Annotated in this window: 51 protein-coding genes and 1 pseudogene (1 of these 52 cut by a window edge); 24 read left to right on the top strand and 28 right to left on the bottom strand. The window is 72.7% G+C overall.

All coding sequences use genetic code 11. The features are described from left to right. Positions 1-1,474: 1,474 nt before the first annotated feature. Positions 1,475-1,927, top strand: a complete 453-nt coding sequence (locus ACZ7L7_RS24755) for a phospholipase (protein WP_285515932.1) — start codon at positions 1,475-1,477, stop codon at positions 1,925-1,927. Positions 1,928-1,957: 30 nt separating this feature from the next. On the opposite strand, the gene ACZ7L7_RS24750 is transcribed toward ACZ7L7_RS24755, so the two are convergent. Further along, positions 1,958-3,511 carry a FadD3 family acyl-CoA ligase gene (locus ACZ7L7_RS24750; protein ID WP_285515931.1) on the bottom strand — a complete coding sequence of 518 codons (1,554 nt, stop codon included), beginning with the start codon at positions 3,509-3,511 and terminating at the stop codon, positions 1,958-1,960. Positions 3,512-3,603: 92 nt separating this feature from the next. On the opposite strand from ACZ7L7_RS24750, the gene ACZ7L7_RS24745 reads away from it, so the two are divergent. The 3 genes from ACZ7L7_RS24745 to ACZ7L7_RS24735 are packed head-to-tail and all read left to right on the top strand — an operon-like array spanning position 3,604 to position 5,949. After that, positions 3,604-4,752 carry a lipid-transfer protein gene (locus ACZ7L7_RS24745; protein WP_472077152.1) on the top strand — a complete coding sequence of 383 codons (1,149 nt, stop codon included), beginning with the start codon at positions 3,604-3,606 and terminating at the stop codon, positions 4,750-4,752. Between the two features lie 13 nt (positions 4,753-4,765). After that, a complete protein-coding gene (locus ACZ7L7_RS24740) occupies positions 4,766-5,182 on the top strand; it encodes a Zn-ribbon domain-containing OB-fold protein (RefSeq protein WP_285515930.1) in 417 nt (138 codons plus the stop codon). Then, positions 5,179-5,949 (top strand): enoyl-CoA hydratase/isomerase family protein, encoded by a 771-nt coding sequence (locus ACZ7L7_RS24735; RefSeq protein ID WP_285515929.1) that lies wholly within the window; start codon positions 5,179-5,181, stop codon positions 5,947-5,949. Before ACZ7L7_RS24740 ends, ACZ7L7_RS24735 begins: the two co-directional genes overlap by 4 nt. 6 nt (positions 5,950-5,955) lie before the next feature. Here the strand turns inward: ACZ7L7_RS24735 and ACZ7L7_RS24730 are convergent, their stop codons facing one another. From ACZ7L7_RS24730 to kbpA, 3 genes are all read right to left on the bottom strand, one after another. Beyond that, positions 5,956-6,417: a hypothetical protein gene (locus tag ACZ7L7_RS24730; RefSeq protein WP_352230234.1), complete on the bottom strand. Its 462-nt coding sequence runs from the start codon at positions 6,415-6,417 to the stop codon at positions 5,956-5,958. A gap of 198 nt (positions 6,418-6,615) precedes the next feature. Further along, positions 6,616-8,964 carry a serine/threonine-protein kinase gene (locus ACZ7L7_RS24725; RefSeq protein WP_285515927.1) on the bottom strand — a complete coding sequence of 783 codons (2,349 nt, stop codon included), beginning with the start codon at positions 8,962-8,964 and terminating at the stop codon, positions 6,616-6,618. A gap of 184 nt (positions 8,965-9,148) precedes the next feature. After that, positions 9,149-9,865 (bottom strand): AfsK-binding protein KbpA, encoded by a 717-nt coding sequence (kbpA, locus tag ACZ7L7_RS24720; protein WP_472077150.1) that lies wholly within the window; start codon positions 9,863-9,865, stop codon positions 9,149-9,151. A 122-nt stretch (positions 9,866-9,987) separates the two neighbouring features. Here kbpA and ACZ7L7_RS24715 point away from each other — a divergent pair, with 122 nt between their 5' ends. Further along, complete coding sequence (locus ACZ7L7_RS24715; protein WP_285515925.1) at positions 9,988-10,635, top strand: TetR family transcriptional regulator; 648 nt, start codon at positions 9,988-9,990, stop codon at positions 10,633-10,635. Positions 10,636-10,738: 103 nt separating this feature from the next. On the opposite strand, the gene ACZ7L7_RS24710 is transcribed toward ACZ7L7_RS24715, so the two are convergent. Continuing rightward, positions 10,739-11,191, bottom strand: coding sequence for an Lrp/AsnC family transcriptional regulator (locus ACZ7L7_RS24710; protein WP_285515924.1), 453 nt, complete (start codon positions 11,189-11,191; stop codon positions 10,739-10,741). A gap of 82 nt (positions 11,192-11,273) precedes the next feature. Between ACZ7L7_RS24710 and ACZ7L7_RS24705 the strand changes: the two genes are divergently transcribed. Continuing rightward, positions 11,274-11,879, top strand: a complete 606-nt coding sequence (locus ACZ7L7_RS24705; RefSeq protein WP_472077147.1) for a LysE family translocator — start codon at positions 11,274-11,276, stop codon at positions 11,877-11,879. A gap of 190 nt (positions 11,880-12,069) precedes the next feature. On the opposite strand, the gene ACZ7L7_RS24700 is transcribed toward ACZ7L7_RS24705, so the two are convergent. Both ACZ7L7_RS24700 and ACZ7L7_RS24695 read right to left on the bottom strand, forming a co-directional pair. Then, positions 12,070-12,546 carry a nitroreductase family deazaflavin-dependent oxidoreductase gene (locus ACZ7L7_RS24700; protein WP_285515922.1) on the bottom strand — a complete coding sequence of 159 codons (477 nt, stop codon included), beginning with the start codon at positions 12,544-12,546 and terminating at the stop codon, positions 12,070-12,072. Beyond that, on the bottom strand, positions 12,543-13,730 hold the full coding sequence (locus ACZ7L7_RS24695; RefSeq protein ID WP_472077145.1) for an acyl-CoA dehydrogenase family protein: 1,188 nt from the start codon (positions 13,728-13,730) through the stop codon (positions 12,543-12,545). Before ACZ7L7_RS24695 ends, ACZ7L7_RS24700 begins: the two co-directional genes overlap by 4 nt. A 92-nt stretch (positions 13,731-13,822) precedes the next feature. Here ACZ7L7_RS24695 and ACZ7L7_RS24690 point away from each other — a divergent pair, with 92 nt between their 5' ends. Continuing rightward, complete coding sequence (locus ACZ7L7_RS24690; RefSeq protein ID WP_471592586.1) at positions 13,823-14,971, top strand: thiolase C-terminal domain-containing protein; 1,149 nt, start codon at positions 13,823-13,825, stop codon at positions 14,969-14,971. A gap of 196 nt (positions 14,972-15,167) precedes the next feature. Beyond that, positions 15,168-15,827 carry a pyridoxine/pyridoxamine 5'-phosphate oxidase gene (locus ACZ7L7_RS24685; RefSeq protein ID WP_285515919.1) on the top strand — a complete coding sequence of 220 codons (660 nt, stop codon included), beginning with the start codon at positions 15,168-15,170 and terminating at the stop codon, positions 15,825-15,827. A 16-nt stretch (positions 15,828-15,843) separates the two neighbouring features. On the opposite strand, the gene ACZ7L7_RS24680 is transcribed toward ACZ7L7_RS24685, so the two are convergent. The 4 genes from ACZ7L7_RS24680 to ACZ7L7_RS24665 all read right to left on the bottom strand — a co-directional run bounded on the left by ACZ7L7_RS24680 (position 15,844) and on the right by ACZ7L7_RS24665 (position 18,878). Continuing rightward, entirely contained in the window at positions 15,844-16,719 is an 876-nt protein-coding gene (locus tag ACZ7L7_RS24680) for a GNAT family N-acetyltransferase (protein WP_453607127.1), read from the bottom strand. 540 nt (positions 16,720-17,259) lie between these two features. Beyond that, positions 17,260-17,871 carry a GNAT family N-acetyltransferase gene (locus tag ACZ7L7_RS24675; protein ID WP_453607125.1) on the bottom strand — a complete coding sequence of 204 codons (612 nt, stop codon included), beginning with the start codon at positions 17,869-17,871 and terminating at the stop codon, positions 17,260-17,262. Between the two features lie 21 nt (positions 17,872-17,892). Further along, positions 17,893-18,432, bottom strand: coding sequence for a Zn-ribbon domain-containing OB-fold protein (locus ACZ7L7_RS24670; protein WP_285515916.1), 540 nt, complete (start codon positions 18,430-18,432; stop codon positions 17,893-17,895). Then, positions 18,432-18,878 carry a DoxX family protein gene (locus tag ACZ7L7_RS24665; protein WP_285515915.1) on the bottom strand — a complete coding sequence of 149 codons (447 nt, stop codon included), beginning with the start codon at positions 18,876-18,878 and terminating at the stop codon, positions 18,432-18,434. The genes ACZ7L7_RS24670 and ACZ7L7_RS24665 overlap by 1 nt, the downstream gene beginning before the upstream one ends. A 98-nt stretch (positions 18,879-18,976) precedes the next feature. On the opposite strand from ACZ7L7_RS24665, the gene ACZ7L7_RS24660 reads away from it, so the two are divergent. The 4 genes from ACZ7L7_RS24660 (at position 18,977) to ACZ7L7_RS24645 (ending at position 24,188) form a co-directional block, all read left to right on the top strand. Continuing rightward, complete coding sequence (locus ACZ7L7_RS24660; RefSeq protein ID WP_472077143.1) at positions 18,977-19,504, top strand: hypothetical protein; 528 nt, start codon at positions 18,977-18,979, stop codon at positions 19,502-19,504. A gap of 175 nt (positions 19,505-19,679) precedes the next feature. Continuing rightward, entirely contained in the window at positions 19,680-20,873 is a 1,194-nt protein-coding gene (locus tag ACZ7L7_RS24655) for a flavin-containing monooxygenase (protein WP_472077141.1), read from the top strand. Positions 20,874-21,070: 197 nt separating this feature from the next. Continuing rightward, a complete protein-coding gene (locus ACZ7L7_RS24650) occupies positions 21,071-23,296 on the top strand; it encodes an acetate--CoA ligase family protein (RefSeq protein ID WP_471592588.1) in 2,226 nt (741 codons plus the stop codon). 1 nt (position 23,297) lies between these two features. Beyond that, the gene (locus ACZ7L7_RS24645; RefSeq protein WP_471430764.1) at positions 23,298-24,188 is read left to right on the top strand and encodes an enoyl-CoA hydratase/isomerase family protein; all 891 of its coding nucleotides are present in this window, start codon (positions 23,298-23,300) and stop codon (positions 24,186-24,188) included. Here the strand turns inward: ACZ7L7_RS24645 and ACZ7L7_RS24640 are convergent. After that, positions 24,173-25,099: a YybS family protein gene (locus ACZ7L7_RS24640; protein WP_285515910.1), complete on the bottom strand. Its 927-nt coding sequence runs from the start codon at positions 25,097-25,099 to the stop codon at positions 24,173-24,175. The two genes, ACZ7L7_RS24645 and ACZ7L7_RS24640, sit on opposite strands and share 16 nt — an antisense overlap. Before the next feature lie 83 nt (positions 25,100-25,182). Here ACZ7L7_RS24640 and ACZ7L7_RS24635 point away from each other — a divergent pair, with 83 nt between their 5' ends. Together ACZ7L7_RS24635 and ACZ7L7_RS24630 are read left to right on the top strand one after the other, a co-directional pair. Further along, on the top strand, positions 25,183-25,776 hold the full coding sequence (locus ACZ7L7_RS24635) for a flavin reductase family protein (RefSeq protein WP_453607105.1): 594 nt from the start codon (positions 25,183-25,185) through the stop codon (positions 25,774-25,776). A gap of 103 nt (positions 25,777-25,879) precedes the next feature. Next, positions 25,880-27,073, top strand: a complete 1,194-nt coding sequence (locus tag ACZ7L7_RS24630) for a COG1361 family protein (protein WP_472077139.1) — start codon at positions 25,880-25,882, stop codon at positions 27,071-27,073. 16 nt (positions 27,074-27,089) lie between these two features. On the opposite strand, the gene ACZ7L7_RS24625 is transcribed toward ACZ7L7_RS24630, so the two are convergent. Continuing rightward, on the bottom strand, positions 27,090-28,394 hold the full coding sequence (locus ACZ7L7_RS24625) for an MFS transporter (RefSeq protein ID WP_472077137.1): 1,305 nt from the start codon (positions 28,392-28,394) through the stop codon (positions 27,090-27,092). Positions 28,395-28,464: 70 nt separating this feature from the next. Here ACZ7L7_RS24625 and ACZ7L7_RS24620 point away from each other — a divergent pair, with 70 nt between their 5' ends. After that, positions 28,465-29,490: a GlxA family transcriptional regulator gene (locus ACZ7L7_RS24620; RefSeq protein WP_453607102.1), complete on the top strand. Its 1,026-nt coding sequence runs from the start codon at positions 28,465-28,467 to the stop codon at positions 29,488-29,490. A gap of 79 nt (positions 29,491-29,569) precedes the next feature. On the opposite strand, the gene ACZ7L7_RS24615 is transcribed toward ACZ7L7_RS24620, so the two are convergent. From ACZ7L7_RS24615 to ACZ7L7_RS24605, 3 genes are read right to left on the bottom strand one after another with little or no spacing between them, the layout of a single operon-like run. After that, positions 29,570-30,619 (bottom strand): Zn-dependent alcohol dehydrogenase, encoded by a 1,050-nt coding sequence (locus ACZ7L7_RS24615; protein ID WP_285515905.1) that lies wholly within the window; start codon positions 30,617-30,619, stop codon positions 29,570-29,572. Continuing rightward, a complete protein-coding gene (locus ACZ7L7_RS24610; RefSeq protein ID WP_285515904.1) occupies positions 30,619-31,770 on the bottom strand; it encodes an acyl-CoA dehydrogenase family protein in 1,152 nt (383 codons plus the stop codon). Before ACZ7L7_RS24610 ends, ACZ7L7_RS24615 begins: the two co-directional genes overlap by 1 nt. A 27-nt stretch (positions 31,771-31,797) precedes the next feature. Continuing rightward, complete coding sequence (locus tag ACZ7L7_RS24605; protein ID WP_285515903.1) at positions 31,798-32,673, bottom strand: SDR family NAD(P)-dependent oxidoreductase; 876 nt, start codon at positions 32,671-32,673, stop codon at positions 31,798-31,800. A gap of 85 nt (positions 32,674-32,758) precedes the next feature. On the opposite strand from ACZ7L7_RS24605, the gene ACZ7L7_RS24600 reads away from it, so the two are divergent. Further along, the gene (locus ACZ7L7_RS24600) at positions 32,759-33,685 is read left to right on the top strand and encodes a cyclase family protein (RefSeq protein WP_453607096.1); all 927 of its coding nucleotides are present in this window, start codon (positions 32,759-32,761) and stop codon (positions 33,683-33,685) included. Between the two features lie 364 nt (positions 33,686-34,049). On the opposite strand, the gene ACZ7L7_RS24595 is transcribed toward ACZ7L7_RS24600, so the two are convergent. From ACZ7L7_RS24595 to ACZ7L7_RS24585, 3 genes are all read right to left on the bottom strand, one after another. Continuing rightward, entirely contained in the window at positions 34,050-34,511 is a 462-nt protein-coding gene (locus tag ACZ7L7_RS24595) for an ATP-binding protein (RefSeq protein ID WP_285515935.1), read from the bottom strand. A gap of 519 nt (positions 34,512-35,030) precedes the next feature. Further along, positions 35,031-35,900 carry an acyl-CoA dehydrogenase family protein gene (locus ACZ7L7_RS24590; protein WP_453605532.1) on the bottom strand — a complete coding sequence of 290 codons (870 nt, stop codon included), beginning with the start codon at positions 35,898-35,900 and terminating at the stop codon, positions 35,031-35,033. A gap of 2 nt (positions 35,901-35,902) precedes the next feature. Then, on the bottom strand, positions 35,903-37,033 hold the full coding sequence (locus ACZ7L7_RS24585; RefSeq protein ID WP_453605534.1) for an acyl-CoA dehydrogenase family protein: 1,131 nt from the start codon (positions 37,031-37,033) through the stop codon (positions 35,903-35,905). Positions 37,034-37,162: 129 nt separating this feature from the next. On the opposite strand from ACZ7L7_RS24585, the gene ACZ7L7_RS24580 reads away from it, so the two are divergent. Beyond that, a complete protein-coding gene (locus ACZ7L7_RS24580) occupies positions 37,163-38,671 on the top strand; it encodes a class I adenylate-forming enzyme family protein (protein ID WP_285515899.1) in 1,509 nt (502 codons plus the stop codon). On the opposite strand, the gene ACZ7L7_RS24575 is transcribed toward ACZ7L7_RS24580, so the two are convergent. Continuing rightward, a complete protein-coding gene (locus ACZ7L7_RS24575; RefSeq protein WP_285515898.1) occupies positions 38,650-39,162 on the bottom strand; it encodes an EF-hand domain-containing protein in 513 nt (170 codons plus the stop codon). The genes ACZ7L7_RS24580 and ACZ7L7_RS24575 overlap by 22 nt on opposite strands. Positions 39,163-39,306: 144 nt before the next feature. Then, positions 39,307-39,687 (bottom strand): STAS domain-containing protein, encoded by a 381-nt coding sequence (locus ACZ7L7_RS24570; protein WP_285515897.1) that lies wholly within the window; start codon positions 39,685-39,687, stop codon positions 39,307-39,309. Positions 39,688-40,012: 325 nt separating this feature from the next. On the opposite strand from ACZ7L7_RS24570, the gene ACZ7L7_RS24565 reads away from it, so the two are divergent. Together ACZ7L7_RS24565 and ACZ7L7_RS24560 are read left to right on the top strand one after the other, a co-directional pair. Continuing rightward, positions 40,013-40,585 carry a sigma-70 family RNA polymerase sigma factor gene (locus tag ACZ7L7_RS24565; protein WP_285515896.1) on the top strand — a complete coding sequence of 191 codons (573 nt, stop codon included), beginning with the start codon at positions 40,013-40,015 and terminating at the stop codon, positions 40,583-40,585. Then, positions 40,567-41,863: pseudogene (locus ACZ7L7_RS24560) on the top strand (zf-HC2 domain-containing protein). The gene ACZ7L7_RS24565 and the pseudogene ACZ7L7_RS24560 overlap by 19 nt, the downstream one beginning before the upstream one ends. Before the next feature lie 157 nt (positions 41,864-42,020). Here the strand turns inward: ACZ7L7_RS24560 and purU are convergent. Together purU and ACZ7L7_RS24550 are read right to left on the bottom strand one after the other, a co-directional pair. Then, the gene (gene purU / locus ACZ7L7_RS24555; protein WP_285515894.1) at positions 42,021-42,902 is read right to left on the bottom strand and encodes a formyltetrahydrofolate deformylase; all 882 of its coding nucleotides are present in this window, start codon (positions 42,900-42,902) and stop codon (positions 42,021-42,023) included. A gap of 59 nt (positions 42,903-42,961) precedes the next feature. After that, positions 42,962-43,462: an SCO4402 family protein gene (locus tag ACZ7L7_RS24550; RefSeq protein ID WP_093723680.1), complete on the bottom strand. Its 501-nt coding sequence runs from the start codon at positions 43,460-43,462 to the stop codon at positions 42,962-42,964. Between the two features lie 117 nt (positions 43,463-43,579). Between ACZ7L7_RS24550 and ACZ7L7_RS24545 the strand changes: the two genes are divergently transcribed. Continuing rightward, positions 43,580-44,890 carry an ABC transporter substrate-binding protein gene (locus ACZ7L7_RS24545; protein WP_471592592.1) on the top strand — a complete coding sequence of 437 codons (1,311 nt, stop codon included), beginning with the start codon at positions 43,580-43,582 and terminating at the stop codon, positions 44,888-44,890. Positions 44,891-44,906: 16 nt separating this feature from the next. On the opposite strand, the gene ACZ7L7_RS24540 is transcribed toward ACZ7L7_RS24545, so the two are convergent. Together ACZ7L7_RS24540 and ACZ7L7_RS24535 are read right to left on the bottom strand one after the other, a co-directional pair. Next, a complete protein-coding gene (locus ACZ7L7_RS24540; protein WP_472077131.1) occupies positions 44,907-46,526 on the bottom strand; it encodes a hypothetical protein in 1,620 nt (539 codons plus the stop codon). A 175-nt stretch (positions 46,527-46,701) separates the two neighbouring features. Next, positions 46,702-48,087 (bottom strand): transcriptional regulator, encoded by a 1,386-nt coding sequence (locus tag ACZ7L7_RS24535; protein WP_472077129.1) that lies wholly within the window; start codon positions 48,085-48,087, stop codon positions 46,702-46,704. 285 nt (positions 48,088-48,372) lie between these two features. Between ACZ7L7_RS24535 and ACZ7L7_RS24530 the strand changes: the two genes are divergently transcribed. The 3 genes from ACZ7L7_RS24530 to ACZ7L7_RS24520 all read left to right on the top strand — a co-directional run bounded on the left by ACZ7L7_RS24530 (position 48,373) and on the right by ACZ7L7_RS24520 (position 51,453). Next, on the top strand, positions 48,373-49,035 hold the full coding sequence (locus tag ACZ7L7_RS24530; protein WP_285515890.1) for a bifunctional DNA primase/polymerase: 663 nt from the start codon (positions 48,373-48,375) through the stop codon (positions 49,033-49,035). A gap of 61 nt (positions 49,036-49,096) precedes the next feature. Further along, positions 49,097-49,867, top strand: a complete 771-nt coding sequence (locus tag ACZ7L7_RS24525) for an ABC transporter ATP-binding protein (RefSeq protein ID WP_453605540.1) — start codon at positions 49,097-49,099, stop codon at positions 49,865-49,867. Next, positions 49,864-51,453: a transporter gene (locus ACZ7L7_RS24520; RefSeq protein WP_471592593.1), complete on the top strand. Its 1,590-nt coding sequence runs from the start codon at positions 49,864-49,866 to the stop codon at positions 51,451-51,453. The genes ACZ7L7_RS24525 and ACZ7L7_RS24520 overlap by 4 nt, the downstream gene beginning before the upstream one ends. A 357-nt stretch (positions 51,454-51,810) precedes the next feature. Here the strand turns inward: ACZ7L7_RS24520 and ACZ7L7_RS24515 are convergent, their stop codons facing one another. Both ACZ7L7_RS24515 and ACZ7L7_RS24510 read right to left on the bottom strand, forming a co-directional pair. Continuing rightward, positions 51,811-52,692 (bottom strand): alpha/beta fold hydrolase, encoded by an 882-nt coding sequence (locus ACZ7L7_RS24515; protein WP_285515887.1) that lies wholly within the window; start codon positions 52,690-52,692, stop codon positions 51,811-51,813. Between the two features lie 506 nt (positions 52,693-53,198). Further along, on the bottom strand, positions 53,199-53,891 hold the full coding sequence (locus ACZ7L7_RS24510) for a metal-dependent transcriptional regulator (RefSeq protein ID WP_093724326.1): 693 nt from the start codon (positions 53,889-53,891) through the stop codon (positions 53,199-53,201). 316 nt (positions 53,892-54,207) lie between these two features. Between ACZ7L7_RS24510 and ACZ7L7_RS24505 the strand changes: the two genes are divergently transcribed. Next, on the top strand, positions 54,208-54,963 hold the full coding sequence (locus ACZ7L7_RS24505) for an SIS domain-containing protein (RefSeq protein ID WP_285515886.1): 756 nt from the start codon (positions 54,208-54,210) through the stop codon (positions 54,961-54,963). A gap of 60 nt (positions 54,964-55,023) precedes the next feature. Here the strand turns inward: ACZ7L7_RS24505 and ACZ7L7_RS24500 are convergent, their stop codons facing one another. Then, positions 55,024-55,281: the 3' portion of a PAS domain-containing protein gene (locus ACZ7L7_RS24500; protein WP_472077125.1), read on the bottom strand. Its footprint extends 1,149 nt past the window's final position; only the last 258 of its 1,407 coding nucleotides appear in the window; its start codon lies off the right edge, out of view — the gene reads right to left on this strand; its stop codon occupies positions 55,024-55,026.

Raw genomic sequence — 55,281 nt, 5'->3', positions numbered from 1 at the left:
GCGGGCCCGGGTCCGGGTGAGTTGCGGGGCGGGCCGGGGTCGGGGGCGCGCCAGCGCCTCGCCTGCACGCCGGGCGGGCTTAGCGGCGAACGGTTGGTGGGGGGTGGGGTGCGCGGCGGCGGGGTGGCGGCACACCGGGTCGGCCCAGCGGCTTGCGCCCGGTGGGTGGGACGCGACAGGAGGGTGGGGCGCGGCAGGAGGGTGGGGGCACACCGGGTCGGCCCAGCGGCTTGCGCCCGGTGGGGGGTGGGGTGCGCGGCGGCGGGGTGGCGGCACACCGGGTCGGCCCAGCGGCTTGCGCCCGGTGGGTGGGACGCGACAGGAGGGTGAGGGCACGCCGGGCGGGTTTGGCGGCTTGCGGTTGGTCGGGTGGGTTGAGTGGGTCAGTGTCTGGGCGATGGGGCGGGGTGGGGTGGGGAGCGTGGCGCCACTGCGACTGGTGGGGTCCAGGAATCGCCTCGGCAGTCACAGGAGTCCCATCTCTCCCGTGGTGGGGGTGATTGGGTGTTTCCGGCCAGGCTGGTGGTGTGTGGGCTGGGGGGTTTTGGTGGTGTGCTTGGCCGGAAACACCCAATCACCTCCTGGAGCGTGCCTGGTGGGGTAATTGGCAACTCTCCTTCCCGGAAGGAGGGACGGGGCTCCTGTGGCTGACGAGGCAGCGGTGCGTGGCCCTCTGCGCTCCGGGCCCAGGCCTCACCGGGAACAGCGGCCGCCGCAGTGCCACCCACCCCCACCGGGCGCAAGCCGCTGGGCCGACCCGGTGTGCCGCCACCCCGCCGCCGCGCACCCCAACCCCCACCAACCGCTCGCCGCCAAACCCGCCCGGCGTGCCCCCACCCTCCTGCCGCGCCCCACCCTCCTGTCGCGTCCCACCCACCGGGCGCAAGCCGCTGGGCCGACCCGGTGTGCCGCCACCCCGCCGCCGCGCACCCCACCCCCCACCAACCGTTCGCCGCTAAGCCCGCCCGGCGTGCAGGCGAGGCGCTGGCGCGCCCCCGACCCCGGCCCGCCCCGCAACTCACCCGGACCCGGGCCCGCCTGGCCCCCGCTTTCCCCGGGCCGCTCGCTCGCTTCTCACCCGTGCTGGAGCGGACCGGGGTCAAGGGTGGGCCGCAGGCCCATCGGCGTAGCCGACGCGGAGCCGCAGGCGGAGCGCCTTGAGGCCGGGCCGCGGAAGCACGACCCTGGCCAAGAAGCGGGCGGCCCACACCGAGACACGGTCACCCGCTCACTCCGGTGCCCAGAGCGGCCCGAATTCCCTCAACCACAGCCCGGAGTTACTCCCCTCAAAGCCGAGCTCGCGGCAGTTCCCCGGACCCATATCCCACCCTTCGTCCCCTGATGCGTCCTCATATTCGTTGATTCACGGAAAATTTGACGCCGACTACTTTCAACGCGCATAGACCTGGCCGCATCCTCATGTCATGTACCTGCCCGTCCGACAAGCGGGTGGGCAGCCTCATGGAGGTGTGGGATGCACCGCAGACTCGGTACCGCACTTGCAACCTCGACCCTGGCGCTCGTCACCGTCGTCGCCACCGCGGCCACGGCCGACGCCGCTCCCGCCGACAAGCCGCAGGTCCTGTCCAGTTGGACCCAGACCAGCGCGTCCAGTTACAACGCCTGGGCCGCCGCGCGCGCCAACCAGTCCGCCTGGTCCGCCTACGGGTTCGACTGGTCCACCGACTACTGCTCCTCCTCGCCCGACAACCCCTTCGGCTTCCCGTTCTCGATGTCGTGCGCCCGCCACGACTTCGGCTACCGGAACTACAAGGCCGCCGGCACCTTCAGCGCCAACAAGTCCCGCCTCGACAGCGCCTTCTACGAGGACCTCAAGCGCGTCTGCAACAACTACAGCGGCGCCACCAAGACCGCCTGCAACAGCACCGCCTGGACCTACTACCAGGCCGTTCGCGCCTTCGGGTGAAGCAGGCGGAGCCCTACGGGGGGGTGCCGGTCAGGTGCCGGTGCCCCTCAGCTCTCCCTTCAGCACCTTTCCGCTCGCGTTCCTCGGCAGTTCTGCCACGAACTCCACCGACCTCGGCACCTTGTAGTTCGCCATCTCACGCCGGGACCAGGCCATCAGGTCGTCCGCCGTCAGCATCGCTCCGGGGCGCCTGACCACGTACGCCTTTCCGACCTCCCCCAGGCGGGGGTCCGGGACTCCGATCACCGCCGCCTCCGCCACGTCCGGGTGCAGGGCCAGGAGGTTCTCGATCTCCGCCGGGTACGCGTTGAAGCCGCCGACGATGTACATGTCCTTCACCCGGTCCGTCACCCTCAGGTTGCCCGCTTCGTCCAGTACCCCTACGTCGCCCGTGCGCAGCCAGCCGTCCCGCGTCAAAGCCTCCGACGTGGCGGCCTCGTCCTCGTAGTAGCCCCTCATCACGTTGAAGCCTCGGACCAGCACCTCTCCGGGGGTGCCCTGTGGCGCCTCCACACGGACCTCCGTTCCCGGTATCGCCCGGCCCGAGGTCGACGCGATCACCGACGGGTCGTCGCCGCGGCGGCACATCGTCACTATGCCGGTCGCCTCGGACAGGCCGTAGGCCGTCAGGACCGTCTCCACGCCCAGTTCCGTGCGCAGGCGTTCCACCAGGCGCAGGGGGATCACCGCCGCGCCCGTCACCACCAAGCGGAGGGAGGTGAGGTCGTAGGCCCGGCGGGAAGGGTGGTCGAGGACGGACTGGAGGAGGGTGGGCGGGCCGGGGAGGACCGTCACCGACTCCGCGGCCAGGTTTGCCAGTGCCGTGTTCACGTTGAACACCGGCTGCGGGATCATCGTCGCCCCGCGCATCAGGCACGCGATCACCCCGGCCTTGTAGCCGAAGGTGTGGAAGAAGGGGTTCACGATCAGGTAGCGGTCGCCCTGGCGCAGGCCCGCCAGGTCCGACCAGATCGCGTAGGCGCGGAGGGTTTGGGCGTGGGTGATCGTCACGCCCTTCGGGCGGCCTGTGGTGCCTGAGGTGTAGACGATGTCCGACGGGGAGTCCGGGGGCAGTTCGAGGGGCTCTGCTGTCAGGCCCTCCCCCGCCGCCAGGAAGTCCTTCCAGGTACGGAAGTCCTCCGGCGCGTCGTCCGCCAGCACTACGACATCCCGCAGCGCGGGGAGTCCCGGGCCCGCGGCCATCGCCCGGCGCAGCGAGGCGACGTAGGACGTGCCCAGGAACGTGCCCGTCACGAACAGGAGCCTCGCTCCGCTCCTGCGCAGGACGTCCGCCGCCTCCGTGCCCTTGAAGCGGGTGTTCACGGGGACCAGGACCGCCCCCGCCGACACCGCGCCCAGCGCCGCCACGATCCAGTCCAGGGTGTTCGGCGCCCAGATGGCGACCCGGTCGCCGGGACGGACCCCGGCGGCGACGCAGGCCGCCGTGGAGCGGTCGATCCGGGCGCCCAACTCGGCGTAGGAGATACGGGTCCGGCCCTCCACCACCGCCTCCGTGTCGGCGTACCGCTCGGCCGACCGGCGGACCAGTTCCGGAATGCTGCCCCACTCGACGTCACCGCGCACCACAGCCCCCAAACCACTAGCTGACTGTCCGTCAGATTAGCTGTAACCTGACGGCCTGTCAGCAAAGGGCGGCAGACGGGAGGGGCTCCAGCATGGTCGGGATCAAGGACGCCACCGCCATCGTCGGCATCGGGCAGACGCCGTTCGCCAAGCACCTCCCGGAGGACGAACGCACCCTCGCCTGCCGTGCCGTGCTCGCCGCGCTGGACGACGCCGGGATCGCGCCCGGCGAGGTCGACGCGCTCGCCTCGTACACCATGGAGGACACCGACGAGGTGGAGCTGGCCAAGGCCGTCGGCCTCGGTGACCTCACCTTCTTCAGCAAGGTCGGCTACGGCGGAGGCGGTTCGTGCGCCACCGTCGCCCATCTCACCGCCGCCATCGCGGCCGGGCAGGCGACCGTGGGCGTCGCCTGGCGGTCCCGCAAGCGCGGGTCGGGCCCTCGGCCGTGGACCAACACCCAGGTCCAGCTGCCGACTCCGGCGCAGTGGACGCGGCCCTTCGGACTGCTGCGGCCCGTCGACGAGATAGCCATGCTCGCCCGCCGCCACATGCACGAGTACGGCACCACTCGTGATCATCTGTTCAATGTCGCCCTCGCCTGCCGCAACCGCGCCAATCAGAACCCGGCGGCCGTGATGTACGAACGGCCGCTGACCCGCGAGATGTACATGAACGCGCGGTGGATCAGCGAGCCTCTGTGTCTGTACGACAACTGCCTGGAGACCGACGGTGCGTTGGCCTGTGTCGTGGTCAGCCGGGAGCGCGCCCGGGACTGCCGGCGGCCTCCTGTCTATGTGCACTCCGCCGCCCAGGGGCTGCCCGCCCAGCACCACGGCATGGTCAACTACTGGAACGACGACCCGCTCACGGGACCTGCCTGGACCGCCGCCCGGCACTTGTGGAAGCACGCGGATCTCACTCCGCAGGACGTCGACGTCGCCCAGATCTACGACGCCTTCACCCCGCTCGTCCCGCTCTCCCTGGAGGGGTACGGCTTCTGCGGGCGCGGCGAGGGCGGGGCGTTCACCGAGGGCGGGGCGCTGGAGATCGGCGGGCGGCTGCCGCTCAACACCGGCGGCGGCGGGCTGAGCGAGGCCTACGTGCACGGCTTCAACCTCATCACCGAGGGCGTCAAACAGCTCCGCGGCACCAGCACCGCCCAGGTGCCGGGCGCCGCCACCTGCCTCGTCACCGCGGGCGAGGGGGTTCCCACCTCCGCGCTGCTCCTACGGAACTGAGGAGTCGATCAGGATGCTCGCCCCCGTCACCGATGCCGACGGCGCCCCCTTCTGGCAGTACGCGGCCCGCGGTGAACTGCGGATCCAGTTCTGCGCCGAGTGCGCCGAACCCCGTTTCCCGCCCCGCCCTTGTTGTCCGCACTGCCAGTCCTTCGCGAGCGAGTGGCGGCGGGTCGGGGGGCACGGGCGGATCTGGTCGTATGTCGTCGCCCATCCGCCGTTGCTGCCGGACTACGCGGCCTGTGCGCCGTATCCGGTGGTGGTGGTCGAGCTTGTCGATCTGCCTCGGATTCGGCTGGTGGGCAATCTTGTACGGCGGGCCGGTGATCCGCTGGGGGCGTTTCCGCGCGACCGGGTGCGGATCGGGGAGCGGGTTCGCGTCGTCTTCGGGGGCGACGGGATGCCGCAGTGGGTTCTGGAGCGGGCGTGAGCGTCGATGTCAGGACGGACCGCGGGGTCGCCGTCGTCACCCTCGACCGGGCCGAGCGGCTCAACGCCCTGGACTTGGCGACCGTGCGTGAACTCGTCGGCGTCTGGCGCAAGTTCCGGTTCGACGACTCCGTGCGGGCTGTCGTCCTCACGGGGGCCGGGCGGCGGGCCTTCTGTACCGGGATCGACCGGGATGCCGTCGTGCCGCAGCCCAACTCGCCCTACTCCCAGGACGATCCGCTGCTTCGGGTGGGGCCCAAGTCCAACGACCTGTGGAAGCCGGTCGTCGCCGCCGTGCACGGCATGGCCTGCGGCGGGGCCTTCTATCTGCTCGCCGAGTGCGAATTCCTCGTCGCCGACCCGAGTGCCGAGTTCTTCGACCCGCACACCTCCTACGGCATGGTCAGCGCGTACGAGTCGATGCTGATGGCGGCACGGATGCCGGCCGGGGAGGTGGCGCGGATGATGCTCATGGGCACCGCCGAGCGGATCTCCGCCCGACGGGCCCATGAGGTGGGTCTGGTGTCCGAACTGACTGAAGAAGAGGGTGACTTGGCCGCCGCCCTGCGGTGCGCCGAGGTTCTCGCCGGGTATCCCACCGAGGCCGTGCAGGGCACCGTGCGGGCCCTGTGGGCCGCGCAGGAGCAGGTTCGCGAGCGGGCCTTCGCGCAGGCGCCGCAGCTCATCGCGCTGGGGAACCTGCCCGCCGGGCGGCAGGCGGAGCTGTTCGCCCGGCGGAGGAGCGGCGGACCGCCGCTGGTGCGGTGACCGGTGTCAGACGGTCGGCATCAGCTCGGCCTCGCACAGGTCGACCTGCGCCGCGTTGGACGCGTCGGTGAGGTCGACCTGGACCTGGGCCGTCTCACCGGCGGGGACGATCTCCTCGACCGTCTGCATGTCGACCACGGAGGACTGGGCGTCCTTGAAGTGGACGACGACCGTGACGGTGACCGGGTTGCCGTTCGGGTTGGTCAGGTCCACGACCGCGTACGGCTGCTCCGTGCTCGCGCAGCTCACCAGGTCGATCTTCACGTCCTGCGCCGTACCCGCCGAGCCGGTGTCCGCGCCGGGGCCGGAGCCGGACGTGTCGTTGTCGTCATCGTCGTCGTGCCGGGACGACGAACTGTCGTGGTTCTGGCTGGAGCTGCTGCATCCGCCACCCGAGTCACCGTCGCCGCCGCCGTGGCCGCGGCCCGACGAGAAACCCGTCAGGGAGAGAACCACCAGTGCCGTCACCGCTGTGAATTTGAGCTTGCGCCCCCGAAGATCCATAACGGCCACCCTAGCTACCGCCTGTCACGATCATGTCACCACATGGCGACCGGGGCGTCCCCGGCGTAGCGTTCGCTGTGAGAGCGGCGTCAGGTCCGCTCCCGGCAGTGACGGCCGCCGCCCGGCTCCCCTTCCGTGCACCGGTACGACGGCCGTCCCGCCTCACGCGGTGCGCGCGGTGCCCGTGCCCTTCTCCGCGTCGAGCGCGTAGACGCAGCGGTCCTTGCTGCACGCGTACACGACCCCGTCCCGGACGACCGGCGAGCCGGTGATCTCGCCGCCGGTGGCCAGCTTCCAGCGCAGCCGTCCGTCGTCGGCCTTGAGCGTGTACAGCAGGTGGTCGGTGGAGCCGAAGTGGATCCGGCCCTCCGCCACCGAGGGGGCGCCCACGATGTCGCCGCCCGCCTGGAAGCGCCACTTGGGCGTGCCGGTGACCGCGTCCAGCGTGTACAGGCCCTTGCCGCTGCCCACGTGCACATGGCCCGCGGCCACCAGCACCGGCTCGATGGAGGACCGGGCCTCGGTGGCGATCCGCCAGCGGTCGCGGCCGTCGGTGGCGTCCAGGGCGTAGACCGTGCCGAGGTAGTCGGCGAGGTAGACGCCGCCGCCGGTGACCGCCGGGCCGGGGACGAAGGTGGGCGGGCTGAGGAAGACCGCGGGGGCCTCGAAGTGCCAGCGGACCTGGCCGGTGGCCACGTCCAGGGCGATCACGCGGGTGCCTGCGGAGACGTAGACGTAGCCGTCGGGCGCCTGGGTGATGCGGACCGGCACTCCGCCGCAGGAGGCGGCGTCGCCGATCGGGTACGACCAGCGCTCGTCGCCGGTTCTGGCGTCCCGGGCGCGCAGCCGGGCGTCCTGCCAGACGTAGACGGTGCCCTCGTACAGCGCCGGGCCCGCCTCGGGGGACTCGAAGTCGCTCTGGGCGCCGGACAGCTCCCACAGCCGCTGCCCGGTGGACGCCTCCCACGCCTGTACGCCGCCGCCGCGCGTGCCGGTGACGACGGTGCCGCGCTCGGCCTTGAGGGAGTACACCCAGGCGTCCGTGGGCAGCCGCCACAGGTCGGCGCCCTCGCGGCTGTCCAGCGCGAACAGGGTGGGCCCGTCGGAGGCGTGGATACGGCCGTCCGCGACCGCCATCGACCAGGCGACGTCCCTGGTCTTGAAGCGGCGGCGGCCGGTCGCGACGTCGAGGGCGTGCACCTCGAAGGAGGTGACGTAGACCAGGTCACCGGCGACCGCCGGGGTGCCCCACACGTCGTTCGACATGCGGAACCGCCAGGGGCGCCAGCCGCTGGGCGTCTCCGGGGGCGCGGGCGGCGCGGCGGGCGCCACGGCCGGGTCGGCGCCGTTGACGCCGGGGCGGGGCTTGGACCAGTTGGCGACCAGGCCCGCCTCCGGCGGCGGTGCCTTCACGGCGGCGGCGCGGGCGTCGGCGACGCGCGGTCCGGGCCCGATGGGCACCTGGGCGCCCGCCAGGCGCACCGGGCCGGTGTCGGGGGCGCCGACCGGCGCGGGGACGGGCGGGGCCGGGACGACGGGGTCGTGCGGCGGGGGCGGCGGGACCATGCGGCCGCCGCTGCGGCCCCCGGACGGGGGTGTGGACTTGGCCGGGGGGCGGCCGTTGCGCCGCGCCTCGATCAGGCTGACCGCCCGCTCGGGCAGCCACGCCGACGCCGTACCGCTGTCGTCGGAGCCGGAGCCGAACAGGTGGGGGGCGAGCTGGGCCTGGAGGTCGGCCGGGTTGGGGCGGGCGGTCGGGTCCATCTGCATGCAGGACTCGATCAGCGGGCGCAGCTCGTCCGGCAGCCCTTCCAGGTCCGGGCCCTCGCGCAGCAGCATGAAGACCGTCTCGACCGGGTTGGCGCCGTGGAAGGGCGGGTGGCCGGTCGCGGCGAACACCAGCATCGAGCCGAGCGAGAAGACGTCGCTGGCGCCGGTGACGCTGCGGGAGTCCTTCGCCTGCTCGGGGGACATGTAGGCGGGGGTGCCGACCGCGACGTTCGTCATGGTCAAACGGGTGTTCGAGACACCGGAGGCGATACCGAAGTCGATCACCCGGGGGCCGTCCTCGACGACGAGGACGTTGGAGGGCTTGAGGTCACGGTGGACGAGACCGGCGCCGTGGATCGACTGGAGGGCCTCCGCCACGCCCGCCGCCAGCCAGCGCACCGCCTGGGCCGGGAGCGGCCCGCACTCGTTCACTATCTCTTCGAGGGAGGGCGCGGGGACGTACGCGGTGGCCAGCCACGGCACGGCGGCGCGCGGGTCGGCGTCGACCACGGCCGCGGTGTAGAACCCGGAGACGGCGCGGGCCGCCTCGACCTCGCGCGTGAAGCGGACGCGGAAGAGCTGGTCCTCGGCCAGCTCCGTGCGGACCGTCTTGATCGCCACGCGCCGGCCGGACGCCGAGCGCGCGAGATAGACCAGCCCCATGCCGCCGGCGCCCAGCCGTCCCAGCACCTCGAACGGCCCGATCCGCCGCGGATCGTGCTGCGTCAGCTGATCCACCACTTGCCTGCCACCTCCCCGTACGGGCCGCGTCACCCACGTATGTACGCGACCCCGTGCAGCGTCTCACCACGGCACCGCCATGGCGGCACGCACCCCGATTCTTCCTGTACCGGGGCGCGGTTGCGAACCCGGGGTCAAATCGGGGTGTCTCCGGACAAAAACCCCAGCCCGCTCGCCAAAAACCTCAGTCTGCGCGCTGGAGCAGCGCGAAAGAGGCCCCTTGATTGTCCGTGACGACCGCCACAGTGCCGTACGACGTCTCAAAGGGTGGCGCCTGGACCCGCCCGCCCAGCCCTGTCACCCGTTCCACCGCCCGCGCGCAGTCCACCACCCGGAAGTGGACGACGAAGTGCGGCGGCATCTCCGGGAAGAACACGTCGGCGACCGGGGCGCGCCCGAAGTCGGGCTTGGCGTCCGGGCCGAAGAGGGCGGCGTGGAAGAGGGGGCCGTAGAAGTCGTTGGCGGTCTCGGTGTCCCGGGCGTACAGCTGCGCCCAGGCGAAGGTGCCGATCTCGTGGCGGCGGCCGAAGCCGGGGTGGGAGAGCGGCTGCCAGAGCCCGAAGACAGCGCCCTCGGGGTCGGTGACCAGGGCGGTCACCGCCTCCCCGGAGCGGGTCTCCAGGGGCGCGGCGACGATGTTCCCGCCCGCGTCCAGGATCCGCCGGGCCAGTGCCTCGGCGTCCGGGGTGGCGAAGTAGACGGTCCACACGGTCGGCATCCGCCCGTCCGTCTTGGGGAGCAGCGCGGCGACGCGCTCCCCTTCCTTGAGCGCGTAACTGTCCTCGAAGCTCCATCCGAAGAGATCACCGTAGAAGCGCTTGCCCGCCTCGACGTCGGGAAGCTGGACGTCCACCCAGCAGGGGACGCCCTCCGCATACCGAGATGCCCTGTTTTCGGCCATGCCGCCAAAGTAACGGGCACCTCCGCACCGCGCAGACCAGGCACACCAGGCTCCGAACCCTCGTGCACCCCATTTGCAGTCGGCCGAATCGCGCTCCGATCACCCCTCGGTAAGCTGACGGCATGACAGGACAAGTGCGTACCGTCGACGGCCGCGTGGCCGGTCGGCGTGGGCAGGCGACCCGGCAGAAGCTGCTCGACTGCCTCAGCGAGATGCTCAGCTCCTCCCCCTACCGGGACGTCAAGGTCATCGATGTCGCCCGGAAGGCGGGCACTTCGCCCGCGACCTTCTACCAGTACTTCCCGGACGTCGAGGGCGCCGTCCTGGAGATCGCCGAGCAAATGGCCGCCGAGGGCGCCGGGTTGACCGAACTCCTCCAGGGCCGTTCCTGGGTCGGCAAGTCGGCGTGGCAGACCTCGCAGGAACTCGTCGACGGGTTCCTGGAGTTCTGGCGCAAGCACGACGCGATCCTGCGCGTGGTCGATCTCGGCGCGGCCGAGGGCGACAAGCGCTTCTACAAGCTCCGCATGAAGATCCTCAACTCGGTCAACAACTCCCTCGCGGACGCGGTCGCGGAGTTGCAGGCCAAGGGCAAGGTCGACAAGGACGTCAACCCGGCCGCGGTGGCGGGTGCGCTGGTCGCGATGCTCGCGGCGGTGGCCTCGCACCAGAAGGGCTTCCAGTCCTGGGGTGTCAAGCAGGCGGAACTCAAGCCGAACCTGGCGCTGTTGGTGCATCTGGGCGTGACGGGCAAGAAGCCCACGAAGTAGGCGCCCCGGCACGCTCCCTTTCGGCTTCGCCGGATTTGATAGTCCCAGGCCCCAAGTCCTGTCTGTCAGGCGGCCGTTCACCGAGGTGGACGGCCGCCTGCCGCTATGCGGGCAGCGGGCGGTCGCGTACGACGTGCTTCATCACCAGCGTCGAGGTCAGCCGCTGCACGCCCGGCAGGGTGGCCAGGCGCTCGTCGTAGAGCCGCTGGAAGGCGGCGAGGTCGGCGGTCGCCACCCGCAGCAGGTAGTCCGGCTCGCCGAACAGCCGCTGGGCGTCCAGGACATGCTCGATCTCCCCGATGGCCCGCTCGAACTCGGCGACGGTGTCGCGGTCCTCCTGCCGCATCGAGACGAAGACCAGCGCCTCGAAGGTCAGACCCACCGCGACCGGGTCCACGACCGCGCGGTAGCCGCTGATCGCCCCCGAGCGCTCCAGCTCCCTGAGCCGGCGGTGGCAGGGCGAGACGCTCAGCCGCACCCGCCCGGCCAGCTCGGTGACGGTCAGCCGCCCGTCCTGCTGGAGCTCGGCAAGAATTTTCCGATCAACGTCGTCCATAGGGCAGATCTTCCCCCATGGTGCCGGGTATCGAGCAAATATCGGCAACACTTTCGGGACATTCCGGCCTAATCTGCCCGGTATGGACTCGGGAACCCTCATCTCCTTCCTCGCCCTCGATCTGCTGCTGGTCTGTGTACCGGGAGCCGACTGGGCGTACGCGATCTCGGCGGGGCTGCGCGGCGGCTCGGTGGGGCGGGCGGTGGCGGGACTGGTGAGCGGGTACGCCCTGCACACGGCGCTGGCGGCGGCGGGCCTGGCGGTACTCGTCGCGAGCCGGCCCGCGCTGCTGACCGGGCTGACGGTGGCCGGGGCGGCGTACCTGGTCCGGCTCGGCTGGAGCGTGCTGCGGCGGCCGGGGGTGCCCGGGGCCGGGGAGAGCACGGACGAGCGGGTCTTCCTGCGGGGGGCGATGATCAGCGGACTGAACCCCAAGGGCCTGCTGCTGTATCTGTCGGTCCTGCCGCAGTTCCTGGTCACGGGCGGCGGTCACCTGCCGGTCCCCGCGCAGACGGCCACCCTCGGACTGCTCCACATGGCGTGCTGCGCCGCCGTCTACCTCTCCGTCGGCCTTGGCGCCCGCGCGGTCCTGGGCGCCCGCCCGGCCGCGGCCCGCGCGGTGACCCGGACGAGCGGGGCGGCGATGCTGGGGATCGGGGCGTTCCTGCTGGTGCAGCACACGCTGTGAGCTGCGCTCAGGGCTCCCGCCGTACGAGCCGGACGCCCTGCTGGTGCAGCACACCCTGTGAGCTGCGCTCAGGGCTCCCGCCGTACGAACCGGACGCCCTGCTGGTGCAGCACACCCTGTGAGCTGCCCTCAGGGCTCCCGCCGTACGAACCGGACGCCCTGCTGGTGCAGCACACCCTGTGAGCTGCCCTCAGGGCTCCCGCCGTACGAGCCGGAAGAGCCGGATCTCCCGCTCCACCCGCGCCTGATACGTGGCGTACGGGGGCCAGAAGGCGAGCGCGGCCTGCCACGCGGCGGCCCGCTCCTCTCCCTGGAGCAGCCGCGCGGTGACCGGGATGTCCGCGCCCTTCCAGTTGATCTCGGCGTCGGGGTGGGCGAGCAGGTTCGCGGTCCAGGCGGGGTGCCCGGTACGCCCGAAGTTGGACCCGATCAGCACCCAGCTCCCCCGCTCCGGCTCCGGCATACAGGCGAGCGGCGTCCGCCGGGGCTGCCCGCTGCGGGCCCCGGTGGAGGTGAGGATGACCCCGGGCAACAGCTGGGCGCTGAGCAGCACACGGCCCCGGGTGAGCCGGTGCACGGCCCTGTCGAGCGCGGGGATGACATGCGGGGCGACCTTGGCGAACCCGCGCGTGGAGGACACCTTCTGCACCACCCGGACGCCGATCACACCGTCACCTCCGCCGCCTCGAACAACCGGGCCACCTCGGCCGCGTACCCCCTGAGCCGGTGCGCGGGGCCGAAGAGCAGATCGTCACCCGCGGCGCGCTTGAAGTAGAGCTGGGCGCTGTGCTCCCAGGTGAACCCGATGCCGCCGTGGAACTGGATCGCCTCAGCGGCGGCCGCACGGAGGGCTTCCAGGGCCTGGGCGAGGGCGAGAGGGGCTACGGGTTCCCCGGCGGGCGGCTCCCCCTGCCCCACGGCCCACGCCGCGTAGTACGCCGCCGAGCGGGCCGCCTCCACCTGGACGTACACGTCGGCCAGGCGGTGCTTGACCGCCTGGAAGGAGGCGATGGGGCGGCCGAACTGTTCGCGTTGCTTCGTGTGGTCCACCGTCAGCTCCAGGGCGCGGGCGGCGGCGCCCACCGCCTCGCAGGAGAGGACCGTGGCGGCCGATGTGCCCAGCCGGGCCAGGGCAGCCGGGATGTCCGCCTCGCCGGTGCCCAGCAATTGGGCCTTCACGTCCCGGAGTTGGACGCGGGCCTGGGGGCGGGTCTGGTCGAGGGTCGTGAGGCGGGTGCGCAGGAGGCCGTCGGCGTCGCCGGGGACGAGGAACAGGTCGGTCCGGGAGCGGGCGTAGCCGCCGGTGTGGGCCGCCACCAGGAGGAGGTCCGCGCTGTGGCCGTCGAGGACGCGGTCGGCCTCGCCGTACAGGAGCCACTCCACGCCCGAGCGCCTGGCCTGGACCCCGCCCGCGCGTCCGCCGCCCGCCCAGTCGCCGCGGTTGTCGCCGGTGAGGGCCAGGCAGGCGGTGGGGGCCGCGAGAGCGCAGGTGAGGCAGCCGGCGGCGATCCGGGGCAGGAGGTCGGCGCGCTGCGTGTCCGTGCCCAGGGCGAGGACCAGGGGGGCGGTCAGGACGGCCGTGGCGAGGAACGGGGTCGGGGCCAGGGCGCGGCCCAACTCCTCGACTGCCAGGGCCAGTTCCGTCACCGAGCCGCCGACTCCGTCGAACCGTTCCGGGAGCGCCAGACCCGGCAGGCCGAGCTGGTCGGACAGGGCCGTCCACAGGACCGGGTCGTGTCCGGCGGGCGTGTCGACCGCGGCGCGCAGTTCCTCCGGGCCGCAGCGCTTGTGGAGCAGTTCGCGGAGGGTCCGGCGTATCTCGACCTGTTCCGCGGTGAGTCCGGCGTCCATCGCTGCCCCTTCCCTCCGGATCTGACGGTCCGTCATATTAGGAGCGCCGGGTCCAGATGCCCAGAGGGACGCACTGACGGGAGTGACCAGTCATGACTGCCGGAAACCGGAACGTCGCCGTGGTCGGCGTGGCCCTCTCCGACTGCGGCCGCCTCGACGGCGCGACCCCGTACACCCTGCACGCCCAGGCCGCCCGCCGCGCCCTCGCGGACGCCGGTCTCGACCGCGCCCGCGTCGACGGCCTCGCCTCCACCGGCACCGGCGTCCTCGCGCCCGTGGAGATCGCCGAGTACCTGGGCCTGCGCCCCACCTGGGTCGACTCCACCTCGGTCGGCGGCTCGACCTGGGAGGTCATGGCCGCGCACGCCGCCGACGCCATCGCCGCGGGCCACGCCAACGCCGTTCTGCTGGTCTACGGCTCCACCGCCCGCGCCGACATCAGGGCGGGCCGCAGAACCGGCGACCTCTCCTTCGGCGCCCGCGGCCCGCTGCAGTACGAGGTCCCGTACGGCCACACCCTGATCGCCAAGTACGCGATGGCCGCCCGCCGCCACATGATCGAACACGGCACGACGATCGAGGAGCTGGCCGAGGTCGCCGTCCAGGCCCGCCGGTACGCGGCGCTCAACCCGGAGGCGATGTTCCACGACCCCATCACCGTCGACGACGTCCTGTCGGGGCCGATGATCGCGGACCCGTTCACCAAGCTGCACTGCTGTATCCGCTCCGACGGCGGCGCGGCGGTCCTGCTGGCGGCCGAGGAGTACGCGCGGGACTGCCGTACGGAGCCGGTGTGGATCCTCGGCACCGGCGAGTGCGTCTCCCACTCCACGATGTCCGAGTGGGAGGACTTCACCGTCTCCCCGGCCGCGGTCAGCGGACGCCTCGCCTTCCGGCGGGCCGGGGTCCGCCCCGCCGAGATCGACCTCGCCGAGATCTACGACGCCTTCACGTACATGACCCTGGTGACCCTGGAGGACCTGGGCTTCTGCAAGAAGGGCGAGGGCGGGGCGTTCGTCCGTTCCCGGGAACTGCCCGTCAACACCGACGGCGGCGGACTGTCCGCCCAACATCCCGGTATGCGCGGGCTGTTCCTCCTCGTGGAGGCGGTCCGGCAACTGCGCGGGGAGTGCGGGGCGCGGCAGGTGCGGGCCCGCGACGGGGGCCTGCCCCGGCTGGCGGTGGCTTCGGGGACGGGGGGCTGGTTCTGTTCCTCGGGGACGGTGGTGCTGGGGCGGTAGTCGCGCGGGGTCGCCGGGGTTCTCGCGGGCTTTCCTCGCCCCCGCCGCCCCTACCCGTCCCGTCACCGGGGGCTGGCGCCCCCGGACCCCGCTGTCGGCCCTGAACGGGCCTCGTCCTCAAACGCCGGACGGGCTGAATCGCCACCGGCGTGGTGGGGGTGTCCCCGGGGCCGGGCCGCGTCCGAGAATCGGGGGCATGGAACTTCATGATCTGCTGAGGTCGCTGCGGGTGTGGGACCCGGCGGTGACCACGCTGTCGCCGTTCGACCCCGAGAAGGCGCCCGAGGAGCCGCTGCCGCTGTTCGCGGCCTGGTTCGCGGAGGCGGTGGCGGCGGGGCAGACCGAACCGCACACCATGTCCCTGGCAACCTCGGACGAGGAGGGCCGGCCGGACGTACGGACCGTGATGCTGCACGGCGCCGACACGGACCGCTGGTCCTTCGCCTCCCACGCCACCAGCCGCAAGGGCCGCCAGCTCGCCGCCCGCCCGTACGCCGCCCTCGGTTTCTACTGGCCGGTGCTCGGCCGCCAGGTGCGGGTGCGCGGGCCGGTCACGGCGGCGCCGTCTTCGGACAGCCAGGCCGATCTGCACGCCCGCTCCACCGGCGCCCTCGCGGCGGCGCTGACCGGGCGGCAGAGCGAAGTCCTGTACTCACTGGAGGAGTTGGAGCGCGTCTCGGCCGAGGCCTGGGACCGCGCCCAGCGCGAACCGGCCTCCCCGGTCCCGACCTGGACCCTGTACCGGCTCCGTCCGGAGGAGGTGGAGTTCTTCCAGGGCGAGGAGCGCAGGAGGCACGTACGGCTGAACTACCGTCGTACGGAGTCGGGCTGGGACCGCGAACTGCTCTGGCCGTAGAGGCGGTTCACGCGGCTCAGCGATCCGCCGTCCCCGAGAAGTCGTACACCTCGAACTCCGCCACCGCCCGGTAGCCGATCCGCTGGTAGAGGACGTTGCTGGTGGCGTTGGACAGGTCGGTGAAGAGCAGGACCTCCTCGGCGCCGGAGCGCAGGGCGTTGCGGCTGACCTCGACCGTCACCGCTCCCGCGTATCCGCGTCCGCGCAGGTGGGGCGGGGTGTAGACGGGGGCGATCCGGACCTGGCCCGCGACGGTCGGGGTCACCCCGCACATGGAGACGGGGGTGCCGTCCGGGTCCTCCCAGAAGGTGATGCCGCCGTAGGCGATGCGGTGGTCGGCCCATGCCTCGACGTCCCCGGCGGCGTGGTCGCCGACCGCCTCGGTGAACTCCCGGTACCAGCGGATGAGTTGGTCCCGGTCCTTCTCGCCCGCCAGCCGGGGGCGGCCCGCCGGCACCGGGCGCGGGGGCAGCAGGGAGCCCAGCCGGTACAGCCGCTGGCGCTGGCGCAGGGCGGAGGTGGCGCCGGTGTGGCGCTGCCAGGAGCGGACGAACCCGGAGGTGGTCTCACGGGTGCCGATGATGCCGGGCACCGGCTGGCCGACGGCGACGAGGTGGGCGGCGAGGGCGTCGGTCTCGTCGGCGTTGAGCGGGGTGACGTTGAGCCGGTAGGGCGGGGTGCGGAAGTAGGCCCCGCGCACCTGTCCGTCCCGCTCCATCACCCCGAAGACGGGGGGTTCGTCACCGCCGTACGCGTGCAGCCCGCGCATGCGCAGCGACTCCGTCACCGTCAGGGCAACGGTGTGCAGGTCGGGGCGGGACCGCAGGAAGCCTCCGGCGTGGGCGAGGAAGCGGTCGAGGTCTTCGGTGACGTACCAGTCGTCCGAGCGCATGTCTCATGATCCCGCGTCTGTACGGGACTTGGCCATGCCTTGTCGGGGTGAACGCACGACCGTCGCATCGACGCGACGTCACCTTCGCGCCACGCAGTCCGGTTCCGGCTCACCCGCGAGCCGGCGCCCCCGCAACGGAAGCCTCGGCACCCGGCGACCCGGCGGGAGGGATCGCGCCGACCGCGCCGTGGTACCCGCCCGGCAGACCGCCACCGCGGCACCCCGGCCACGTCAACCGTGCCTCACCGGAGCCGGTTCGGCGGTCACCCGCGAGGCGGTACCCCCGTAGCAGAGGCCGCAGCGCCCGGCGACGCGGCAGAAGGCATCGCACCCAACCGCGCCCGGGCACCCGCCCGACGGACCGCCACAGCGACACCCCGGCCACGTCAACCCCGCGTCACCGGGGCCGGTTCCGGGTCGCCCGCGACGCGGCGCCCCCGGAACGGAAGCCGCAGCGCCCGGCAACCCGGCAGAAGGCATCGCACCCAACCGCGCCCGGGTACCCGCCCGACGGACCGCCACAGCGACACCCCGGCCACGTCAACCCCGCGTCACCGGGGCTGGTTCCGGGTCACCGGCGAGCCGGGCGTGCAGGTGCATGTCGCGGTAGGCGTCGTGGCGGCCCGCCTCCCACATCGCGCCGCGCAGGGTGCCCTCGTGGCGGAAGCCGCAGCGCTCGGCGATGTGGCAGGAGGCATCGTGCCCGACGGCGTGGTCGAGTTCCAGCCGGTGCAGACCCAGCTCGGTGAACGCCCAGCGGGCGGTGACGGCGAGGGCACGGGTGGCGACCCCGTGGCCGCGGGCCTCGGGCAGCACCCAGTAGCCGACGCGCGCGGTGTTCATCACGCGGTTGATGACGTTGACCCCGATGTGCCCGAGCGGCCGCCCGGTCTCCGGGTCGGCGACGCAGTACGGCGCCGCCGCGCCCTCCGCCGCGTTCTGCGCGGCCGCCCTGAGCTGGTCGCGGGCGGTGTCCCGGTCGGTGGTGAAGCGCAGCGGGGTGTTCCAGCGGGTGAACTCCGGGTCGGTCCGGCCGCGCAGCCATGCCTCGACGTCCGTCTCCGACTCCGGGTCCCAGGGGCGCAGCAACAGGCCGTCGGCGCGCAGCTCGGGCAGGGGGGTCGCGGTGCCGTGCCGGTTGACGAGAGTCATACGGCCATTGAAACCGCTCGCTCACCCGTTCGCAGGACGGTGCGGGCCGCGGGGGCGGCTCGGGCGGAACACCGGCACGCCGTCGCGGAACCCGGCCTCCAGCTCCATTCCGGCACGCAGCGGCGGCTCGCCGTCGGCCCCTGTCCACTCCACGATCTCCGTCATCATGCGGGGGCCCTCGGCGAGGTCGACGACGGCGGCGACGTAGGGGGTGCGCTCACCGAAGGGCGGCAGGTCGTTGCGGTGGACGACGGACCAGGTGTAGAGCGTGGCCCGCCCGCTGGCTGTCTCCCAGGAGATGTCCTCGCTCCAGCAGTACGGGCAGAACTCGCGCGGGTAGTGATGGGCCCTGCCGCAGCTCCCGCACCGCCGGACGAGCAGCCGCCCCTGGGCGGCCGCGTCCCAGTAGGGGCGACTGAGGGAATCGGGCTCGGGAAGATCGAAACGGCGAGCGGTGGGCGCACCAGTCCCCCCGGACGCACCGGCCCTCCCCGACGCACCGGTCCCCCCGGATGCACCGGCCCTCCCCGACGCACCGGCCCTCCCGGACGGGCCGGGCATCAGAAGAGCCCCAGGGCGTTGTCGAGGGACCAGGTCTGCCAGGACATGCCGAACAGGGCGACCAGGGAGATCAGCGCCATCATCGAGTTCTGGCCCTGTTCCGCCCAGTCGTGGATCATCAGCGTGAAGTAGACGCCGTTGAGCAGCAGCCCGGCAACCAGGGCGACCGGGGTCAGGAAACCGGCGATCAGACCGAGCCCGAGGGCGAGTTCCGCGTAGGCGACGAGGTACGCCATGGTGCGCGGCCGGGGTGCGACGACGACGTCGAAGCCGGAGCGTACGGCGGTCCAGCGGTGCTTGGCGGCCACGTCCGCCGCCCAGGCGATCCCACCGCCCTGGAACCAGGTCTTCTTGTCCTTGTGCCGCCAGCTCTCCAGCCACCACAGACCGAGTCCTATCCGGAGCACGGCCACCCATTCCGCGCCGCTGAGCCAGATCGAGTCCATGGATCTGACGGTACGTCAGATACATGGGCCCCGGAAGACCGCGCACCCCCTCCACGACCGACGGCGCGGTATGCCCGGTGCGCCCTACGATGACCGGTATGCACGCCGCCCCGCCCGCCCTGGTCCACCTGGACAGCCCCTTCATCAACTTCCGTGACTTCAAGTTCTCGGACGCCTCCGCGCACGGCTACCGCTGGATCGACCTCAAGCGCTTCCGGCTGACCGCCGCGGCACCGGAGGACCGGGCACTGCTGGCCGCCCTGATCGCGCACCCGCAGTTCCGCGACACCTACGACGGCAGCGGCGTCCTGGACCGGCCCCGGCACGGCCAGTGGCGCCTCGACCGCATCACGCCCGACGCGTACCGCCCGGTGTCCGCGTCCACCGCCAGTGCGCTGATCCGCACCTGGACCGTCCAGCACGGCCCGGTCCCCGAGGCCCTGGTCCAGCGCATCCAGCAACAGGTCCACACCCCCATCGCCACGGCCACCAGCACCTACCTACTGGCACCCCTCCCCCAGGACGCCCGCCACGACTACGGCCCGGTCCACCTCGGCTTCCACGAACTGATCCTGATCGACCGACCGGCGAAGACCTTGACGCTGGTGGTGGCGGCGGACGACTGAGGGCCCCGAGGGCGCCCCGCACGGCTGCGGGCAGCCGCACCTCCCCCCCACCCCCCACAACCAGACGCCGTACGTCACAGATCCCACCCAGCCCTCCTACAGGCGTGATCAATCCGCAACCAATTGTGGTCTTGACCGAGACCCATCAACGGGGCATGTGATTACGCTCGCGCTCATGGCCGACTCCACTGCGCTCTCACCAGCCGCCGCGGACCGCCCGGTGTACGTCATCGGTGGCGGTCCGGGCGGTCTCGCCGTCGCGTACACCTTGCGCGCCCGGGGCATACGCGCCGTCGTCCTGGAGAAGTCCGACCGCGTCGGCGCCTCCTGGCGCGGTCACTACGACCGGCTGCACCTGCACACCACCCGCCGCCTGTCGGCCCTGCCCGGGCTTCCGATGCCGCGCAAATTCGGCCGCTGGGTGTCCCGGGACGACGTGGTGCGGTACCTGGAGAAGTACGCCGAGCACCACGAACTGGAGATCGTCACCGGCGTCGAGGTCTCCCGCGTCGACCGCGCCCCGGACGCACAGGGCTGGCTGCTGCACGCCACCGGCGGACGGGAGCTGACCGGCGCCGCCGTGGTCGTCGCCACCGGCTACAACCACACCCCGCGCCTCCCCGACTGGCCCGGCCGCGAGGAGTACACCGGCGAACTCCTGCACGCCTCCGCCTACCGCAACGCCAAGCCCTACGCGGGCCGGGACGTGCTGGTCGTCGGTGTCGGCAACACCGGCGCCGAGATCGCCGTCGACCTGGTCGAGGGCGGCGCCGCGAAGGTGCGGCTCGCCGTGCGCACCGCCCCGCACATCGTGCGCCGCTCCACGGCCGGCTGGGCCGCCCAGTACTCGGGCGTGCTGGTCCGGCGGCTGCCGGTCCGCCTGGTCGACCGGCTCTCCCGCCCGCTGGCCAGGCTCAGCGTGCCGGACCTGTCGGCGCACGGGCTGCCCCGCCCGGACACCGGCCTGTACAGCAGGGTCCTCGATGGCGCGGTCCCGGTGCAGGACGTGGGCCTGATCGACGCGATCCGCGCGGGCAGGGTCGAGGTCGTGGCCGCCGTCGACGGCTTCGACGACGGCAAGGTGGCCCTCGCCGACGGCACCTTCATCGAGCCGGACGCCGTCATCGCCGCCACCGGCTACCGGCGCGGCCTGGAGGACCTCGTCGGCCACCTGGACGTCCTGGACTCCCGCGGAAAGCCCGTCGCGCACGGCGGCCGCACTCCCGCGGGCGCCCCCGGCCTGTTCTTCACCGGGTTCACCAACCCCATCAGCGGCATGCTCCGCGAGCTGGCCATGGACGCGGAGAGGATCGCCAGGGCGGTGGTGAAGCGGGGCGCCGACCGGGTGTCCAGACTGCCCGTCGCCTGAGAAGCCGGGGTTCCGAAGATCCGAGCACCCGGGGTTCCGAAGATCCGAGCACCCGAACACCCGAGGATCCGGCCCCGCCGGGACCCTCGCGCCGGTTCGCCCGTCAACTTTGCCTGCACAGCCGTTCCTGACGACGCGTCAGTTCAGTAATCTGACACTGCGTCAGTTATTCGCTGTCAACAGGAGCGGGCGGACCGATGCTTGGATCAACCCACGGCACCCTCACCACCGACTCCCGCCGGGCCCGGGTCATCGCCTGCGGCGAGCAGCCCGGTCCCGCCGTCCACGGCCGGCCGGCCGAGGTCGACGATCTCGACGTCAGCGGCCGTCCGCTGTACGCCGACGTACCCGATCTGGACCGCTTCTTCCGGCCCGAGGCGGTCGCCGTGATCGGCGCCTCGGACGCCGAGGGCCGCCCCAACACCGGCGTCACCCGGCAGTTGCTCGCCTGGTCCGAGCGGGTCGGCGCCCGGCTCCACCCGGTGCACCCGAGCCGCACGGCCGTCTTCGGCATCCCCTGCTCCCCCTCCGTCGCCGACCTGCCCGAACCGGTCGACCTCGCCGTACTCCTGGTCGCCGACCCCCTCCCGGTCATCGAGGAACTGGCCGAGGCCAAGGTGAAGTTCGCGGTCGCCTTCGCCTCCGGGTTCGCCGAGACCGGTGAGGAGGGCGCCGCCGCGCAGGAGCGGCTGACCGCCGCGGTCCGCCGCTCCGGGCTCAGGCTGCTCGGCCCCAACACCAACCTCAACGCCTTCGAGGAGTTCCGCGCCGACCTCGACGGACCGGCGATCGCCCTGATCACCCAGTCGGGACACCAGGGCCGCCCGGTCTTCGCCCTCCAGGAACTCGGCGTACGGCTCTCCCACTGGGCGCCCACTGGCAACGAGGCCGACCTGGAGACCGCCGACTTCCTCTCCTACTTCGCCGAACGCCCCGAGGTCGGTGCCATCGCCTGCTACGTGGAGGGCCTGAAGGACGGCCGCTCCTTCCTGCTCGCCGCCGACCGCGCCGCCCGCCGCAAGGTGCCGGTGGTCGCGGTGAAGGTCGGCCGTACCGAGACCGGCGCCCGCACCGCCGCCTCCCACACCGGCAAGCTGACCGGCGCGGACACGGTGGTGGACGCGGCGATGCGGCAGTACGGCGTGATCCGCGTCGACGGTCTCGACGAACTTCAGGACACCGCCACCCTGCTGGCCCGCGCCAGGCCGCCGCGCGCCGAGGGCGTCGTCGTCTATTCGATCTCGGGCGGCACGGGCGCGCACTTCGCGGACCTGGCGACCGAGGCCGGGCTGCCGCTGCCGGTGCTCACCGAGGCCAAGCAGGCCGAACTGCACCAGTGGATACCGGAGTACCTGAGCGTCGCCAACCCCGTCGACAACGGCGGCCACCCGGTGGGCGACGAACGCGGCCGGAAGATCATCGACGCGATCCTCGCCGACCCGTCCGTGGGCGTCCTGATCTGCCCCGTCACCGGCCCCTTCCCGCCGCTCAGCGACCGGCTCGTGCGGGACCTGGTCGACGCGGCCGAGCACACCGACAAGCTGGTGTGCGTGGTGTGGGGCTCGCCGGTGGGCACCGAACCCGCCTACCGCGAGGTCCTGCTGGGCTCCTCCCGGGTCGCCACCTTCCGCACGGTCGCCAACTGCATCACCGCCGTGCGCGCCTACCTCGACCACCACCGCTTCGTCACCGGCTACCGCTCCCCCTTCGACCACGCCCCGCGCACCCCCTCGCCCTCCTTCCGCAAGGCGCAGGCACTGATGCGCCCGGGCCAGCAGCTGAGCGAGCACGCGGCGAAGCAACTGCTGCGGGCGTACGGCATCCGCGTACCGCGCGAACAGCTGGTGACCAGCGCGGCGGCGGCGGTCCGGGCGGCCGGCCAGATCGGCTACCCGGTGGTGATGAAGGCCTCCGGCGCCCGCATCGCGCACAAGACCGAACTCGGCCTGGTCAAGGTGGGTCTGACCTCGGCCAGCCAGGTCCGCGACGCCTACCGGGAGCTGACCGACATAGCCCGCTACGAGGACGTCCCGCTGGACGGCATCCTGGTCTGCCAGATGGTCGAGCGGGGCGTCGAGATGGTCGTCGGTCTCACTCACGACGACCTGTTCGGGCCCACCGTGACCGTCGGCCTCGGCGGGGTGCTCGTCGAGGTGCTGCGCGACACGGCCGTACGCGTGCCGCCCTTCGGGGAGGAGCAGGCGCGGGACATGCTCCACGAACTGCGCGGGCGGGCCCTGCTGGACGGGGTCAGGGGGCGGCCCCCCGCGGACCGGGACGCGCTCGTCGAAGTCGTCCTGCGCGTGCAGCGCATGGCGCTGGAGCTGGGGGACGACCTCGCGGAGCTGGACATCAACCCGCTGGTGGTGCTGGGGCAGGGCCAGGGCGCGGTGGCGCTGGACGCGTTGGTGGTGTGTCGCTGACATGTCCGATTCCCCCCGTGTGCCCGGAAGTTCCGTGACTTCCTTGGTACAGCACACCACTGACAATCACGTCTCCCATCTCACCCTCAACCGCCCCGACGCCCTCAACGCCCTCACCCCCGACCAGCGCGAACGCATCGTCACCCTGCTCGCCGAGGCCTCCGCGGACCCGGCGGTCCGGGCGGTCGTCCTGACCGGGACGGGGCGCGCGTTCTGCGCGGGGGCGGATCTGCGGGCGGGAGCGGGACAGGGGCCGGCTCGGCGGGCGGGGGCGGAAGAGGGGCCGGCTCGGCGGGCGGGGTCGCACACGGACACGGCCCGGGAGCCCGCCCCCGGCGACATCGCCCGCACCATCCGCCTCGGCGCCCAGCGTCTGATCTCCGCCGTACTCGACTGCGAGAAACCGGTGATCGCCGCCGTGAACGGCACGGCGGCGGGCCTCGGCGCGCACCTGGCGCTCGCCTGCGATCTCGTCCTGGCCGCCGAATCGGCCCGGTTCATCGAGGTGTTCGTCCGCCGCGGGCTCGTCCCCGACGGCGGCGGCGCCTATCTCCTCCCCCGCCTGGTCGGGCCGCAGCGGGCCAAGGAGCTGATGTTCTTCGGCGACGCGCTGTCGGCGGCGGACGCCGAGCGGCTGGGGCTGGTGAACCGGGTCGTCCCGGACGGGGAGTTGGCGAAGACGGCCCGGGAGTGGGCCGAGCGGCTCGCCGCCGGTCCGACCCGGGCCCTCGCCCTGACCAAGCAGCTCGTCAACGCCTCCCTCGACAGCGACCGGGCGACCGCGTTCGCGGCGGAGGCGGCGGCGCAGGAGATCAACATGACGACCCGGGACGCCCGGGAGGGCGTGGCGAGCTTCGTGGAGCGGCGAACCCCCCGCTACGAGGGCCGCTGACGCTCCAGGATGCGCAGTTCACCGGCGTCCGGGTCGCCGAACAGTACGAACAGCTCGGGGTCGCGCTCGCTGCCGCCGATCACCCAGAACGTGTTCGCCCCGCAGGCACCGTCGAGGCTGAGGGCGACGCCGTCCCGGCCGTTCCAGGTCTGCCGCTCCAGGTCCCAGGTGCCGGTGCCTTCGCACACGACGTAGTCGCGCCGGGACTCGGGATCGGCTCCGGCATCGGCTCCGGGGTCGGTCGGCAGCGCGGTCAGCCGCGCCCCGCCGTCCGCCGCCAGCCGCAGCTGTGCGCCGTCCGCGCCCTGCCAGACGCCGGTGACCTGCGCGGCGGTCAGGTGGGGAGGCTCGTACTCCTTGATCAGCCCGCCGAACGTGGCCGCGAGACCGGCGGCGACGACCAGCACCGACACCGCGCAGGAGGCCAGCCCGGAGCGGAACCAGATGCCCCAGAACCCCCAGCCAGGCCGCCTGCGGACGTAGCCGACGGCGAGGACGGGGAGGATGCCGAGGCCGCCGAAGTACAGCGCGGCGGCGGAGAACGAGGGCCCGTACCAGGGCAGCGCGGCGAGGGCCGCCCAGCCGACGCCGAGCAGCACCGCGCACACGAGGTGCCAGGCCAGGCGCGGCCCACGCGCGCGTGCCGCGAGGAACCCGGCCAGGTGACCGGCGGGCACGGTCTGGATCAGGGCCTGGACGAGCCCGATCACGGGCAGCACCAGGGGGGCGAAGACGAGCACGCAGGCGATGCCCATCGAGTTGATCCCGCGGCCGTAGTTGTCGCCGGACTGTTCCGCGATCCACAGGGCCAGCCAGAGCGGCGGCAGCTGTCCCGCCGCCACCGCGGCTGCCGCGTACAGCTCACGTGTGGCGCTGTTCTCGCCGGTCTGCCGGCGGTTCCCCCATGTCATGGGCGCAGCGTACGCAGGTCGTCGCGGGTGTCCTCGTACACCCCTTCCAATCTGACGCTTCGTCAGATTCAATGGACGGTGTGATGGGACACGCAGGGATGGCCGCGGCGGCCGTCCGCTACCTCAGGTCGGCCGACGCCCCGCGCGTGGAGCCGCCGCCCCGGCCACGGCTGCGGTGTGTCGGCGAGGACGAGCGGGCGCCGGTGAGCCAGGCCGAGTTCCGCCGGGTGCTCGGGAACTTCGCGACGGGCGTGACCGTTGTCACCGCAGCCGCCGCCGACGGCGAGACCTCACCCGCGGGTTTCGCCTGCCAGTCCTTCTCCTCCCTCTCCCTCGACCCGCCCCTGGTCGCCTTCATGGTCGGCCGTACGTCGACCACGTGGCCGCGCATCGCCCGCGCGGGCGCGTTCTGCGTCAACGTGCTCGCCGCGGACCAGGGCGAGCTGTGCCGCGGCTTCGCGGTCAGCGGCGGGGACAAGTTCGCCGGGGTCGCCTTCGACACGGCACCGGTGTCCGGCGCCCCGCGCCTGGCCGGCGCCCTGGCCTGGGTGGACTGCGCGATCCACGCCGTCCACACCGGCGGCGACCATCTCATCGTGGTGGGCAGGGTCGCCGCCCTCGGCACGGACGAGACGGACGCGGCCCCGCTGCTCTTCCACCGGGGCCGGTTCCTCTAGCGCGGCCCGGTTGTACAACCCTCGGCGCCCTTGATGAGTCCAGGACATGACCGGTGAAGTGAGCAGCCGTTCCGGTCCTGCCGAAGCCCATCGAGGAGTTCCCGTGCGCCAGTATCTGCGCCGTTCGTCGGCCGTCGTGGCCGCTGCCGCGTTCGCCGCCGCCGTGCCCGCAGCAGTCGCCCCCGCGGCGCACGCCGAGGAGACCGCGCCCGAGCTGACCGTCTCGACCCTGCCGACCGCCTCGCCGAAGCCGGGAGAGCTCTACGACCAGCAGGTCACCGTCACCAACAACGGCACCGCTCCCGCCGACGGCGTCACCTTCCGGATCCGGCTCACCCGCGGTCTGGACTTCCCGGAGCAGGCCGAGAACTGCACGTACTCCACCGTCGGCGACCAGGTCCGCCAGGCTCTGTGCGAACTGGACACGGTCGTCGAGCCGGGCGCCACGCTCACCGTGCCGGTGCGCTTCAAGGCCCTGCCGCACGCCCTGATGGAGGCCGTCGAGTACGGCACCACCGCGACCGGCGAGGCACCCGGCACGGGCTTCTCCGAGGCTTACCGGCGGCTGACCCTGAAGGCCGACAGCTGGGCCGACCTGGTGGCGGTGGGCGAGGAGACCGAAGGGCTCGCGGGCGACGGGCAGTCGGTCACGGTGGAGCTGCGCAACGACGGCCCCGGCTGGATCCAGAACCAGGTCAGCGACGACCTGCCCGGCGTGGTGGTGACCATCCCGCCGGGCACGACCACGACCCAGGTCCCCAAGGACTGCTCGCCCTTCCGTATCGACGGCCCCACCGGCGGGCCCCTGCTGGGCCGGGCGAAGTACGTCTGCTGGCCCAAGGACGACGCCACGCTCGACGTGGGCGAGAGGCACCTCTACACCTTCTCGCTGAAGATCGACAAGGACGCCGTGGACCCGAAGGGCGAGGTGCGGGCGAGCTCGGTCTACAACATCACGCCCGCCTACGACCGCAACCTCGCCAACAACACGGCGCCGATCGTCATCGACACCCCGAGCGACTACGAGCCGGAGCCGAGCCCGACGCCCAGCACCCCCGCCCCGACCACCCCGGGCGACGGCGGCAACGACCCCGACGGCCAGGGCGGCGCCGCCACCCCGTCGCCCAGCACAACGGCCGGGACCACGGGCACGACCGGGACGACCGGGACGACCGGCAACCTGGCGAGCACCGGCACCGACGGCACCGGGCTCCTGGCGGGAGCGGCGGCCGCCGCCGCGGCTCTGGGCGCCCTGCTGGTCCTGACGGTCCGCCGGATGCGTAACACCACCCGCTAGTCAGCACACGGCACGGCTAGGCGAGCGTCGGCGCGGTGGCCGGGCGTCTGCGGATGACCAGGGACATCAGCGCCGCCGCCGCGCACAGCGCGCCCGAGGCGTACCAGACGACGTCGTAGGAGCCGAAGGCGTCCCGGGCGACGCCGCCGAGGAAGGCCACGAGAGCGGCGCCCACCTGGTGGGAGGCGAGGACCCAGCCGAAGACGATCGCGCTGTCCTCGCCGTAGTGCTCCCGGCACAGGGCGACGGTGGGCGGGACGGTGGCGACCCAGTCCAGGCCGTAGAAGACGATGAAGAAGACCATCGGCGGGCGCACGCTCGGCGCGAGCAGCATCGGCAGGAACAGCAGCGAGATCCCGCGCAGGGCGTAGTACACGGCGAGCAGCCTGCGCGCCTCGTAGCGGTCGGTGAACCAGCCGGAGGCGATCGTGCCGACGACGTCGAACACACCGATCACGGCGAGCAGTGAGGCGGCGGCCTGCACCGGCATGTGGTGGTCGTGGGCGGCGGGCACGAAGTGGGTCTGGATCAGGCCGTTGGTGGAGGCGCCGCAGATCGCGAAGGTGCCGGCCAGCAGCCAGAAGGGGCCGGTGCGGGCGGCGTCGAAGAGGACCTTCACGGCGCGGCGGGCGGCGCCGGTCGCGGGCGGCGGCTTGGGCACGAACTCGGCCGCGCCGTACGGCTTGAGGCCCACGTCGGCCGGGTGGTCGCGCAGCAGCAGCCAGACGAAGGGCACGACCGCGAGGGCGGCCAGGGCGACCGTGACGGCGGCCGGGCGCCAGTCGTGCTCGGCGACGATCCAGGACAGCAGCGGCAGGAAGATCAGCTGGCCGGAGGCCGAGGCGGCGGTGAGGATGCCGGTGACCAGGCCCCGGCGCTCGGCGAACCAGCGGTTGGTGACGGTCGCCGCGAAGGCCAGCGCCATGGAGCCGCTGCCCAGGCCCACCAGCAGACCCCAGCACAGCATCAGCTGCCAGGCCGCGGTCATCCAGTACGTCGCACCCGAACCGAGCGCGATCACGCTCAGCGCGACCGCCACCACCTTGCGGATGCCGAAGCGGTCCATCAGCGCCGCCGCAAAGGGCGCGGTCAGCCCGTAGAGGGCGAGGTTGACGGAGACGGCGGCGCCGATCGTGCCGCGCGACCAGTCGAACTCCTCGTGCAGCGGGTCGATCAGCAGCCCCGGCAGGGAGCGGAAGGCGGCGGCGCCGATGATCGTCACGAAGGTGACGGCGGCGACGAACCAGGCCCGGTGAATGCGGCGCCCGGGTCGGTTCCGGTTGTCCTCCGCGCTGGTCGCGGCCTGGATTGTCTCGGTCACGGATCGAGGATCGCGGCTGATTGCGCGATCAACGAGTGGCCCGAGGGACAGCCTTCGTTAGGATCGGGCCATGAGCCATGTCCCAGAGCCGTCCGCGTTCCGCCCGCACCGGGTCGTCGTCCTGGCCCTCGACGGTCTGCTCCCCTTCGAGCTGGGCATCCCGCACCGTATCTTCGGCCGCCCCAAGGACCGCGCGGGCCGGCCGCTGTACGAGGTGCTGACCTGCTCCGTCCGCCCGCCCGGCCCGGTCGCCACGGACGCCGACTTCGCGGTCATGGTCGAGCACGGCCCCGAGCTGCTGGCCACCGCCGACACGGTGATCGTCCCGGCCTCCTACGAGCTCGGCCCGGTCTTCGAGGAGGGCGTGCTCACCGAGGAACTGGCCGCCGCGCTGGCCCACATCCGCCCCGGCACCCGGCTCGCCTCCATCTGCACCGGCGTCTTCGTGCTCGCCGCCGCCGGGTATCTCGACGGGCGCCGCGCCACCACGCACTGGGCGGAGACCGACCATCTGCAGCGGCTGTTCCCGGCCGTCGACGTGGACCCCGATGTGCTGTTCATCGATGACGGCGACGTGCTCACCTCGGCGGGCGTCGCCGCCGGGATCGACCTGTGCCTGCACATGGTCCGCCGCGACCACGGCACCGCGGTCGCCAACGAGATCGCCCGCCGTACGGTCGTACCGCCGCACCGCGACGGCGGGCAGGCGCAGTACATCCACCGCCCGGTGCCCGATCCGCAGGCGTCGACGACGACCACGGCGCGCGCGTGGGCGCTGGGCAGGCTGCACGAGCCGATCCAGCTGCGGGACATGGCCGCGCAGGAGTCGATGTCGGTGCGCACCTTCACCCGCCGGTTCCGCGAGGAGGTCGGGATCAGCCCCGGCCAGTGGCTCACCCAGCAGCGGGTGGAGCGGGCCCGGCACCTGCTGGAGTCCACCGACCTGTCGGTGGACCAGGTGGCACGGGACGCCGGGTTCGGCACGGCACAGTCGATGCGCCAGCACCTCCAGGCGGCGCTGGGGGTGACCCCGACGGCGTACCGGCGGACGTTCCGGGCGGAGGGGGTACGGGTGGGGACGGGGGGGCAGCCGTAGAGCCGGTTCACCCCGTCCCGGTCCCGCTTCGTCATGGCGGCACCCCGACCGAGGGGACCGAGGGGTGCGACAGGGCCGTTCAGAAGGTCAGGACCGCGCGGGCGACCCTGCCCGCGGCCGCGTCCTCGGCCGCCTTCTCGAAGTCCTCCACCGGGTAGGTGCGGGTGACCAGTTCGTCGAGGAGCAGCCGCTTCTCGCGGTAGAGGTCGGCGTACAGGGCGATGTCGCGCTGGGGGCGGGAGGAGCCGTAGCGGCAGCCCAGGACGGACTTGTCGAGGTAGAGGGTGGAGACCCGGAAGGAGGCCTCGGCGGTGGCCGGCGGGACGCCGAGGAGGATCGCCTGGCCGTGCCGGTCGAGCAGGTCGATGGCCTGGCGGATCAGCTCGACGCGTCCGACGCATTCGAAGACGTGGTCGGCGCCGGTGGGCAGGAGGTCGCGTACCCCCTCCGTAGACGTGAGGAAGTCGGTGGCGCCGAAGAGCCGGGCGGCCTCCTCCTTGGCCGGGTTGGCGTCCACGGCGACGATGCGCAGGGCGCCCGCGATCCGCGCGCCCTGGAGGACATTGAGCCCGATGCCCCCGGTGCCGATCACCACCACCGTCTCCCCGCGGTCCACCCGCGCGCGGTTGAGCACGGCCCCCACTCCGGTCAGCACCCCGCATCCGATCAACGCGGCCGAGGTCAGCGGAAGTTCCCGGGGGATCCGCACGGCCTGCACGGCCTTGACGACCGTCCGCTCCGCGAAGGCGGAGTTGGCGGCGAACTGGAACACCGGCCGCCCGTCCCGCGTGAACGGCCGCCCCGGCCGCCCGATCGCCTGCCGGCACATGGTCGGCCGCCCCCGGTCGCAGTCCGGGCAGGCGCCGCAGTTGGCGAGCGTGGACAGCGCGACATGGTCCCCGGGCGCGACATGCGTGACCCCGGCGCCGACCGCCTCCACCACCCCGGCGCCCTCGTGCCCGAGCACCACGGGCGCGGGGAAGGGAATGGTCCCGTCGACCACGGACAGGTCGCTGTGGCACAGGCCCGCCGCCGCGATCGCGACCAGCACCTCACCCGGTCCCGGTTCCCGCACCTCCAGGCCGTCCACGACCTCGGCCCGCTCCCCGTCGAACAGCACCCCACGCATCACACAACCCCCTTGGGCTCCCTGGGCAGACCGAGCACCCGCTCGGCGACGACCGTGCGCTGAACCTGGTCCGAGCCGCCGTAGATGGTGTCGGCCCGGCTGAAGAGGAACAGGTGCTGCGAGGCGTCGAGCGCGTACGGCTGCGCCGCGTCCCAGTCCCGGGGCCCGACCGCCGCGTCCGCCCCGCGCACCAGCACCGCCAGTTCGCCGAGCCGCTGGTGCCAGCCGGACCACAGCAGCTTGGCCACGGAGGCGGCGCCCGGGTCGGCCGGGCCGCCGAGCGTGCGCAGGGCGTTCCACCGCATGGTGTGCAGGTCGGCCCACAGGCGCACGATGCGCTCGCGCAGGACGGGGTCGGCGGTGGCGCCGGTCTCCACGGCGGCCCGTACGACCTGTTCCAGTTCCCGGGCGAAGCCGATCTGCTGGGCGAGGGTGGACACCCCGCGTTCGAAGCCGAGCAGGCTCATGGCGACCCGCCAGCCGTTGCCCTCGCCGCCGACGATGTGCTCCACGCGTGCGTGGGCGCCGTCGAAGAACACCTCGTTGAAGTCGCTGGTGCCGGTGAGCTGGCGGATCGGGCGGACCTCGATCCGGCCGGGCTGGTCCATGGGCACGAGCAGGAAGCTCAGGCCCTGGTGGCGGCGGGAGCCCGGCTCGGTGCGGGCCAGCACGAAGCACCAGTTGGCCTCGTGGGCGAGGGAGGTCCAGATCTTCTGCCCGGTGACCCGCAGGGTGCCGTCGGAGTCCCGGGCGGCGCTGGTGCGTACGGCGGCCAGGTCGGAACCCGCGCCGGGCTCGCTGTAGCCCTGGCACCACAGTTCCTCACCGGCGGCCACCGGGGGCAGGAAGCGGGCCTTCTGCTCGGCGGTGCCGTGGGCGAGGAGGGTGGGTGCGAGCAGTTTCTCCCCGATGTGGCCGGAGCGCGGGGGCGCGCCGGAGCGGGCGTACTCCTCGGCCCAGGCGACCTGTTGGGTGAGGGTGGCGGTGCGGTTGCCGTAGCCGCTCTCGCCCCAGGAGAGCCCGATCCATCCGGCCGCCCCGAGGACGCGCTCCCAGGCCCGGCGGTCCTGCCCGGGGTCGGCGTGCGCGGCGAGCCAGTCCCTGGCCTGCGCGCGGAACTCCTCGTCCTCGGCGCTGAATCCGAAGTCCATGAGCGTCTCCTCCGCGGAAAATGGGCGCTACGAGGCGTTCGGCGGCCTGAGCAGCGGCATCGGGTCCACGCCCACCGTCCCCGGCAGGAACTCGGCGATCCGCTCGGGCGTCCAGGCCCCCTCGGCGTATGCGGCGCGCAGTTCCCTGGGCTGGGCCCAGACGGCGAGCTTGGGCCCGGCGAGGGTGTACACCTGCCCGGTGATGCCCTGGTCCTTGGCGCGGTCGGAGAGCAGGTAGACGACGAGGGCCGCCACGTCCTCCGGTTCCCCGATCTCGGTCAGCTCGGTGGGCACCTTCGCCGACATGCGCGTACGGGCGACGGGCGCGACCGCGTTGGCGGTCACCCCGTACTTGTGGAGGCCCAGCGCGGCGCTGCGCACCAGGGAGATGATCCCGCCCTTGGCGGCGCTGTAGTTGGCCTGCGAGTACGAGCCCTGGTGGTTGCCGCTGGTGAAGCCGATCAGGGTGCCGGAGCGCTGGGACCGCATCACCGCGGAGGCGGCCCGGAACACGGTGAAGGTGCCCTTGAGGTGGGTGGCGACGACCGGGTCCCACTCCTCCTCGGTCATGTTGAACAGCATCCGCTCGCGCAGGATCCCGGCGACGCACACGACCCCGTCGAGCCGCCCGTACGAGGACAGCGCGACGTCCACGACCCGCTGGCCGCCCGCCATGGTGGAGATGTCGTCGGCGACCGCCACCGCCTCGCCCCCGGCGGCCTCGATCTCCTTGACCACGGACTCGGCGACCTCGCTCGTCGGGGACCCGCCGTCCACCGCGACGCCGTAGTCGTTGACGACGACCCGCGCGCCCTCGGCCGCCGCCGCCAGCGCCACCGCCCGGCCGATGCCCCGGCCCGCGCCGGTCACCACGACCGCCTTGCCTGCCAAGAAGTTCCCCACGCCCGGCCCCTTCCCGCGGTTTCTGACGGACCGTTAGATTTTATGTCCCGCCGGACAGTCGGAGACAAGCCCCGGGGAGGCACCGATGTCACTGCCGGACGCGTTCCATGACATCGCCAAGCGCGTGAACAACTGGGGCCGTTGGGGTGCGGACGACGAACTGGGCACCCTGAACCTGATCACCGACGGGGTCGTCCGCGAGGCGGCGGCCTGTGTGCGCAGCGGCCGGCGCGTCCCGCTCGCGCTGCCACTCTCCCAGGACGGGGTGCAGACCGGGATGATCCCCGGCCGGATCAATCCGCTGCACGCGATGGTGCAGATCAACCAGGAGATCTTCGGCCCCGGCACGGTGGCGTGCAGCGACGACGCCGTGACGATGGGCCTTCAGGCGGGCACCCATTGGGACGCGCTTCCGCATGTGTCGCACTCCGGCCGGCTCTACAACGGCCGCCCCGCCGACTCGGTGACCGCGCACGGCGGCGCCGCCTTCTCCGGGATGGCCACCGCGCGGGCGGTCGTCTCGCGCGGGGTGCTGCTCGACGTGGCACGCGCGCGCGGCGTGGAGCGGCTGGAGGGCGGGTACGCGGTCACGCCCGAGGACCTGGAGGCCGCCGAGGAGTTCGCGGGCACGCGCGTGCGGGCCGGTGACATCGTGCTGGTGCGCACCGGGCAGATGCGGGTCCTCCTGGCCGGGGACCGGCACGGGTACGGCTATCCCTCACCGGGTCTGTCGGTCCGTACGCCGGAGTGGTTCCACGCGCGCGATGTGGCCGCCGTCGCCAACGACACCCTGACCTTCGAGGTGTTCCCGCCCGAGATCGAGGGCCTGTGGCTGCCGGTGCACGCGCTGGACCTGGTGGAGATGGGGATGCCGCAGGGGCAGAACTGGAATCTCGAAGAGTTGTCCACAGCCTGTGGACGAGAGCGGCGGTACGTCTTCCTGTTGTCGGCGACGCCGGAGCCGTTCGTCGGCGCGACGGGCGCACCCGTGGCACCGGTGGCTGTTCTGTGAGCGGCGATGAAGGCCGTCAAGTGCGGCTGGCGGCGCGCGATCTGCCCGCCCCGAGCACGGAAGCGCGCACCGCCATCCCACTCCGGCGCACCCGCCCCGGCCCTGAGGGGGCCCGCGCCGAAACGCGACCCACACTCGTCGAGGGCCCCCGTCACCGAAGCCCTCGTCGTCCCCTCGCGGCGAATCGCTGACCACAAGCGTGATCAAACGGACACGCGCCGTCAACACCCGGTCGAGGATTTATTACTTATGCCCGCTTTGCCAGAGGCGCACGGTGAAGCATTGCCCGGCGCATCACACCGCGTCCGGCGCAAGGGTTCCGGGCGTGCGGCCCGCGGGTGCCGCCGCATACCCCAGGGCGCCGTCACACCGCCTCGTACGCGAGCCCTTCGAAGGTTCCGCCGCCGTAGGACACGGCGGTCCTGCGGCCCTCGGCGCACCGGTCGAGTTCGCACCAGATGCGCTTGCCGGGGCCCTCGGGCATCCAGCCCCAGCGGTCGGCGAGTCCGTCGACAAGGGCGAGGCCCCGCCCGCCCGTCTCCCCGCCGCCCGCGCAACGCGGCACCGGGGCCCGCCCGCTGGCGTCCGCGACCTCCACGCGCACGGTCACCGACTCGGCGCCGGCCGCCGCGCCGGGCAGGAACAGCCGCAGCACGGCCGGACAGCCGGTGTGCACCACGGCATTGGTGACCAGTTCGGACACGAGCAGGATCAGCGTCTCCGACAGTGACTCGTCGGCCCCTATCGCGGACCCGGCGAGCCGCGAGCGGGCCCACCGCCGGGCTCGCCCCACCTCAGCGGGGTCGGGCCGGATCTCCAGCTGCACTTGAAGCACCTGCACCGCTCACACCATCCGAACCGGCGGACTCATAGCCCCGCGCCTCACGAGGGCCACGATCGTAGCCATTTTTTGCATGACCAGAACAATGGCCGGAGCCAGGGTCACGGAACGTGAATCCCGTACGGGAAAGCATGGTTGACGTACAGTCACCCCAACAAGCGCTTCGGGCATATTCCAGCGCGAAGGATTACCCCTGCGGGATACTGTGCGACGCACTTGACGGGGAGTCGAACAGGCGGGGGAGAAAACCGCGCCCACCCTGCGAGAACCGGCGCGCACCGCCGGATCCGGAGCCGCCTCAAGGGCCACTCCGGCATGGCTCGTGCTCGGAACCACTCGCATCCCACACAAGGTACCGGAGCGGAACGCCGACTCCAGGACGTGACGAGTCACACCTAGGACACAACCCGATATCAACGCTCCGTAGTTCCGGTATGCCACAATCCGCGACATTCACGCGCGCGTTCGGACGCAATCCGCAGCCCAGGAGCGGTTCAGGACGTCTCAGGCGACGAGTTCGGCGGCGAGGCGCTCCTCACTCTGCGTGCCGCCGCCACCACGGCGCGCCCGGACCCAGGCCCGCTTGAGGTGCAGATGCACCTCGCACTCCCAGGTGAAGCCCATTCCGCCGTGCACTTGGAGGCAGTCACGGGCGCCGCGCACGGCGGCCTCGTCGGCGAGCAGCCGGGCGGCGGCGATATCGGCCATGTCCCCGGTCACGGCGGCGGCATAGACGGCGGCGCGGGCCGTCTCCGCGCGGACCAGCAGGTCGGCGCACAGGTGCTTGACCGCCTGGAAGGCGCCGACCGGCCGGCCGAACTGTTCACGGGTCCGGGCGTGTTGCGCGGCGAGTTCGCACGCGCGTGTGGCGGTGCCCAGCTGCTCGGCGGCGGTGAGCAGGACGGCGAGCGGGTCGGGGGGCGCGGACGGCGCGTGCGGGAGGCGGTGAAGCGGCGTCAGCGGGTCGACGGACCTGAGAGGGAGAGCGCCTGCCGTCGCGCCGCGCACCACGTCCGCCTCGTCCAGCCACTCCACCAGGGCGCCGTCCACGGCGGTCACGACCGTCTCCCCGGTCGCCGCGCCCGGTACCGTACCGGCGGCGAGATGGGTGGCGGCGAGGGGCCCCGGCAGCAGGGCCCGGCCCGCCTCCTCGAACAGCAACACGGCCTCCGGCAGCCCCAGTCCGACCCCGCCGTCCGCCTCGGGCAGCCGCAGCGCGAAGAACCCCGCCTCCCCCAGCTCCCGCCACAGCCCCCGGTCCAGGCGCGGCGCGTCCCGTGCGGCCCGCAGGGCGTCGGCGTCGAACCGGCGCTCCAGCAGCTCCCGCATGCCCGCCCGCAACGCCCGCTGCTCCCCGCTCAGTCGGAACCGCATGCTCACCGCCCCTTCGGCAGGCCGAGGATCCGCTCGGCCACGATGTTCCGCTGGATCTGCGAGGTCCCGGCCGCGATGGTGTAGGACAGCGACGAGAGCCGGTCCAGCACCCAGCCCCGGCCGAGGTCGAGGGCGTCGGGGCCGAGGACGTCGGCGGCGGTGTCGTAGAGGTCCTGGCGGGCGTGCGAGTAGCGCAGTTTGAACACCGAACCGCCCACCCCCGGCACGCCGCCCGCGTCGGCCTCGCTGACGTTCCACTGGATCAGCCGCCACAGCGCGCGGAACTCGGCGTTGAGGCGGCCGAGCCCGCGCCGCAGCGCCGGGTCGTCCCAGCGGCCGTTGGCGCGGGCCTCGGCGGCGAGTTCGCGCAGCACCCGGCGGCAGGCGACGACCTCGCCGGCGAAGGCGGTGCCGCGTTCGAAGGAGAGGGTCACCATCGTCACCCGCCAGCCGTCGTTCTCGGCGCCGACCCGGTGGGCGACCGGCACCCGCACCTCGTCGAGGAACACCTCGGCGAACTCGGTGGACCCGGCGAGCGTGCGCAGCGGCCGTACGGTGACGCCGGGGGCGTCCATGCGCAGGGCGAGCCAGGTGATGCCGCGGTGCTTGGGGGCGTCGGGGTCGGTGCGCACCAACAGTTCGCACCAGTCGGCGACTTCGGCGTGCGAGGTCCAGATCTTGGAACCGCTCACCACATAGTGGTCGCCGTCACGCCACGCGCGCGTGCGCAGCGACGCGAGGTCGGAGCCGGCGCCGGGTTCGCTGAAGCCCTGGCACCAGACCTCCTCGCCGCGCAGGATCGGCGGCAGCCAGCGCGCGCGCTGCTCCTCGGTGCCCTCGGCGGCGATCGTGGGCCCCGCGTGCAGGAGTCCGACGAAGTTGGCGCCGACGTAGGGGGCGCCCGCGCGTTCGGTCTCCTCCAGGTAGACCAGGCGGATGCCCGGCGGGGCGTCCCAGTGCACATCGGCGTACCCGGCGTCGTGGAGCATGCGCTGCCAGCCGAGGTCATAGGCGCGCCGGGCGGGCCAGTCGGCGGGGTCGGGCGGCGGGGGCAGGGTGGGCAGTGCCTCGCCGAGCCACTTGCGCAGGCGGGCCCGGAACTCCTCCTCCTCGGGCGTGTACGCGAGGTCCATGCACCGGCCCCCAATCTGACGAACCGTCAGCTCCGGCCTCAGGCTAGCCCCGCGCCTCTGGACCGACAAGGCGGTGCACCCTACGCTCTCCCCAGATCTGACGCATCGTCAGCAAAGGGGGTCGTCACCGTGACCGACACCGCACGCGTCCTGAGTTCCGCCCGGACCCTGTGGGAGCTGCTGGAGGGCCGCGCCGCCCGCACCCCGGACCGCCCGCTGCTGCTCCAGGAGGACCGCTCCTTGAGCTTCGGCGAGGTACGCGCGCGTGCCGAGCGCGTGGCGGCCGGCCTGTACGGCATGGGCGTCCGCCCCGGCACGGTCGTCGCCTGGCAACTGCCCACCCGTATCGAGACGGTCCTGCTCTCCTTCGCCCTCGCCCGCCTCGGCGCCGTGCAGTCCCCCGTCATCCCCTTCTACCGGGACCGCGAGGTCGGCTTCGCACTGCGCGAGTCCAGGGCCGAGTACTTCGCAGTCCCCGGCACCTGGCGCGGCTTCGACCACACCGGGATGGCCCGGCGGCTCGGCGCGAAGGGCGTCTTCGAGGCGTACGACGAACTCCCGGACGGCGATCCGGCGGCCCTGCCCGCCCCGCCCGACGAGGGCACCTCGGTGCGCTGGATCTACTGGACCTCGGGCACCACCTCCGACCCCAAGGGCGTGCTGCACACCGACCGTTCGCTGATCGCGGGCGGCTCCTGCCTCGCCCACGCCCTGCGCCCGAGCGGCGCCGACGTCGGCTCGATCGCCTTCCCGTACGCCCACATAGGCGGCCCCGACTACATGGTGATGCTGCTGCTGTACGGCTTCCCGGCCGTGCTGTTCGAGCAGTTCGCGTTCCCCGGGGCGCTGGCGGAGTACCGACGGCACGGGGTCACGCTGGCGGGCGGGTCGACAGCGTTCTACTCGATGTTCCTCGCCGAGCAGCGCAAGCGGCCCGAGGAGAAAGTGGTTCCGACGCTGCGGCTGCTGGCGGGCGGCGGGGCACCGAAGCCTCCGGAGCTGTATCACGCGGTCGTACGGGAGATGGGCGTGCAGCTCACCCACGGGTACGGCATGACCGAGGTGCCGATGATCACCATGGGCGACCCGGACGACGCCCCGGAACTGCTCGCCACCACCGAGGGGCGGCCGCCCGAGGGCATGGAGATCCGGATCGTGGACGGGGAGGTCCGGCTGCGCGGGGAGGCGGTGTGCCGCGGCTATCTGGACCCGGCGCAGACCGCGGAGGCCTTCGACGAGGACGGCTTCCTGCGCACCGGTGACCTGGGACGGCTCACCGAGACCGGGCATCTGGTGCTCACCGGGCGGCTGAAGGACGTGATCATCCGCAAGGGCGAGAACATCTCCGCCAAGGAGATCGAGGACCTGCTGCACACGCACCCCGCGGTCGCGGACGCGGCCGTCATCGGGCTGCCCGATCCCGAGCGCGGGGAGCGCGTCTGCGCCGTGGTGGAACAGCCGCCGGGGGCGGCCGGGTTGAGCCTCGCTCAGGTCACCGCGTATCTGCGCGAGGCAGGGCTGTCCGTGCACAAGCTGCCGGAGCAACTGGAGGTGGTGGACGCCCTGCCGCGCAACGACACCCTGCGCAAGGTGCTCAAGTACAAGCTGAGGGAGCGCTACTCGGGGACGGTGAAGTAGCGGGCGAAGGCGGTCACGACCTCGGACTCCTCCACCCGGCCGTCGTGGTCGGCGTCGAGTGTGGCGGCGGCCGCCTCGGCGACGTCCGCCTTCACGCCCAGGGCGGTCAGCACCCGTACGGTTTCGGCCACCGTCGCCGCTCCGTCGCCGTCGGAGTCGGCCACGGCCAGGGCCGCGTGCAGGAAGGGACGGGCGATCTCGGCGAACCGGTCGGGGTTGTCGCGCAGCCGCTTGACCGCGCCGCCCACGAACTCGTCCCGCGTGATGCGCTGGTCGCCGTCCCGGTCCGCTATGCCGGCCATGCCCTGCCAGAACGCCTCGGCGCCGCCGTACAGCGCCTGCCCCTTGTCGGACCGGGCCGCCGTGCCGAACTCCGCCAGCACGGCCTTGGCGGCCGCGTTGAAGTCGGCACGGTCGATATAGCCGTTGCCGTCCTGGTCGAAGGTGGCGAACCGGGCGGCGATCCTGCCCTCGTACTCGCTGCTGACCATGTCTTTTCGTGCCGCCTTTACGTCACGTGGGGTGCTTCTGGCACGGAGCGTACGACGCCGGGGGCCGCCGGGGAGCGAGAAAGCGGCGGTTGTGCCAAGACCGGGGGAATTTCGGGACACCGGCGTGGCGCGGCAACACCCCGCCTACGCGGACAGCGGGCCCGAGGTCTCGTCGGTGGCGGAGTCCAGGTCGGGGTGGACGTCGAACAGCCGCCGCACGCCCAGGGCGCCGAGCACCCGGTTGACGTGGGAGCCCTCCACCGCGCCGTGCGCGGGCAGGATCAGCCGCAGCCGGCCCCGGCAGGAGCGCACCAGACGGCGGGCGGCTATCAGCACGCCGACCCCGCTGGAGTCGCAGAAGAACACCTCGGACAGATCGAGCACGAGACTGTGGCGGCCCTCGGCCACCTTGTCGTGCACGCGTTGGCGCAGCACGGGCGAGGTCACCAGGTCCAGCTCCCCCGACACGCGCAGCACGGCCCACCCGCCCTGCTCCTCGCAGGTCACCTTGAACGCCACCGCCATGCCCTTCGCTCGCCGGAAACCCCGCAAACGGAAGCCGTCCCTCAACTTCCTTGCAGCGCGGCTGCCCAGCGGGGGTGCCCTGAAACACCGGGTCAGAAACAGAAAGGATCGCAAAGAGGCTTGTTTCAGTCGTCTCCAGTCTTGTTCGATCAGGAGTTGACCGGGTAGGCGACGGTTCACTACCACCCAGGACCTCCCAGGGGGCGCACATTGCGACAAAGGGGCGTGCGCTGTCACAGGTGCCGACTACATTCGACAGCACGGTGGGAGCAGGCTTGACCAGGGCACGTGCAGTGGGCCGAGGGGCATGAGAGGAGGGGACCGGATGGCGAAGAAGGACGCACCGCCCCGCTGGGACCGCAAGATGCAACAGCGCCTCGCACGCGGCGAGGCCGCCGCCCTCGGCGAGCTCTACGACCGGTTCGCCTCGCTGGTCCACGGCCTGGCCCACACCGTCCTCGGCGACGAGCGCGGCGCCGACGCCATCACCCGCCAGGTCTTCGTCCACGTCTGGGAGCACCCCGACGCCTACGACCCCAAGCAGGGGCCCCTGCGCTCCTGGGTGGCCGATCTCACGCACCGGTTCGCCGTACAGCGCCTGCGCGACACCGAGAGCGCCGCACTGGCCCGGGGCGGCCACGGCACCCCCGAGGACCTGGAGCGCAAGGTGCACCGCGCCTCGGTCGCCGCCCGCGCCGACTACATCGTCCAGGCCATGCCGGTGCCGCTGCGCGCCGCCCTGGAGCTGGCCTACTTCCAGCGCCGCGACTACCGCCAGACCGCCGCCGACCTCGGCGTCACCGAGGACGAGGCCCGCCGCCGGCTCCGCCTGGGCCTGCAGCTGCTCTCCACCGCCCACGACGTCGGCGCCCCGCCGGGATACGGGGGTGCGGTGTGAACGACGCGGACTGGTCCGGGGCGTACGACCACGAGGGGGACGACGGGCACGAGGAGCACAAGAAGGACGAGGAGCCGGAGTACGGGCACGAGGAGCGCCCCGGCCCGGACAGGCCGCCCCGCATACCGCTGCCCCGCGCCTCCGTCGAGGACACCGGCAGGCCGCTGCCCGACGTCGTCCGGCAGCCGCCGCTCGACCTGGCGCACCCCGTGCTGAAGTCCCTGCTCGGCGCCTGGGCGCTGGCCGCCTGCTCGCCGGAGGAGTCCCTCGCCGTGGAGGCGCACCTCGGGGAGTGCGGTACCTGCGCCGAGGAGGCGCTGCGGCTGCGCGAGGCCGTGGGCCTGCTGCACCCCGCCGAGAGCCTCGACCTGGACCCCGCCCTGCGCACCCGGGTCCTGGAGGGCTGCCTGGAGCGCCGCCCGCCGCGCATCCCGGTGGCCGGGCTGGGCGTCGGCGTACGACGCGGAGACGGCCCGCCTGGACGCGCTGCTGCAGGACTTCGGGGACGCCGAGTGGCACGCGCCCGTACGGCTGCGCTGGTTCCGGGCCGACCAGGCCACCAGCCGCCGTACGACGGTCGCCGGGGTGATCGCGCACCTGCTCACCGTCGACGGCCTGGTCGCGGTCGCCCTCGGCCTCGACGACCCGCTCGGCGACGTACCGGCCAAGCGGCCCACGCCCGCCTCCCGGACCGAGGCGTACTGGGGTGCCGCACACTTCCCGCCCACCCGCTCGGTGCGCGGGCCCTGGCGGGAGCAGAGCCACGACCTGGTCCGCACGGTCTCCTTCACCGGCGGCCCGGCGGGCGCCCTGCCGGTCTCCTACGGCGACTTCGAGCTGCCGCTGCACGACGCGATGCTGGACCGCGCGTTCGAGTGCTGGGTGCACGCGGGGGACATCGCGGACGCCGTCGACTATCCGTACGAGCCGCCGTCCGGCCGCCACCTCCACGACATGATCGACCTCGCGGCCCGCATGCTCCCGACCGCGCTGGCGCGCCGCCGCGAGGCGGGCCTGTGCGCACCCGCGCGGGGGCGCAGCCTGCGGCTGGAGATCGAGGGGTCGGGCGGGGGCGAGTGGCTGATCCCACTGGAACCGGCGCCGTCCGGCCTCGCCGTCGCCCCTCGCGAGGTCGCGCACGTCGCGCTGGACGGGGTGGAGTTCTGCCACCTGGCTGCCGGGCATGTACCGCCGGAGGAGGCTGCCGCCGGTCAGGACGGCGACCGGGACGCCATCAGGGATGTGCTGTTCTCGGTGGCGTCGCTGAGCCGGATGTAGGGGCGGGTTGGGGCTTCACGGGCGGCTGCGGGTGCGTGAGGGCTGGTCGCGCCCCTGAGAGGTACGTCCAGTGGACCGACCTTCAAGGGGCACGGGGAACCGCGCGAGCGACCACGGATCACCCGCAGCCGCCCGCGATACAAGAAACCCCGAGCTGCTAGGCGAACACGACCGTCCGCCGCCCGTTCAGCAGAATCCGCCGCTCCGCATGCCACTTCACGGCCCGCGCCAGCGCCTGGCACTCCACATCGCGCCCGATGGCCACGAGCTGGTCCGGAGTGACGTCATGCCCCACCCGCTCGACCTCCTGCTCGATGATCGGCCCCTCGTCGAGATCCGCGGTGACGTAGTGCGCGGTCGCGCCGATCAGCTTCACACCCCGCGCATGCGCCTGGTGGTACGGCTTCGCGCCCTTGAAGCTCGGCAGGAAGGAGTGGTGGATGTTGATGATCCGCCCGCTCAGCTGCTTGCACAGGTCGTCCGAGAGGACCTGCATGTAGCGGGCGAGGACGACCAGTTCGACGTCCTGCTCGCGCACCAGCTCCAGCAGCCGCGCCTCGGCCTCGGGCTTGGTGTCCCTGGTCACCGGGATGTGGTGGAAGGGGATGTTGTACGAGCCCACCAGCTCGGCGAAGTCGGTGTGGTTGGAGACCACCGCCGCGATCTCCACCGGCAGCGCCCCGATCCGCGCCCGGAAGAGCAGGTCGTTCAGGCAGTGCCCGAACTTGGAGACCATCAGGACGATGCGCATCTTCTCGTCGGCCCGGTTGATCTGCCAGTCCATGTGGAAGGAGTCACCGATCGCCGCGAAGCTCGCCCGCAGCTTGTCCACCGTCACCGGCGCCTCCGCCGAGAAGTGGACGCGCATGAAGAACAGACCCGTGTCGTGGTCCCCGAACTGCTGGCTGTCCTCGATGTTGCAGCCGGTCATGAACAGGTAGCTCGAAACGGCGTGCACGATGCCCTGCTTGTCGGGGCAGGACAGGGTGAGGACGTACTGGTCGCTGGGGGCGGCGGCTCGGGTGGACTGCTCGTTCATGCAGCACAGGGTCCCACAGTCGGGGCCCTGCGATCACGGCCGTCCCAGAACCCGAACCGCTACGCGGACCTCGTCATGATCCGCAGCACTTCCAGGGTGCGCGGCGGTGCGTCCGGGTCCTCCCCGTCGCTCGTCGCCATCCGTACGTGCGCGTCCCGCGCCGCGCGCACCGCGTCCGGCCACCCCGGGTTCTCCAGGTACGTGGCGACCGGGGCGTCGGGTCCGACCTGGTGCATGATCCGCAGCACCCGCAGCACGGCGGTGTCGACGAGCGCCGCCTCCTGCGAGTCCCGGAAGATCGTGCCGACGTACTTCTCGGCGGACCAGTTGTCCAGCCAGGTGTCCTCGACCAGGCGGTACACGGCGTCGGTGACGTCCCCGTAGCCGTCGACGCCGGCCAGCCAGACGTCACGCTGGAACACGGGGTCGGAGAGCATGTGCAGCGCGGAGCGCACATTGCTGCGCCAGCGCCACCACGGCATGTCGTTCAGTGGCATGCCGCCCATGGTGGAGGAGCGACGGCCACGACGGGAAGAGTTCTCCGAGCCTTGCACGGTCATCGATCGTACGTTCTTTCGTGGATCGCCCGCACCGGCCCCCTCAATTCACCTGCGCGTCACCTTCCCTTGACCGTCAGTGACTCTCCGGTTGGCCGTGTGGCGGAATCGTGCGTGTCCATGACCGGCAGGAGTGGCATCAGCAGGACCCGTTCCCGCGCGTTCACGCGCCCCGTCCGAGCCTCCGTGGGCAGAGCGGTGGCGCTGCTCGCGGCGGCGTCGCTCGCCGCCGGGTGCGGGGTCGTCCCCGGTGTCACGGGGGGCGCCGGGGACGACGGCACGATCACCGTGATGACCTGGGCGCCGCAGGACACCGACGCCACCAACAAGCCCGGCATGCCCGCGCTGGCCCTGGCGTACGCGCGCTGGATCAACTCCAGGGGCGGGCTGAACGGCCGTGAGCTGCGCGTCCTGAACTGCAACGACCGCAACGACAGCGTCGCCGCCGCGAAGTGCGCCGAGCGCGCCGTCGACGAGGGCGCGGTCGCCGTCGTCGGCTCCTACAGCCAGCACGGCGACTCCTTCTTCCCCACTCTGGAGGGCGCGGGCATCCCCTACATCGGCGGCTACGGCCTGACCTCCGCCGAGTTCACCAGTCCGCTCTCCTACCCGGTCAACGGCGGCCAGCCCAGCCTGCTGGCGGGCCTGGGCCGGGAGCTGGCCGCCACCTGCGGGCCGGTGTCGCTGGTACGGCCCGACAGCATCGCGGGCGACGAGCTGGCCCCGCTGCTGAACTCGGGGCTCTCGGCGGGCGGCCACGACGACGCGGGCGACGTGCTGGCCGCGGAGGACGCCACCGAGTACGCGGCGCAGTCGCAGCGGGCGCTGGAGCACGCCTCCGCCGACCCGGCCCGCCCCGGCTGTGTGGTGCCCGCGCTCGGGGACCGCACCAGCACCTTCATGGACTCCTTCCGGCGCCACCGCGAGGACACCGGGGTGCGCACGGCGACCGTGCTGGGCAGCGTCGACCAGACGGTGATCAACGCCTCCGGCGGGAAGTCCGGGCCCTACGAGGGCGCGTACATCACCGGCTGGTACCCGGTGGCGAGCGACAGGCGCTGGGACGGGATGAGGGAGGTGATCAACGCGCACGCCTTCGGCGACAACCGCATCGACCCCACGGACGCCGGGGTGCAGACGACGTGGATCGCCTACACCGTCCTGCGGGCCGCGATCGAGTCCATCGGCGACGGCGAGGTGACCGCCCGCTCGGTGCGCCGGGCCCTCGACGACGGCGGCCTGAGCATTGACACCGGCGGTCTCACGCCCGAGCTGAGCTGGGAGTACTCCGAGACCTTCGCCGGGGTCGGTCTGCCGCAGCTGGTCAACGCCCAGGTGACGCTCCAGGTGGTCCGCGGCGGGCGGCTGGTGTCGGCCCGCAAGGGATTCGTCGATGTGACGAAGACTCTTCAGCGGGCCGAGCTGCGCTGACCCGCGCGGCGGCCGGTCAGAGCTGGGTCGCCGTGCGCTCGGTCAGGCCGTACTGCTTGGCGATGGAGTTCCACAGGCCCGCCGCCTTGTTCTTCTCGGTGCTGGCCGTGCCGCTGGCCCGGTTCCCGGCCGCGGTCTGCGGGGTGTTCCTGGCCTGCCCCTTCTTGCACATCTTGCCCTGGCGCTGGGCGACCTGGTCGGCCCATGCGGCGTAGTGGTTGTCCGCCGACGCGGACGCCTCCCAGGCCTTGGTGAGGGCGGTGGTCAGCTCGGCGTTCTGCGGCAGCTTGTCCACGGACAGCTCGCCCAGCTTGGTCACCAGGTCGTCGCGCTGCTTGGCCGCGTCCCTGAGGTCCTTGGCGGCCTGGCTGAGGTTGGTGCACGACTTCACGTCGGAGACCGCGTTGATCACCATGGTCCGGCTGTTGCCGCTGACCGCGAGCAGCTTGTCCAGCTCCACGGCCTGCTGCTGAACGGGGTCCACGGAGGGCGACGGGGAGGCGGAGGCGGACTCGCTCGCCGGGGCCGTCGCGGCGACCGTCTTGTTGTCGTCGTCGCCGTCACCGCCGCCGCTGCCCATCAGGGCGCCCGCTCCGATGCCGAGGACGGCGATCCCGACGCCGACGGCCGCGAAGAGCGGCACCCGCGACCCGGTACGGCCGCTGCCGCGGCGGGGCTCCTCGTCGTGCGTCTCACGGCGCGGGATGAACTGGGGCTGCTGGGGCTGCGGCTGCTGGAAGCGGGGCAGCTGCTGGGTGGCACCGGCGGGCTGGGGCCGGGCGCCGCCCTCGCTGCGGAAGAGGTTGTCGAACTCGGCGGGCGGCTGCCGCTCGCCGCCGTCCGCCGCGGGGACGGGCGGGATGAGCTGGGTGGGCTCGGCGTCCGGGCCGGCGGCCGCCGGGGCGGGGGCCGCGTTTCTCGGGACCCGGCCCAGCACGGTCGTGCTCTCGCCGGGCGACTCCGGGGTGACCTCGGGCGGCAGGGCTCCGCCGCCCACCGGCGGTATGTACTGGGTGGCGGCCTCGTCGACGACGGGCGGGATGTACTGGGTGGCGGCCTCGTCGACGACGGGCGGGATGTACTGGGTGGCGCCCTCGTCCCCGAAGGGACCGGCGGCCGGGAACGCCGACGCGCCCTGGGTGCCGTTCGGAACGGCCGGGGGAAGCGCTCCCGCGCCCTGGCCGCCGAAGGAGCCGGACGGGGCCTCGTAGGGGGTGGCCTGGTCCCCGTAGGTGCCGGTCCGGTCCCCGTAGGGGGTGGCCGGGGGAAGCGCTCCCGCGCCCCGGTCGTCGTAGGACGGGGTCTCCGGCGGCAGGGGCTGGGAGGGGTTCTCCGGGGTGGACCAGGAGGGCGCCGCGGGCTGCTGGTCCGGTCCGGCCCAGGGCTGGGCGGGCGGCGCGGTCCAGCCCTGCGCGGGCGGGGCCGCCTGCGGCTGCTGCTGCTCGGGGCCCCAGGAGCCGTGCCACGCCTGACCGCCCGACGGGGCCGCCGGGGCGGGCGGCGGGGTCGGGTGCTGCGGGGCGCCCTGGGCGCCCGTCATGCCCGGGAGCAGGGGCTCGCCTCCGTCGGAGGGCAGCACGATGCCTTCGCGCGCGACTCGCGCCGAGGGCTCCTCGCCCTGTCCACTCTGCGTCACCGGGACTCCTACGAATGGGGGACCTTCGGAATCGGGCTCACGCTACCGGGTCACGCGAGCGGCGTGCCACGCAGCTCAGGGCGTGACCCGTGTCCCTGTGACGGCCCTAACAGATCCGGTCCCCCAACGCCGTGCGTCAACTCCCTTCCGATACGACTCTTTCACCACCGCCGGCTCAGGCCGCCGCCTGCAGCTCCAGCCGCGCCCCGAACTCCCGTACCACCGGCTCCTCCCGGTAGGGCTCCAGACGCTGCTGGAAGTCCTCCAGGTAGTCGGCGCCGCGGTTGGAGCGCAGGGTCTCCAGCAGTTCGACCGCCTTCAGGCCGGTGGTGCAGGCCTGTTCGATCTCCCGCTGCTGCACCTGCGCTGTGGCGAGGAGCACATAGCCGATGGCCCGGCGCCGCGCCTTGGTCTCCGGCAGGGCGGCGAGGGACTGCTCCGCGCACCGCGCCGCCGCGTCGGCCTGCCCGAGGTCACGGTGGCAGTGCGCCAACTCGTCCGCGAGATAGGCCTCGTTGAAGTGCGTGATCCACGCCGGGTCGTCGCCGGAGGCCGGATCGGCCGCCTCCAGCGCGCTCACCGCCCGCGAGGACGCCACCTGGGCGGCCCGTACATCGCCCATGAGCGCGTGTCCGCGGGCCTCGGCGGCGTGGAACATCGCCTCCGCGCGCGGGGTGACGCGTCCGCGCGCGCCCTCCTGCGCCGCCCGTGCCAACTGCGCGATCTCGCGCGGGTTTCCGAGCTGCGCCGCGAGGTGGCTCATGGACGCGGCGAGCACGTAGCCGCCGTAACCGCGGTCCCCGGCGGCCTGGGCGAGCCGCAGGGCCTGGATGTAGTAGCGCTGGGCGAGTCCGGGCTGGCCGGTGTCGACGGCCATGTAGCCGGCCAGTTCCGTCAACCGGGCCACCGCGGCGAACAGTTCACGCCCCACCGCCTCCCGGTAGGACCCGGCGAGCAGCCCCGAGACGACGCTGTTGAGGTAGTGCACGACGACCGGGCGCACGTGCCCGCTGCCGTACTGGTGGTCCAGGTCGACCAGCGCCTGCGTCATCGCCTTCACGGCCGCCACGTCGGACTGGCCCACGCGCGGGCCCGCCGCGCGCGCGACCTGCGCGTCCGGCGCCGAGATCAGCCAGTCCCGGCTGGGCTCGACCAGGGCGGACGCGGCGACGGAGGAGCCGGACAGGAAGTCCCGCCGCCCCACGTCGCTGCGCCACAGCTCGCAGACCTGCTCGATGGCTCCCAGTACCGTCGGCGAGAACTGGAGACCGACGCCGGACGCGAGGTTCTTGCCGTTGGCCATCCCGATCTCGTCGATGGTGACCGTACGGCCGAGTTTGCGGCCGAGTGCCTCGGCGATGATCGCCGGGGCGCGTCCCCGCGGCTGCTGTCCGCGCAGCCAGCGGGCCACGGACGTCTTGTCGTAGCGCAGATCGAAGCCGTGCTCGGCGCCGCACATGTTGACCCTGCGGGCGAGCCCGGCGTTCGAGCAGCCCGCTTCCTGGATGAGCGCCTGCAACCGTTCGTTCGGCTGCCGCGCGACGAGTGGCCTTGCGGCCATGGCGTACCCCCTGTGGCTGCGGTGCCCTGCCCACGCACCGAGTTGATGTGTCTTCGTACCGAATGAATCCGGCCGTGAAGATCAATGCCCCGCGGACATACCGAAAATGCGAGACATGCGAGGATTGCCGGGGTAAGCCCGAAGCCGACCCCGCTTGTGGCTACCCATCTCCAGCCCCGGATCCTCCCGCGCGCCCCCGTACGTGCATCCATGCGCCCCAGTTGCGGAATCGATGCTCCTCCCCGGCGCGCGCCACGGGCGTAACCCGAGGTGGGTGCGGGAGTTGTGATGTGCGTGGAAGAGACGATCGAGGCCACTGAAGCCGCCCAGATTCCGAAGCAGCGCGGGGAATCGCTGCTGGAGACCGCCGTACGCTACGCCGAGGAGCGCCACTGGGACGTGTTTCCCGGCACGTGGCTGGAAGCCGTCGACGGGGTGCAGCGCTGCTCGTGCGGCGATGCCGCCTGCGATGCGCCGGGGGCGCATCCGGCGCGCGCGGACTGGGCCACCCAGGCCACGGGCAGCGCGACGGTGGCCCGCCGGATGTGGTCCAAGCAGCCGCTGTCCTCGATCCTGCTGCCCACGGGCCGTACGTTCGACGCGATCTCCGTCGCCGAGACGGCCGGATTCCTGGCGCTGGCCCGCATGGAGCGCATGGAGCTGACGCTGGGCCCGGTGACCCTGACCCCGGACCGCCGGATGCACTTCTTCGTCCTGCCGGGCGCCTCGGTGAAGGTGCCCGACCTCGTCCGCAAGCTCGGCTGGGCACCCGCCTCGCTCGACCTCGTGGCGCTCGGCGAAGGCAGCTACGTGGCCGCGCCGCCCACCCGCTTCGGTTCCCGCGGCGCCGTGCAGTGGGCCTGCCGGCCGACCCCGGCCAACCGCTGGCTGCCGGACGCGGAGGAGCTGATCTCGCCGCTCGCCTACGCGTGCGGACGGGACCGGTAGTCCCCCTAGCACGGTGCTTCGCGTACGGGTCCGACAGCCCTTCCCCCCGTAGGGTGCTGCCATGACCTCGGCCGTATCAGTACGTGGACTGTGGAAGCGCTTCGGGCAGCAGATCGCCGTCGCGGGGATCGATCTGGAGCTGCCCGCGGGCAAGTTCATCGGGCTGGTCGGGCCCAACGGAGCCGGGAAGACCACCACGCTCTCCATGGTGACCGGGCTGCTGCGGCCCGACCAGGGGACCGTGGAGGTCGTCGGGCACGACGTGTGGCGGGACCCCGTGGCGGTGAAGGCGCGCATCGGGGTCCTCCCGGAGGGGCTGCGGCTGTTCGAACGGCTTTCGGGGCGCGAACTGCTCGCCTACACCGGGCGGTTGCGCGGACTGCCCGGCGCCGAGGTCGACAAGCGGGCCACCCAGCTCCTCGACGTCCTCGACCTGGCCGGGGCCCAGCACAAGCTGGTGGTCGACTACTCCACCGGGATGCGCAAGAAGATCGGGCTCGCCTGCGCTCTCCTCCACAACCCCGAAGTGCTCTTCCTGGACGAGCCGTTCGAGGGCGTCGACCCGGTCTCCGCGCAGACCATCCGGGGCGTCCTGGAGCGGTACACCGGCTCCGGCGCCACGGTCGTCTTCTCCTCCCACGTCATGGAGCTGGTCGAGTCGCTGTGCGACTGGGTCGCGGTCATGGCGGCGGGCCGGATCCGGGCGCACGGCACGCTCGCCGAGGTCCGCGGCGAGGCGTCCTCCCTCCAGCAGGCGTTCCTGGAACTGGTGGGGGCGCACGGCCGGGACGCCGGGTCGGACCTGGACTGGCTGGGCGGCGGCGCCCGATGAGCGACGCGAGCGCGATCACCCCGGTCTTCGTCCGCCTCAAGCTGTCCCTGCTGCGCAACGGCCTGCGCCAGTCCTCCGGCCGCCGCGTCGCCTACATCGCCTCGGCGGTGCTCACCCTGCTGTTCGCCGCGCTCCAGCTGATCGGCCTGATCGCGCTGCGCGGCCACGAGCACGCCGCGTCCGTGGTGATCCTGCTGGTGGCGGTGCTGGCGCTGGGCTGGGCGGTGATGCCGCTGTTCTTCCCCGGCGGCGACGAGACCCTAGACCCCACCCGCCTGGTCATGCTCCCCCTGCGCCCCCACCCCCTGGTGGGCGCCCTGCTCGCCGCCTCCCTGGTCGGCATCGGCCCCCTGTTCACCCTCTGCCTGCTCACCGGCTCGGTGATCGCGGTGGCACACGGCACGGCGGCCTACGTCGTCGGCGTGCTCGGCGCCGTCCTGGGGCTGCTGGTGTGCGTGGCCCTGGCGCGGGCCGTCGCCGCCGCCAACATCCGGCTGCTGACCAGCAGGAAGGGCCGCGATCTGGCGGTCCTGAGCGGTCTGGTCATCGCGGTCGGCGCACAGGTCGTCAACTTCGGTGCCCAGCGCCTCGGTTCGTCCGGACTGGGCCAGCTCGACCCGGCGGCGGACGTCCTGCGCTGGGTGCCGCCCGCGTCGGCGATCAGCGCGGTGGACGAGGCGAGCGAGGGGTCCTACGGCGTGGCCGCGCTCCAACTGGCCCTGACGGCCGGGGCGCTGGCCGCCCTGATCGCCGTATGGGCCCGGCATCTGACGCGGCTGATGACCGAGCCCGACGGCTCGACCCTCCAGTCCCCCGACACGGCCGTACGCCAGTCCACGGGGCTCGGCCGGCTGCTCCCGGCCGGGCGCACGGGCACCGTCATGGAGCGCAGCCTGCGCTACATCTGGCGGGACCCCAAGACGAAGGCGGCCTGGGTGACCTCGCTGGCGATCGGCTTGATCGTGCCGGTGTTCAACGCCGTCCAGGGCACCGGCTCGATCTACTTCGCCTGTTTCGCGGCGGGGATGCTCGGGATCCAGATGTACAACCAGTTCGGGCAGGACACCTCCGCGTTCTGGATGGTCGCGATGACGATCTCCTCCACGCGGGACGCCTACGTCGAACTCCGCGCGCGTGCCTTCGCCCTGCTGGTGATCACACTCCCCTACGCGACCCTGGTCACCGCGCTGACAGCGGCCCTGCTCGGCGACTGGGAACGCCTCCCCGAGGCACTCGGCCTCTCCTTCGCCCTCCTCGGCGCCATGCTGGCGACCGGCGCCTGGTCCTCGGCCCGCTTCCCGTACTCCATCCCCCAGGAGGGCCACAAGAACGTCGCCCCCGGCCAGGTCGGCCTCGCCTGGATCTCCATCTTCGGCGGCATGGTGGCGGCGGCCCTGCTCTGCTCCCCGGTCATCGCCCTGACGATCTGGCTCAACATCTCGGCGGACGGCGACACCTGGACCTGGTTCCTGCTGCCCACGGGCACGGCCTACGGCGCGGTACTCACAGCCCTGGGCCTACGCCTGGCGGCCCCGAGAACGGCGACGCGCCTACCGGAGATCCTGACGGCGGTGAGCAAGGGATAGGGGCCTCTTCGGCCGGGGCGGGGCCTCTTCGGCCGGGGCGGGCCTTCTCAGGCGGGGCGGGGTCCTCGGCCGGGGCGGGCCTCTTCAGGCGAGGCGAGCCTTCTCAGGCAGGGCGGGCCTCCTCAGGCGGGGCGGGCCTCTTCGGCCGGGGCGGGCCTTCTCAGGCGGGGCGGGGTCCTCGGCCGGGGCCTCTTCAGCACGGGGCGGGGGTATCTAAAGCCGGGGCGGCGGGCCTGCGGGGGCACAGGCCTGCGGTGCAGTCGAACGCCGGGCGTCGGCAACTCCCTCAGGGGCGCGGGGAACTGCGCGACAAGCCCCCACCAACCCGCACCCTCCCCCGAACAGAACCCCCCGGGCTCACAGGCGCCCGGCGGCACGTACCGCGTCCAGGAACGGCTCGATCGCCGCCCGCCACGCCTCCGGCTGGTCGTAGTGCACCAAGTGCCCGGCGTCGGCGACCTCCGCGTACTCCCCTTGCGGGAGCACCCGCACCATCTCCTGCGCCTCGGCCCGCCCCAACTCCCCGTCCAGCCCCCGCACGACCAGCGCGGGGCACCGCACCTGCGCCAGCTCCTCCCAGTGCGCGTCGTACACCCACGTCTCCCGGGACTGCAGCATCTGCTCCTGCTCGAAGACCGGCCGCCACCCGTCCTCGCACTCCTGCATGACCTCGGCGTAGAACTCGCCCCGCGCGGGGTTGGGCCGCTCCACCCAGGGATCGTCCTCCCCGAACCACTTGCGGACGTCGGCGAGGGTCGCGAAGGGCAACGGCCAGGACTTGAACCAGTCCGCCCACTCCCGCTGGGACGCGGCGCCGAGCGCGGAGGCCCGCATGTCGCAGATGATCAGCCCCGACACCAGGTCGGGCCGTTTCGCCGCGAGCTGCCAGGCGGTGAGCGCGCCCATGGCGTGGCCGACGAGGACGGCCGGGGCGAGGCCGAGCTGTTCGAGGGCGGCCTCGGCGTCCTCCACGTATGCCTCACGGGTGAAGGCGGCCTTGGCCGGTTTGTCGCTGCGGCCGTGTCCGCGCTGGTCGAGGGCGACGGCGCGGTGCCGCTCGGAGAGCCAGCGGGCTGTGTCCGCCCAGTGCGAGGCGCGGCCCATCAGCCCGTGCAGTAACAGCACGCCGTGCCCCGGTTCGCCCTCGGGGGCCGTGCGGTCGTCCTTGGGTGGGTCGCCGAACTCCCAGGCCGCGAGGCGTACCCCGCCCTTCCCGGTCACGTCGATGCGCCGCGCCATAGGTCCTGGCACCCCCCTAAGGTCCGCCTGCCGTGCCTGTGCGTCGGTCACGCGAGCCTCGCGTGCTGTGTGTTGTCGGAGTGTCCGTCACCCGCAGATTATCGAACCCCTATTCGAAAATGCCGTCTCGGCGGGCAACACCCCTCATTCGAGTGACCTCCCTCAAGGATTGACCGTCGTGGCCGAGGGGAGATCTTCAACGGGAGGCGGACCGCTCGGGGAAAACGGTCCGAGGGGAATGACCCTGGGAGCTCGGGGCTCCGGGTCAGAACAGGGGAGGACAGGCCCCGGCGCCGTAAGGCGCCGGGGCCCTCCACACGGCTGCGGCACATCCTCCGACCCCCTCAGGTCATATGCCTACCGCGACAGCCTCGCACGCGCGGCGCCCGAGCGCTGCGATTCGACGCACTGAATCATGGATTCGGCGCGATCGCTGCGCCGCCCCAACTCCCCCTGTGACACCAGGAGTTGTGTACGACCGGGCGGGTCCGGCAGGCAGACGGGGCTCAGCGCTTGGCGACGAACACGTGCGAGGCGATGTCCGCCTCCAGCTCGGCCGCCTCACCACCGCTGCCCACCAGCACACCGCCCGCGGACTCGGTCACGCTCACCACCGAACCGGGCTGCACTCCGGCCCGCCGGAGCGTGTACATCAGCTGCGCGTCGGTCTGGATCGGCTCGCCGATCCGGCGCACGACGACGGTCTTGCCGTCCGCGCCCGGGTCCAGCTCCGCCAGCGAGACCATGCCCTCGTCGAGGAACGGGTCGGCGCCGTCCTTCTCGCCCAGCTCCTCAAGGCCGGGGATCGGGTTGCCGTACGGGGACTCGGTGGGGTGGCGGAGCAGTTCCAGGACGCGGCGCTCGACGGCCTCGCTCATCACGTGCTCCCAGCGACAGGCCTCGGCGTGCACCTGCTCCCACTCCAGGCCGATCACGTCGACGAGCAGGCACTCGGCGAGCCGGTGCTTGCGCATCACACGGGTGGCCAGGCGGCGGCCCTCGTCCGTGAGCTCCAGGTGGCGGTCGGAGGCGACGGACACCAGGCCGTCCCGCTCCATCCGCGCCACCGTCTGGCTGACGGTCGGCCCGCTCTGGTCGAGCCGCTCGGCGATCCGGGCACGCATCGGGACCACACCTTCCTCTTCCAGTTCGAGGATGGTGCGGAGATACATCTCCGTGGTGTCGATCAGTCCGGACATACGTGCCCCTCGATGAGATCTGCCGGAAGCACGACAGCTTCGCGGCGTGCGCTGGCCCTGGCTCCAATTCTGACGCATAGCGCTGACAACCGTGCCGCGCCGTTGAAACCAGGGGGTTTCGCCCTTGTACACGCCCATGCGCGGCCTTGTGCACTCCCATGCGCGGCCGGGTACCCGCCCCTGCGCGGCGCCCGCCCCGACGCGCACGGTGACCGCGCCGTCGCCGTATTGACACCGCAGTGGTCCAGACCGCACCGTGATCCGCGACACGGATCACGACCGCCCACGGAATTCCCACGGCAAAGGGGCCCCGCGCATGAGCGACCGCAAGCTGTCCGGCCAGTTCTTCGACGCCGCGATCGGGCTGCTGCAGAAGGTCCGCGACGAAGAGGCCGGGAACATCGAGGCGGCGGGCGAACTGCTCGCCGACGCGGTCGCCGGGGGCGGGCGGCTGTTCGCCTTCGGCGCCGGGCACTCCTCGCTGCCCGCGCAGGACGTCGTCTACCGCGCGGGCGGTCTCGCGCTGATGAACCTGCTGGTCGTACCGGGTGTGGTGGGCGTGGACGTGGTGCCCGCGACCCTGGGCTCGGCGCTGGAGCGGGTCGACGGCCTCGCGTCGGCGGTCCTGGACACCTCACCGCTGCGCGCCGACGACGTACTTGTGATCATCTCCCTCTCCGGGCGCAACGCGCTCCCGGTGGAGATGGCCATGAACGCCCGCGCCCTGGGCGTGAAGGTCATCGGCGTGACGTCGGTGGCGTACGCGACGGAGACGAAGTCACGGCACGTCTCCGGCACGTTCCTGAAGGACCACTGCGACGTCGTCCTCGACTCCAGGATCGCGGTCGGCGACGCCGAGCTGACCCTGGACACGGTGCCCGCCCCCTTCGCCCCGGCCTCCACCGTGGTCACCTCGGCCCTCATGCAGGCCGTCATGGCCACGGCGGCGGGCGCCCTGGCCGACCGCGGCATCGAGCCCCCGCTGCTGCGCTCCGGCAACGTCGACGGCGGCCACGAGTGGAACGGCCGGGTGATGGAGGAGTACGGCGACCGGATCTTCTACCGGCACTGAACCCTCACAACCCGCCGGAGACCCTCACAGAGCGCCCCCCGAACCTTTACAGCCCTCCAGCTACAGCGCGCTCGCCAGATCCAGCGCCGCGGCGATCCGGGCCGCCACATCCTCCGCGTACGCCGCGTCCGAGCGCTCGAAGGGGGTGCGGCCCGCTCCCCGGAGGAAGGTCACCACGCCCAGCGTGCGGCCCCGGCTGCGCAGGACCGCGCACAGGGCGTGGACCGACTCCGCGGGCCAGCGGCGGGACTCGGCCCACTCCCGGGCCTGCTCCGCGGGCACCGTGCCGACGCTGGCGCGGACCGAGCCCGCGCGCGA

It is taken from the genome of Streptomyces sp. NPDC110618 (assembly GCF_055657065.1).
This window is presented reverse-complemented; position numbering and strand designations above follow the sequence as displayed.

Bases quoted from the DNA above. Each gene is read 5' to 3' on its own strand.
- ACZ7L7_RS24635 (WP_453607105.1), top strand. From the start codon at position 25,183: ATGGGACACGCAGGGATGGCCGCGGCGGCCGTCCGCTACCTCAGGTCG.
- ACZ7L7_RS24545 (WP_471592592.1), top strand. From the start codon at position 43,580: ATGACCGGCAGGAGTGGCATCAGCAGGACCCGTTCCCGCGCGTTCACG.
- ACZ7L7_RS24570 (WP_285515897.1), bottom strand. From the start codon at position 39,687: ATGGCGGTGGCGTTCAAGGTGACCTGCGAGGAGCAGGGCGGGTGGGCC.
- ACZ7L7_RS24645 (WP_471430764.1), top strand. From the start codon at position 23,298: ATGTCCGATTCCCCCCGTGTGCCCGGAAGTTCCGTGACTTCCTTGGTA.
- ACZ7L7_RS24695 (WP_472077145.1), bottom strand. From the start codon at position 13,730: ATGGACGCCGGACTCACCGCGGAACAGGTCGAGATACGCCGGACCCTC.
- ACZ7L7_RS24640 (WP_285515910.1), bottom strand. From the start codon at position 25,099: ATGACATGGGGGAACCGCCGGCAGACCGGCGAGAACAGCGCCACACGT.
- ACZ7L7_RS24740 (WP_285515930.1), top strand. From the start codon at position 4,766: ATGCTCGCCCCCGTCACCGATGCCGACGGCGCCCCCTTCTGGCAGTAC.
- ACZ7L7_RS24585 (WP_453605534.1), bottom strand. From the start codon at position 37,033: ATGGACCTCGCGTACACGCCCGAGGAGGAGGAGTTCCGGGCCCGCCTG.
- ACZ7L7_RS24715 (WP_285515925.1), top strand. From the start codon at position 9,988: ATGACAGGACAAGTGCGTACCGTCGACGGCCGCGTGGCCGGTCGGCGT.
- ACZ7L7_RS24515 (WP_285515887.1), bottom strand. From the start codon at position 52,692: ATGGCGCGGCGCATCGACGTGACCGGGAAGGGCGGGGTACGCCTCGCG.
- ACZ7L7_RS24505 (WP_285515886.1), top strand. From the start codon at position 54,208: ATGAGCGACCGCAAGCTGTCCGGCCAGTTCTTCGACGCCGCGATCGGG.
- ACZ7L7_RS24685 (WP_285515919.1), top strand. From the start codon at position 15,168: ATGGAACTTCATGATCTGCTGAGGTCGCTGCGGGTGTGGGACCCGGCG.
- ACZ7L7_RS24650 (WP_471592588.1), top strand. From the start codon at position 21,071: ATGCTTGGATCAACCCACGGCACCCTCACCACCGACTCCCGCCGGGCC.
- ACZ7L7_RS24575 (WP_285515898.1), bottom strand. From the start codon at position 39,162: ATGGTCAGCAGCGAGTACGAGGGCAGGATCGCCGCCCGGTTCGCCACC.
- purU (WP_285515894.1), bottom strand. From the start codon at position 42,902: ATGAACGAGCAGTCCACCCGAGCCGCCGCCCCCAGCGACCAGTACGTC.
- ACZ7L7_RS24675 (WP_453607125.1), bottom strand. From the start codon at position 17,871: ATGACTCTCGTCAACCGGCACGGCACCGCGACCCCCCTGCCCGAGCTG.
- ACZ7L7_RS24590 (WP_453605532.1), bottom strand. From the start codon at position 35,900: ATGCGGTTCCGACTGAGCGGGGAGCAGCGGGCGTTGCGGGCGGGCATG.
- ACZ7L7_RS24670 (WP_285515916.1), bottom strand. From the start codon at position 18,432: ATGCCCGGCCCGTCCGGGAGGGCCGGTGCGTCGGGGAGGGCCGGTGCA.
- ACZ7L7_RS24510 (WP_093724326.1), bottom strand. From the start codon at position 53,891: ATGTCCGGACTGATCGACACCACGGAGATGTATCTCCGCACCATCCTC.
- ACZ7L7_RS24705 (WP_472077147.1), top strand. From the start codon at position 11,274: ATGGACTCGGGAACCCTCATCTCCTTCCTCGCCCTCGATCTGCTGCTG.
- ACZ7L7_RS24550 (WP_093723680.1), bottom strand. From the start codon at position 43,462: ATGACCGTGCAAGGCTCGGAGAACTCTTCCCGTCGTGGCCGTCGCTCC.
- ACZ7L7_RS24600 (WP_453607096.1), top strand. From the start codon at position 32,759: ATGTCACTGCCGGACGCGTTCCATGACATCGCCAAGCGCGTGAACAAC.
- ACZ7L7_RS24755 (WP_285515932.1), top strand. From the start codon at position 1,475: ATGCACCGCAGACTCGGTACCGCACTTGCAACCTCGACCCTGGCGCTC.
- ACZ7L7_RS24660 (WP_472077143.1), top strand. From the start codon at position 18,977: ATGCACGCCGCCCCGCCCGCCCTGGTCCACCTGGACAGCCCCTTCATC.
- ACZ7L7_RS24615 (WP_285515905.1), bottom strand. From the start codon at position 30,619: ATGCGTGGGGTGCTGTTCGACGGGGAGCGGGCCGAGGTCGTGGACGGC.
- ACZ7L7_RS24520 (WP_471592593.1), top strand. From the start codon at position 49,864: ATGAGCGACGCGAGCGCGATCACCCCGGTCTTCGTCCGCCTCAAGCTG.
- ACZ7L7_RS24680 (WP_453607127.1), bottom strand. From the start codon at position 16,719: ATGCGCTCGGACGACTGGTACGTCACCGAAGACCTCGACCGCTTCCTC.
- ACZ7L7_RS24655 (WP_472077141.1), top strand. From the start codon at position 19,680: ATGGCCGACTCCACTGCGCTCTCACCAGCCGCCGCGGACCGCCCGGTG.
- ACZ7L7_RS24690 (WP_471592586.1), top strand. From the start codon at position 13,823: ATGACTGCCGGAAACCGGAACGTCGCCGTGGTCGGCGTGGCCCTCTCC.
- ACZ7L7_RS24620 (WP_453607102.1), top strand. From the start codon at position 28,465: ATGAGCCATGTCCCAGAGCCGTCCGCGTTCCGCCCGCACCGGGTCGTC.
- ACZ7L7_RS24710 (WP_285515924.1), bottom strand. From the start codon at position 11,191: ATGGACGACGTTGATCGGAAAATTCTTGCCGAGCTCCAGCAGGACGGG.
- ACZ7L7_RS24525 (WP_453605540.1), top strand. From the start codon at position 49,097: ATGACCTCGGCCGTATCAGTACGTGGACTGTGGAAGCGCTTCGGGCAG.
- ACZ7L7_RS24610 (WP_285515904.1), bottom strand. From the start codon at position 31,770: ATGGACTTCGGATTCAGCGCCGAGGACGAGGAGTTCCGCGCGCAGGCC.
- ACZ7L7_RS24665 (WP_285515915.1), bottom strand. From the start codon at position 18,878: ATGGACTCGATCTGGCTCAGCGGCGCGGAATGGGTGGCCGTGCTCCGG.
- ACZ7L7_RS24745 (WP_472077152.1), top strand. From the start codon at position 3,604: ATGGTCGGGATCAAGGACGCCACCGCCATCGTCGGCATCGGGCAGACG.
- kbpA (WP_472077150.1), bottom strand. From the start codon at position 9,865: ATGGCCGAAAACAGGGCATCTCGGTATGCGGAGGGCGTCCCCTGCTGG.
- ACZ7L7_RS24565 (WP_285515896.1), top strand. From the start codon at position 40,013: ATGGCGAAGAAGGACGCACCGCCCCGCTGGGACCGCAAGATGCAACAG.
- ACZ7L7_RS24535 (WP_472077129.1), bottom strand. From the start codon at position 48,087: ATGGCCGCAAGGCCACTCGTCGCGCGGCAGCCGAACGAACGGTTGCAG.